This window comes from Croceicoccus hydrothermalis, assembly GCF_022378335.1.
GTDB classification, from domain to species: Bacteria; Pseudomonadota; Alphaproteobacteria; order Sphingomonadales; family Sphingomonadaceae; genus Croceicoccus; species Croceicoccus hydrothermalis.
Window position 1 is genome coordinate 1 of the sequence record NZ_JAIQCI010000046.1, and the last position, 47107, is coordinate 47107.

Below are 47107 nucleotides of genomic sequence, written 5' to 3' on the forward strand. Positions count from 1 at the left end.
CCCAACATCGATCGATCTATGCAACGCTAACGGGGTCCCTTTTGCGCGCCGATAGGGGGGCCCGATTGAACGCCGATTGACAAGCCACGACCTCCTTGAAGGTCTCGGTCGCTTGCCCTGCGAGCCTGCGCCAATGACCGAGCAGGAAGCGCAGGAGCTCGGCGAGCTCGAGGCCGACTACGACCGCGTCGCCGCCGTGCTCGAAGACGAGGACAGCGACGAGGACGAGGTCGCCAAGGCCGAACAGGAACTCGTCGTCATCGACCGCGCCATGCGCGCGATCAATGACCGGCCGCCGGTACTCGCCGACGAACTGAAAGCCGAAGCTGGTGCTTTCCTCGTCCTCTCGCGCAATGGCGAGCCGACCTTGGTCCCGCAGTTCTATACCGAGACCGAGGTCATCGCTGACGAAGGCGTGGTCGAGGCCATTGAAGAGAGCGGTGCGGCGAAGCCCAAGGGAAGCTCGTTGTCGCAGCGCCTGCTCGACGAGCTCGCAATGCAGCGCCGCGATATCCTGGCGATCCATCTCGCCAACGATCCGGCACTGGCGCTCGACTTCATGGTGTTCACGCTCGCTGATGCCGATGGGCACGACTGGCGCGCCAGGAAGGCCTCGACACTGGTGGGTCCGGTAGCATCAGGCCCGGTTACCGGGTTCGAAGCCAGGGATGCGCCGGCAAGTGCTGCCCTGGCCGAGTTTGCCGGGTCGCTCGATGAAAGCTGGCGTGCTGGGACAAGCGATGTCGAACGGTTCGCCAGGTTCCGGGCACTGTCAGACGAGGCGCGCTCGGCCTGGCTTGGCCATGTCGTCTCGCGCACGCTTGTCGCCAGCCTTGCCTGCGAAGGTGAGCGTTCGGTACCGATGCATGAGACGCTCGGCTCGCTCCTCGAAATCGAGACCGCGCATTGGTGGCGTCCCACGGCTGTCAACTACTTCGACCGTGTGGCCAAGGTTCGCACACTCGAAGCGCTCGATGCTGCGGGTGGTCCCGAACTGGTCAGTCGCTACGCTGCTTCGAAGAAGACCGAACTGGCAAGCGCTGCCGATCGCATCTTCTCGGGCAACTTCATTGGCAAGGCTGAGGTCAAGGAGCGGGCGCAGGTTTGGGTTCCTTCGATAATGCGTTTTGCTCGTCCCGAAGAAAGCGAACTGGTTGACGCCGGAGCCGAAAAGCCGGTCAGTGACGTTACAGCTGACGAGATTGCCGAGCAGGCTGCCTGACCCCTCCTGACAGGTCCAGGTCACTCGGCGGGCGGTCCGTCCCAATCGGGACGGGCCGCCTTTTCCGTGTCAAATTCTGGGCCGTTAGCCGCCAGTCCGGTCTTGGGGCTGACATGCGGAAAGCCGCCCTCCCGCTAACGACCCCACCGCAGTCTTTCATCGTCGGTCGCAGTAGCCTTCAAGCGGTCATAAGGACATGCCCTGCTCTTACTCGAACTTCCCCAAGGGGATGGAACCGGGCCGACCATTCACGGATTGGTGTTGGGTATTATCGTCAAAAACTCGGGAAGCCGAAGGGTTCATCAATGCGCCCCATCACAGTTGTCCTCACAGAAGGTTATTCGGACTGGGAAATTGCACCGTTGTGCGGTGCTGGCCGTGCCTTTTACGAGGCGGAATTTCGGTTCGTATCTCCAACGGGGGGCGCTCTTACGTCTGCTGCAGGCCTACCGATCGCCGAAACTGCGAGGTTCGAAGCACCGGACGATGGCGTCGTCGTGGTTTGCGGGGGTCCCGCTTTCGAGGCTGACGATGGCTTGAAAATTGGTCAAAAGTTGAGGCAAGCGCGTCAGTCAGGTTGCATCATCGCTGGCATTTGCGGTGGAACGATCGCCCTGGCCCGTGCCGGTATGCTCGATGACGTCAGCCACACATCTAACGGGCCTGATTATCTTAGGAAATACGTCGAAGCGTACTCGGGCACAGGTAGGTACGTCGATAAGCCGAAGGCCGTTCGCGATAAGGACATCATCACTGCTCCGGCCCCTGCCCCTGCGAGCTTCGCGAGCGAAGTCCTCGCGGCAGCGGGACTCGAACCTCGGAAGGCAGAAGAGTTGAAAAGCATGCTCGGCGCAGAGCATTCGAGTTAAAAGATTGGGTGAGCGCAAGAAAGGCAACACGCGAATGGAAGCCAACAACGGGTGGAAAACATGTAGGCGCGGCCACAAATATCGCGGTCCCGGCCCCTGCCCGAAGTGTTGGCCGGCTGGCGCTGCCCGTGTGCGATCGAAAGATAGTCGTTCGTGAGACTTCAACCCGCCAGGCAGCTCACTCGATGGTCCGCCAATGGGCCGCCAGCGGTCAGTCCGCTTTCTGGGTTTGGGATCGCAATTGCCGACATTCCGCAACGACCGTAATATCATTTGTCTGATAGGGTCGGGATGGTCACTAGCATGCGGTTAAGCTCTTCGACATCGTCGAACGGAGCTTGCGTAAGGGTTAGTTTCGCGCCGCTTCCGTCCGGTTCGAAGTTGATCCGCATCTCCGTCTCAGTGGCATCGGGCTCTTCCCAACGGAATGTGAACACGAGCAGGCGCGGAGACTCGATGGTCAGATAACGGCCACCGTGCGGCAGTTCCTTCCCGTCCTCGCCGACCATGACCGCGCGCGATTCGCCGCCCTCGCGGACGTCGGCATCGAACGAGGTAGTCCTGAACTCTTTGGGTCCCCACCAGCGCACTATTTCCGTCGGATTGGTCCAGGCCGCGAAAACCTCCTGCGGCGGGGCGTCGAACCGATGCTCGAGTTCGAGAGAATGCTGCTTATCCTTGTCCATCGATGTCTTTGCCGTTGCTGCGAAGATGCGTGTCGAGACGGTCCAGACTTCCCGTCCAGAACTTGCGGTAGCGTGCGATCCAGGCCTCGGCTGCGGCTAGCGGCGCCACGACGAGGCGGCGCGGGCGACGCGCCCCCTCACGTCGCTGCTCAACAAGCCCGGCGCGCTCGAGGACAAGCAGGTGCTTGGAAACGGCGGCGAGGGTCTGATCGAATGGCGCCGAGAGATCGCTCACGGTCAACTCTCCTTCGCGCAGGTGCGTGAGCAGCGCCCGGCGGGTCGGGTCCGCCAGCGCCGCGAAGGTTCGACTGAGAACATGGCGGGCTTGCTGACGCAGGTGGCGCGGCGCAGTTACGAGGCACTGGGCAAGCAACTGGCAGGCGCGGCAGAGGGGCTGGAAGGCAACGCGGCGCTGCGCGCGCTGACGGCCGTCTATGTTAGGTTCGCGCGCGACAACACGGGCCGTTTCCGCCTGATGGGCCGCACCGACTTGATCGAATTGGAGGACGATGACCTGCGGGCTGCGGCCTATCGGGCGATGCGCCCGCTCGCCGCCGCCGCTGCCGGAACACGCGGCCTCGGCGTGCCGACCCCCGAGTTCGAGCGACTGGATCCGCGCCTGATCGCCGCCATCGCCCCCGCGCACGGACTGGCGCATCTGGCCACCGAAGGACGGCTGGCCGCGACAATGCGGTCGGGAGAGGTGGACGCGCAGGCGCAAGACGCGTTGGTGGACGAGGTTTTGCGCGCGCTGTGGCCTTGAAGCAAACCGCCCAAACCGATAGCCGCTACGCAATACTGATCACGCTGAACGCGAGCGAGCCATATGCTACGACTTCGGTTTCTTGCTGTGCCTCGATATCTGACGCTGGAGGCGCGCGCGTGTCCTACCCGCCTGCTCGGGCAAACAGGACAGCTCTCCAGCGCAGGAGGTTACCTGTACCACAATGGTGAGCACGTCTGCTGTTGAAAAACCGCCACTCGCGCGCCAAACATTCTCCCAAAATGCGTAAGATCCTACGCGGTATGGTGGCGGTCACGCAACGCTATCCGGCTGACGGTTCGCCGAACATGATCTGCCTGAAGACCTTCACGTAACTTTCTTCCGGCTGGGTGCCGTCGCCCGATCGCAAGACTGCGGTATGCCAGAGTATGAGCAAGGTTTCGGTGATGACATCGGCGGGCAAGCGGAGTGGCTGCCCAAACTGGGCGGCCAGGCCTTCGATCAGAACCCGGAACTGGGCCGTTACACGCGCCTCCGCAGCCTTGTACTGCGCGCGGAATTCCGGGTTGCGAAAGGCATAGAGCTGCAATTCCAGCGCCAGCGCCGCCCAGGCCTGGCGATCGGGGATGTGGGCTAGCCACGCAGCAAGCGTTTGCATGGCCTGGTCGATATCGACTTCCGGGATCGAGGCGGCGAGGTCTTCCAGTCGGTCCCGCTGTTCGGCCAAGTGACCTTCCATGACTTCGAGCAGCAGCAACTCCTTGCTCTCGAAGTTCGAATAAAAGGCGCCTTGCGTAAATCCGGCGTCGGCGCAGAGCTGGCGCACGGAAAGTGCCGGGATGGAATGGGCGATCATCAGCCGCTCGGCCGATTCGATCAGCTTGGCGCGTGTTTCCGCCTGGCTTTGCCGACGCGATTTGCTGGTGGTTTCGCCGCTCATGGTGCTCGATCCGTCTCAAAAGTCCTGATTTTCGGAACCAAATTTTCAGATATCACTTGATATTTCAAATGCCCGACCAGAGGATCGGTTTCCCGTCGATCCTTTCCAGCAGGCGAAACAGGCAGGAGTTGTTGCCCATGCAGCCCATACGGTTCACCCCCGATGTCGAGCGAGTCGATCCCGACGAACAGCGGCTGACGCGCGAGATCGTCGAACAGATGAATGCGACGGCGCGCAACGCGTTCGAACGGCATCGGCACGCCCATCGCGATGCCCATGCGAAATCGCACGCGATCCTTAAGGGTAGCATGACCGTGCACGACGGTCTGTCGGCTGAGCTTGCGCAGGGCATCTTCGCTTCTCCGAAGACCTACGAGGTCGTCGCGCGGCTTTCGTCCGCGCCGGGCGATATCCATTCGGACGGGGTTCCGGCCCCGCGCGGTTTCGCGATCAAGGTGATCGGCGTTCCGGGTGACCGGCTTTCGCCCGACATCGGTGGCGAGAACCAGGATTTCCTGATGGTGAATTTCCCGGTGCTCGCCTTCGGCACGATCCCGAAATACAAGCAGATGCTGGGTCTGCTCGAAAAGAACGCGCATGCGCCCGACTTCTTTCAGCGGCTCGTTGCCGGCGTGGCGCGCGGCGCGAAGGATGCGTTGGAAGCGGTGGGCAAGGTGCCGAGCGCGACGCTCGAGGGGTTGGCGCGCGACAACAATCATCCTCTCGGCGAAACCTATCATACGCAGGCCGCTGTCCGGTTCGGCGACCATGTAGCCAAACTGTCGCTCGCCCCGAAATCCCGATCCGTGCGCGATTTGACCGGTCGGGATCTCGGAGACGTCCAATATTCGACTATGCGCGACGTGATCGGCAATTTTTTCCGCGCGAACGGCGCCGAATATGAATTGCGCGCGCAGCTCTGCACCGATCTCGAAACGATGCCGGTGGAAGATGCGGCGGTGTTGTGGGAAGAGGAAAAGTCTCCTCATCGTGCCGTCGCCACGCTGCGCTTCGACAGCCAAGACCCCTACAGCCCGCCACGCCAGGTGTTCGGCGACGATGTATTGTCGTTCAATCCATGGAACGGCGTCGAGGCGCATAGTCCGCTGGGCGGCATCATGCGCATTCGCCGCGCGGCCTACGAACGGTCCAGCGCCTATCGTCACACCCAGAACGATCGCCCGCGCATAGAGCCGCAGGCCCTGTCCGACATTCCCGATTGACCACCAAGCGCAAAAGGAGCGCGCCATGACCAAAAGCATCGATCCGCGTCTTGCCGATGAGAGCAAGCCCGAAGAAATCCGCCGCCGTGCGCGCGAGCTGGCAGAAGACTTGCCGCAGCTGGCGAAAATTGCGCTGGAAGCGATGATCCGTGACCACAATCCCGATTACAAGGGCACTGCCAACAAGGCGGGGCGCGCAGGCATGCAGTCGGGCAATGTGTCCGAACTGACTGCTATCGCCAAGGTGAAGCCGGGCGGGGCGGATCGCCTGCGCCGGATCTTCGATCTGACCAACGGCAATATGGACGGCGCGCAGCGCGTGTCGACCTTGCACGATATGCGCTTCGTTTTCTTCGACGACGATACGCGGATCCTGTTCGCCACCACCTATGATGGCGATTGGGACACTTACATCAACGATTTCGCCACCAAGATTCCCGGCTTGATGGACTTGCTCTTCGCCAACATCGAAGGATGGCCGGGCATCGACAGTCCCGAGGTGAAAGACTTCATCGCCGATCACCAAATCGATGCGTCGGGCTGGTTCGTCGCAAATCCGCAGGTGACCGTTGTGGATACTCGCCGGTACCAGCGGATGGAGCACGCGCTGGAGGACTTCCTCGAAAAATCCCGGGCGAATGCAGATATGGATCCCGCCACCCGCCAGGCTCTCGACGAGCTGAGCACGGCCATCGCGCAACCCGAAGGCGTGGATTATTGACATGGGCATTCTCCAAGAACTTTCCGCCCGCTTCCGTCCCGACAAGGTCAAGCTCCAGCTCGACGATATCCAGGCGCTGATCCTGCGATCCCGGCCCGAACCCTATGTCGGTATCCATTCGATGATCCATGTCGACGAGGCTGCGGGTGGTCGGGATCTTTTACGACGCTTGGCCGACCATATCCCTGCTGCATCGGGGTGGACGGACGAACTAGATTCGTGGACCGGCGTCGCCATCAGCTACGATGGCTTGAAGGCACTCGGGCTGCCGGAAACCTCGCTGGGGAGTTTTCCGCTGGCCTTCCAGCAGGGCATGGCCGCTCGTGCCGAGCAACTACGCGATTTAGGCGAAAACGCGCCCGAAACATGGGAGGATCCCTATCGCCCCGGCACTTGCCATATCGCATTGACCATTTATGCGCGCGACGACGATGCGCTCGACGACGTGCTGGCAAAGGCCGAGGCCGAACTGGAAAAATCCACCGGCATCACGCTGATCGGTACGCACCGTTTCGGTGCCGACGAGGACGCAAAGAACCCCTTCGGCTTTCGCGACAGCATTTCGCAGCCGTTGGTCGACGGGAGCGGGGTCGACCCCTTGCCCGGTCAGGAGCGCGCGATCGCGCCTGGAGAATTCATCTTGGGCGAGGACAGCGAGACCGGCAGCCCGCTCGCCATGCCGCAACCCGAACCGCTTGGGCGCAACGGGTCATACATCGTGCTCCGCAAATACCAGAGCCGGGTCGGCGCCTTCAACGACTTCCTGCGCGGACAATCCGCCGACGAAGCCGAGCAGGATTATATCGCCGCGAAAATGTTCGGCCGGTGGCAGAGCGGTGCGCCATTGCCGCTTGCGCCGGAACGGGACGATCCGGAGCTCGGCGCCGATCCGCAGCGCAACAACGACTTCTCTTACGAAGACGATCATCGCGGCCTTGTCTGTCCGCACGCCGCGCACATGCGCCGCCTCAATCCGCGCGACAGCCAGCTTACGATCCTCAGCGACGTGAACATCCACCGCATTATCAGGCGCTCGTCTACCTATGGGCCGAAATGGAGCCGCGACGTGACATCCGAAGTCGATGCGCAGGAAGATCGCGGGCTGTTCTTCATTTTCATCAGCGCCAGGGCCTTCGATACGATCGAATTTCTCCAGCAGGAATGGATCAACCGTGGCAACTTCGTCGATCTGGGCGAAGAACGGGATCCGGTCGTCGGCCTGCACCAGACGCCCGGGACCTTTACCATTCCCGAAACGCCGGTGCGCCGAAAAATCGATGGCGTGACCACCTTCAACCGGCTGCGCGGCGGGGAATACATGTTCATGCCCTCGCTAACGGCGCTGCGCTGGATTGGCGATGGCGCATGGGAAGAAGGCGCGAGCCCATGAACCCACAGAGGGGGCAGGGGGGCGGTTCGGCTTTCGTCTATCCCATCACGGTCGGCCCTGATGCGATCGACGAGCTCGATCACGTCAACAATGCGGTCTATCTGACCTGGGTGCAGCAGGCGATCACCGCCTATTGGGTCGCACATGCGCCGGCGGAGGAGGTCGCAAAGATCGCATGGATCGCCCTGCGCCACGACATCAAATATCGCAGCGAGGCGTTTCTCGACGACCAGCTCGAGGCGAAAGTCCTCCTCAGGGGCTTTCGTGGTTCCCGCTCGCAATTCGAAATACAGTTCAGCCGCGGCAGCGTGTCTGTCGCCGAAGTGGACACGACCCTGTGCTGCATCGACCGAGAAACACGGCAGCTGCACCGCATCACGAACGAGTTGGCGAGGCATTTCGCCATTGTAGCTTAATGCACACGGCTTCTTGCCCTTTTTCTCCGAGCCATTTGACAATCCCAACGCGAAGGCGCGAGAACTGTATAAGTTCTAGTAATCGCAGCCCCACAACTATCCCCGTTCTAGCGAGGATACCGACCCGTTATCGTTGCATTTGTTATACAATGCCTCGGCGCTGCCGACCGAGGCGGTCGCAATAGGTGCGCACATTTGCAGCGATCCCTTGTGCTGAACCGACGCCCACTCTCGGGGGGGACAGCACGCCGATCGCAAGGAGTGGTTGCTAAGGTGCTAAGCTGCCATCTGGGCTGATGCTGACGACAGGCAGCTTTCGGAAAAGATTCAAGCGAGCTCAAATGGCCGACATTAGGGCGTATTCCGTTGAAAAAGTCCCGCTTGCGGTCGGCGTGAAGTCCTGATTCAGTCTTCGCAGGAAAGCGGAGATCAGGCTGATGATGGGCGAGCGGACGGTGATGCAGGAGGCGCTGTTCTACAGCTTCTGTATCGAGGATCACGTGCCGGGCGATCACCTGCTGCGTGCGATCGACCGGTTCGTCGATCTGTCCGGCATTCGGGAGCATCTGAAGCCGTTCTACAGCGCGACGGGGCGGCCCTCGATCGATCCCGAACTGATGATCCGGATGCTGCTCATCGGCTATTGTATGGGCATCCGGTCGGAGCGTCGGCTGTGCGAGGAAGTGCATCTCAACCTCGCCTACCGCTGGTTCTGTCGGCTTGATCTCGATGGCGCGGTGCCCGATCACTCGACGTTCTCGAAGAACCGGCATGGCCGCTTCCGCGACAGCGATCTGCTGCGCAAGCTGTTCGAGCTGACCGTCGAGCGCTGCATGGCCGAGGGTCTGGTTGGCGCCGAGGGGTTCGCAGTCGATGCGAGCCTGATCCGTGCTGACGTCCACCGCCAGCGTTCGGTGCCGGGCGAACAAGGTCTCCCGCCCGAAGCCGCCGGACGTGCGGTCACCGAGTATCTCGAGGTGCTCGACGATGCGGCGTTCGGCGGATCGACCCCGGTCACGCCCAAGCGCATCAACCTCACCGATCCCGCTGCGCGCTGGACCGCGGCGACGCGCGAGCGGGCCTTCTATGCCTACAGCACCAACTACCTGATCGATCTCGACCATGCCGTCATCGTCGACGTCGAGGCGACGACGGCGATCCGTCAGGCCGAGGTGCTCGCCCAGCGACGGATGATCGAGCGCACGCAGGACCGCTTCGGCCTGTGGCCCGAGAAGCTGGTTGCCGATACCGCATATGGTTCCGCACCGAACCTCGCCTGGCTGGTCGAGGAGAGAGGTATCGAGCCGCATATCCCGGTGTTCGAGAAATCCGCGCGCAACAACGGCACCTTCGAGCGATCCGCCTTCACCTACGACCACGAGGACGACAGCTATATCTGCCCCGGCGGCAATCGACTGCGCCGCTCGAACCGCAACTTCAGCACGCCGCGCAGCGGGATCGATAAGGACGGGTCCATCCGCTACCGCGCCCGGCAGCAGGACTGTCAGGGCTGTGCCCTGCGGCAGCGCTGCACACCCAATATGCCCGCGCGTAAGGTGACCCGGTCAGTCTACGAAGGTGCGCGGGACCTGACCCGCGAGATTACAGCCAGCGATGCCTTTCTTGTCTCCAGTCGTCAGCGGAAGAAGGTCGAGATGCTGTTCGCCCACCTCAAGCGTATCCTGAAACTGGACCGCTTGCGCCTGCGCGGTCCGAATGGAGCGAAAGACGAGTTCCACCTCGCCGCCGCAGCCCAGAACCTTCGTAAGCTGGCCAAGATGCGGCCAATGCCGGGCCTCGCACCCGCCTGAGCGGTGCGACAAGGCCGCTCATCCAAACTCAGCGCAGTCCTCAGCACGCGCCACCGGTGACTTCTTCAACAGAATAAGGGCGCAAAGCCGACATCATTAGAAGAGAGCAGAGGGAGCTGTGATCTTCCTGAGCCGGGGCATCTCCGTCCCGGTCATCAGGAGACCTCCCATGACCAAATCCCGCCGCACTGCTTCAGCTTCGCCCGCTCAGCGCATCACCGCCGCCATCATCGAAAAGCTCGAGCAAGGCACAAAACCCTGGGTCAAGCCATGGCGCGGTGTGCCCGTCTCGCGGCCCTTGCGCTCCTGCGGGACGCCCTATCGCGGGATGAACACCTTCTGGTTGTGGCTGGTGGCCGATGGCTGCGGGTACGCCTCGCCCTACTGGATGACCTATCGCCAGTGTCAGGCGCTCGGGGGACAGGTCCGCAAGGGCGAAAAATCGACCATGGCGATCTTCTACAAGAGCTACACCAGGGAGGTCGAGAACGCCGAAGGCGAAGCTGACACCGAGAACCGGCGCGTGCTCAAGGCCTATGCCGTGTTCAACGCTGAGCAGTGCGATGGTCTGCCCGCTTTCTACCATCCCAAGCCGCTGGTTGCCGCGCTTAAGCCCGAAGGACGCGAAGACCGGCTCGATGCCTTCTTTGCCCATATCGGCGCAGACCTGCGGCATCATGGTGCGCAGGCCTATTACGAGCCGCTGCGGGACCGGGTAACCATGCCGCCAGCCGAACTCTTCGATGCCTACGACCACTACTACGCGACGCTCGCGCACGAGCTCTCGCACTGGACGGGTCATTCTTCGCGGCTCGACCGCGATCTCAAGAACCGTTTCGGCAGCGATGCCTATGCTGCCGAGGAACTGATCGCCGAGCTGTCCTCGGCCATTCTTGGGGCCGAACTGGGGCTCCCGGTCACCCACCTCGACCATCACGCCAGCTACATCGCCTCCTGGCTCAAGATCCTCAAATCAGACGAGCGCGCGATCCTCACCGCTGCGGCCAAGGCCGAAGAAGCGGCCAGCCTGCTTCTCGACCTGGGTGGTCACCAAGCCTGTGAAAGCGAGGCCGACGTCGATCTCGCTGATGCAGCCTGAGGAGCAGTAAGATGGGACGTTCTGTTAGCTATCCAACCGGCTCCGTGGTGGCCTTTCGCCTGCTCGATGACGGCGAAGACGATGATGTCGACTGGGCCTACGAATGCCTCGTCGACGAGATCATCGACACCACGAAGGCGGCCTTTCCTTCCTTCGAGCGCTTCGAGGGATGGCGCGGCCGCGAGGACCGTATCCTCCTGCGCAACGCCTTCGCCGATTGCCGCATATCGACCTGGTGCGGCCTTGCCGCGATCTGGCTCGCCGAGCGCGATGACGCTCGCTACTGGGAGGCTGATTTCTACAACCCGCGAACGGCGAGAGCACGGCACTGGCTTGGCCAGGTCTCGGGTAGGTTCATCGACCTGTTTGGTGAGTTGCGCCTGGTAGGTCGGTTCTCGAATGGCGAAGCGATCTTCGAGCGCTCCCGATCCGCTTGCGCCACTGGGTCCTGATTCTGCCTCGTCCCTGTCCGCCGGGAGAGGCCCTTGGGCCGGTCGTGGCGCGCCGCAACCTGCGGCCCGTCGGCCCGTGTTGCCCGCGCCAGCCTAGGGCCGCAGGTTTCCCGCTGCGCGGTGCGTCTCGCCCCTTCTCCCGGCCCTGATCGGGCTCCGGCGGACAGGGCCGAGGCAATGGTGCCTCCTCTCCTTGTCCCCGCGATCAGGAGACACCCCATGTACGACAGCTTCATCGACCAATTGAACGGCCTCGACCTTTCAGGCCTCAGCATCAGGCCAGCTCCCTTCAACGCAACCGACTTTCCCTGCGAGGACGCGATCGAGCAGACCCTCGCTGCAGTCTGGTCCGACCTTTTCGCGATGTTTTCCGACACGGCCCTGCAAGCCGATGCCGAGGACATTGCCTGGGGCATGGTCAATCTCTTCCACCGCGCAGCCAGCCGCAAGGCGGCTCAGCTTGACCGGGCCAGCGACGAGATTCGGGTCCTGCTCGCATCGGCCGATGGCTCCGAAGTGCATTCGAGCAATCTTGAAGAGCAGGTCGAACGCGCGCAGGCTGCCGAAGCCAGCATGCTGGCCTTCGAGCAGATGCGCGAGGCTGTCGCAGCACTTTACCGCGACGAGACCGGTTCGTCGTGGAAGCCCGTTTCCGGCTCGCGCGCGAGCCATTCGCGAAACCTCACATCGGCCGTGATCGATGCCCGCGATTTCCTCCGCGCACGCGCCGAGAACCGGCGTCACGCTTTGATTCCGGAAGGAACTCCAATCGTCTTTGCCGGTGGTCGCCAGACCTTTGGGAGCACCGAGGATGCGAAGCGTTATGCCGACACTATCTGGGCTACGCTCGACAAGGTTCGCGATGCGGTTCCCGATCTCTTCCTGGTCCATGGCGGCGACGGCAAGGGAGCCGATCGCCTGGCCGCGAGTTGGGCTGAACGCCGCGAAGTCCAGCAGCTGACCTATTCGCTCGATCGTCGGCTTGGTGCCCGCGCCGGGTTCAAGCGCAACGAGCAGATGCTTTCGCTGAATCCGCGTTATGTCGTCGCCTTTCCGGGCAATGGCGTAACCGAACGGCTCGTCATTGATGCCAAGGCGCGCCGGATCACCGTCGTCGATCGCAGGACCGTCACGTCCCGATCCAAGACTAAGGGATAACAGTCTGTTGGTCGCCGCAGCATTTCTACGATCGGTTGGCTGCGACGACCATCTCTGACAATCGTCGTCGATTGCCTTTTCGGTTCAAGGAGGGATTTCTTGGAAAGGCATCTCGGGTTATCAGCCCCGCATGCACCACGCCGACTCCAATCCGCTCGCTCATGGTCACAACTTCCTGAGCGCCTCGCACGACGCGCATGAGCGGCGCACGCGCTATGTCGTTGCCTTGACCGCCGCGATGATGGTGGTCGAAATCGTCGCCGGCCTGTGGACCGGATCGATGGCGCTTCTCGCCGATGGTATCCACATGGCGACCCATGCGGGTGCTTTGGGCGTCGCGGCGTTCGCCTACTGGTTTGCCAGGCGCCATGCGAACAACCCGCGTTTCACATTCGGTACCGGCAAGGTGGGCGACCTCGCCGGCTTCGCGAGCGCGCTTGTCCTCGCCATCTTCGCAATCGGGATCGCGGTTGAATCGGCTCAAAGGTTCGTCAGCCCGCTCACGATTGCCTATACCGAGGCGATCTGGATCGCCGTGCTCGGCCTTGTGGTGAACCTCGCGAGTGCCTGGCTGCTTGGTGCCGATCATCACCATGGGCATGATCACGACCATCATCATCACCACCACCATGCGCATGCCGATAACAATCTGCGCTCCGCCTATTTCCACGTGCTTGCCGATGCCCTGACCTCGGTCCTGGCTATCGTGGCCCTTCTCGCCGGCATGTACCTCGGCTGGGCATGGATGGACGCGGCAATGGGGCTGGTGGGTGCATTCGTGATCGGGCGCTGGTCATGGTCACTGCTGCGCGATACCGCTGCCGTGCTTGTGGACGCCGAAGCGGCCTCTCAACGGTACACAGAGGTGCGCGAGGCGCTCGAGGACCGGGACGCCGCGATCGGCGATCTGCACATCTGGCGGATCGGCCCTGGCAAGTATGCGGTCATCGCCTCGCTCATCGCCGGTGATCCGCTCGCGCCCGACCATTATGCGAGCCGACTTTCAGAGCATGCGGAATATGTGCACGTCACGATCGAAGTGCATCGCTGTGAGCATCCCCATCCCGAGCTTCGCGCAGCCTGATCGTCCCGTTCTTGCAAGGCCGAAACAGTATTCGAGGACTGTTATACTGTAACAAACGACTTATACTTCATTGTATTACGGAGCTTGCAATCTTGATCCGGTTTGCTAGGAGCCGTCGGAATCCATGACCACAAGCTATCGTCGCCTTGTCCTGCATCCTTTTGTCGTCCTGCTCATGCTGGTCGCGATGGTGTTCGTGACCGCGGCGGATGCTGCTGCTTGCGGCGCCGAAGTGGCGCCCGGAAGCACGCCCGTTCTGGCTTCGCTCGACAGCGCGTCCGCGTCATCCGCAGCTACCGACGAAGTTCCGGGTGATTCGGATGCGCCGACCGAGCAACACGGCATGTGTGGGCACGGCCATTGTCATCATGGGGCAAGCTTTGCCAGCACCGTGCAGAAGGATTCGGTCCCTCATTTGGTTGTGGTTCCCGATGCGCCTCCCTCCGAGGCGCTCGCTTCCGACATTACCGACCGACTGAAGCGCCCTCCTCGCGCCTGACGACCGTCACCGCGCTGCATGCCGCAGCGCAGTTCGGATTGTCAGCAGAGGAATTTTCGGAAAATGTTAGCCATTCATTGGCGAGGAGTCCTCCTTGGAGGGCTGTTCCTCGCCGCTCATGCCACGACCGTGGCGGCGCAGGAGCGTGAGCTTCTGACGCTCGAAGACGCGCTGAGCCGCTCAGGTGTCACGGGCGAAGTCGATGAAATCTCCGCGAACCCGCGTATGGTGGGACCGCGCGCCGAAGCGGATGCCGCTCGCTCGCTCGTCGGACAGGCGCGTCTCCGACCGAACCCCGAAGTTTCGTTCGAGGTCGAGAATATCGCCGGAAGCGGCGCTTTTTCCGGACTGCGGGCTACCGAATACACGCTTGCGGTGGGGCAGCGCCTTGAACTTGGCAACAAGCGGGGGACCCGGGTCGAAGCTGCCCGGGCGCAAGCACAGCTTGCAAACCTTCGCGCCGACCTGTCCGATGTCGAACTCGGCTACCTCGTCCGCGAGCGATATGTCGCAGCGGCGGCCGCTGCATCGCGCGTGGAACTGGCCCGCGATGTGGTCGAACGGAACGAAGAGCTCGCTCGCATTGCAGGACTGCTGGTCGAAGTAGGCCGTGAGCCACCTTTGCGCGCCTTGCGTGCAGAGGCGGCTCTGGCAGAGGCGCGCGCCGAATTGCAAGCGTCTCAAGCGGCCAGTCTCGCGGCGCGCACTGCTCTCGCGTCTCTCTGGGGCGTTCAGGACGTGCCCCCTGTAGTCCCGGCGGACTTTCCGGACATCCGGCCACCTGGAGTTGCACTGGCTGCGGCGAGAGGGCTCCAGTTGCGGGTGGCGCGCGCCGAAAGCAGGGCTGCTGCGGCAGATATTGATCGTGAGCGCAGCTTGCGCGTTCCCGATCCGGTCGTCTCGGCCGGTGTGCGCCGTTTCGAAGAAAGCAACGACAACGCATTCCTTGTAGGCGTCTCGATCCCGCTTCCGTTCAGCAATCGCAATCAGGGCAATATCGCGGCTGCAGAAGCGAGGCTTCGCGCCGCAAATGCACGCGAGGCCGTGGCACTGGCGGATTTTGAACAATCGGTAACCCGGGCGCGGGCGCAGTATCTCGCTGCTGAGGCGCGCGTCGAAACGCTTTCCCGGACATCGCTGCCCCAGGCCGAAGAGGCGCTGCGGCTTGTCCGCATCGGCTACCGCAACGGCCGCTTTCCGTTGATCGAGGTGTTGAGCGCTGCCGAAGCGCGCGATGCAATTCGTGAAGCCCTGATCGCTGCCCAGCAGGACCGGGGGCAGGCTGCTGCTGAATTGATCCGGCTGGCCGCACAATGAGGAATATTCAAATGAACCGCAAGAAACTGGCGATCATCGCCGGAATCGTCATTTTCGCTACAGCTTTGCTTCTGATGCTTTGGCCTGACAGTGAAGTCGATACCGGTGGCGTCGAAGAAGCAGCCGAAACAGAATTGCCGGAGGGCCTCGTTCTGATCGGCGAAGAACAGATTCGGGCTGCCGAAATTGTAATCGGTACAGTACGTTATGGTGCATCCGTCGACCTGGTATTTCCGGCCACGGTAGCCGCTAGTCCGACCGCAAGTGCGCGTATCGATGCGCGCGCATCGGGTGTGGTACGCACTGTGGGCAAGACGCTTGGTGATTATGTCCGCCAGGGCGAGACTGTTGCACGGATTGAAAGCGCCGATGCTGCTGCGCTCGCCTCGCAGCTCAGTGCAGCTCGTGCTCGCGTGACCGAACTGTCGTCGGCATTTGATCGTGAACATCGCCTTTTCGAGGCGAATGTTACCGCACGGCAGGATCTGGAAGCCGCGCGCGCCAATCTCGATGTCGCCCGTTCCGAATTGAACCGGGCCCAGGCCGCGGTCAGCGCTGCCGGGGTAAGCGGTGACGGTCGCTCGCTCGCCGTCACCAGTCCCCTATCCGGACGCGTGACGGCTGCGCCAATCGTACTTGGCTCCTTCGTCGATGCCGGCGAGGAACTGTATCAGGTCGTCAATCCGAACGGTCTCCAGGTCGAAGTCGCGCTACCGTCGGAAGATGCCTCGCGCATCCAGCCCGGCGATGAGGCAGCACTGATTGTTGGCGATGGTCGCGAGATCGGCGCGCGCGTACGCTCTGTCACGCCTTCGCTCGATCCTGAAAGCCGAAGCGCGACAGCTGTCCTCAGCATCTCGCGCGCTGTTCCAGGTCTTCAGCCTGGCTCGTTCCTTCAGGCTCGCATCCGCCCTTCGGGAGAAGTGGATCAGACCCTTATCGCGGTTCCTGAAGAAGCCGTGCAGGTGCTTGAGGGCCGCGATGTGGTGTTCGTCCGGACTCGCCGCGGGTTTCAGGCGCGCGAGGTGGAAACGGGCAGCCGATCCGCCGGGATGGTGACGATCCTGTCCGGCCTCGAAACGGGTCAGCGTATCGCGACCGCCAATGCCTTCCTGCTGAAAGCCGAGCTCGAAAAGGAGGGCGCAGAACATGGCCATTGATCAAACGTCGTCCCATTCGGACGAGAATAGCCATCACCATGGCCTGATCGGGATGATCCTCGATGTTGCCGTGCGATTCCGCTGGGCGATTATCGTCCTCACCATTTTCGCGGCAATCTATGGCGCATTCAATCTGTTGCGCCTGCCGATCGACGCGGTGCCGGATATCACCAACACACAGGTGCAGATCAATACCAGCGCGGCTGCGCTTTCGCCTTCTCAGGTGGAGACGCAGGTGACCTTTCCAATCGAAACCGGGCTTGCCGGGATCGAGGGATTGGAGATGACCCGATCGATTTCGCGCAACGGCTTCAGCCAGGTCACCGCCATCTTCGAGGAAGGCACCGACATCTACTTTGCTCGCCAACAGGTGAACGAACGTCTCGCGCCGATCGGCGCCTCGCTGCCTGAAGGGGCGGAGCCGACCATGGGGCCAATTTCCACCGGGCTTGGCGAAGTGCTCATGTATACAATCGAATACGAGCATCCCGGCGGCAAGGGAGCGACCACAGGCGGCCGGACTGGGTGGCAGAGAGATGGCAGCTTCATAACCGAGCGCGGCGACCGGCTGGAAAGCGAGGTCGCCAAGGCTGCCTATCTGCGTACTGTGCAGGACTGGGTCGTGGCACCCCTCATGCGTTCGATCGACGGCGTGGCCGGGGTCGATTCAATCGGCGGTTTCGAGAAGCAATTCCTCGTTCAGCCCGATCCGGCACGGCTTACAGGCTACGGCCTGTCTTTCGACTCCCTGATCAATGCGCTCGAGGCCGCCAATCTCGCGGCGGGCGCCAATTTCGTGGACCGGGCCGATGAAGCCCTGCTCGTTCGCGTCGATGCGCGACTGGGCGGAATCGCCGATATCGAGGAGGCTGTCGTCGCGACGCGCGAGGGTGTGCCCATCCGCATCGGCGATGTAGCGAATGTCGAAATCGGGGGCGATCTGCGCACGGGGGCTGCTTCGCTGAATGGCGACGAAGCGGTCGTCGGCACTGTGTTGATGCGCAGCGGTGAGAACAGCCGCACCGTATCGGCTCAGGCGGCAGACCGACTGGAAGAGGTGCGCGCATCGCTACCCGACGGCGTGGTGGCAGAAATTGTCTATAACCGCTCTTCGCTTGTCGATGCGACGATCGCCACGGTCGAAAAAAACCTGGTCGAGGGCGCCTTGCTGGTTATCGCGGTGCTGTTCCTCCTGCTCGGCAATATCCGGGCCGCCATTATCGCGGCCCTGGTCATCCCGATCTCGATGCTGATGGCGGCCATCGGCATGAACAGGCTGGGCGTCTCGGGCAATTTGATGAGCCTCGGCGCGCTCGACTTCGGCCTGATCGTCGATGGCGCGGTGATCATCGTCGAGAACAGTGTCGCGCGGCTTGCCACGCGCCAGCATCGCGAAGGCCGGCTGCTCAGCCTGGGCGAACGCCTTACCGAGACGCGGCTTGCCGCGCAGGAGATGATCAAGCCGACGGTCTACGGACAGGCAATCATTTTGCTGGTCTATGCGCCGCTGCTCACCTTCACCGGGGTCGAGGGCAAGACGTTTTCGCCAATGGCGATTACGGTCATGCTCGCGCTGGCTTCGGCCTTTGTGCTGTCACTCACCTTCGTGCCCGCGATGATTGCGGTCCTGCTTAACAAGAAGCTGACCGAGAAGGAGGTGAAACCGATCCGTATGGCAAAGGATCGCTACGGTCCCGCTATTCGCAAGACCATTGCGCGTCCTTGGCCGGTTATCGGTGCTGGTGCTGGCCTGTTTGCTGTCGCGGCAATAATGTTCGGCTTTCTTGGCAGTGAGTTCACTCCCCAGCTCGACGAGCGCGACATAGCGGTGCAATCGCTTCGGATTCCTTCGACCTCACTCGAACGATCCTTGGCGATGCAGCGGCGGGTCGAAGACAGGCTCGAGGAGTTTCCGCAGGTCGAGCTGGTCTTCTCGCGAACCGGTACGGCAGAAGTCGCCAGCGATCCCATGCCGCCAAACGCATCGGATGCCTATGTCATTCTGAAACCGCGTGAGGAGTGGCCAGACCCGGATTTGCCAAAGGATGAACTCGTTGGCGAGATGGAGAGTGCACTTGGCGGTCTTGTCGGGAACCTGTACGAGTTCAGTCAGCCTATCGAACTACGTTTCAACGAACTGATCGCAGGCGTACGCGGCGATGTGGCGGTCAAGCTGTACGGCGACGATCTCACCGCACTGACCGAAGCGGCGGGCGACGTTGCAGGCGTACTTCGCGGTGTCGAGGGTGCGGCCGATGTAAAGGTGCAGCAGGTGACGGGCTTTCCGACGCTCGACATCGCTTTCGATCGTCCCACCATCGCGCGGTACGGTCTCACGGTCGAGGACGTGGCGCAATCCGTTGCCATCGCCCTTGGCGGCCGACCGGCGGGCCTGGTGTTCGAAGGCGACCGCCGCTTCGATGTCGTCGTACGCTTGGCAGACGCAACGCGCGACGATTTCGACCAGCTAGGAGCCCTGCCGATCGTCCTCGAAAACGGCGTCACGGTTCCGCTGCGAACGCTGGCCGATTTTGAGGTCGTCGATGGTCTCGCCGAAGTCCGGCGCGAACAGGGTCGCCGGCTCGTCATCGTTTCCGCCAACGTCCGCGAACGCGATCTCGGTTCCTTTGTCGAAGAAGCGCAGGAAGGTGTTTCGGCCCAGGTCGATCTGCCCCCTGCCTCCTTCATCGAGTGGGGCGGGCAGTATCAGAACCTGCAGGAAGCGCAGGCTCGGCTCGCGATCGTGGTGCCCATCTGCTTCGCCGTTGTCCTGCTCCTGCTGTACATGGCGCTTGGTGGATGGGTTCCGGCCCTGGCGGTGTTCAGCGCCATCCCGATGGCCTTGGCGGGCGGTGTGTTTGCCCTCGTGTTGAGAGGCATGCCCTTCTCGGTATCGGCGGCGGTCGGCTTTATTGCCCTGTCGGGTGTGGCTGTGCTCAACGGTCTCGTCATGATGACCGCGATCCGGCAGCGTCTTGAAAGTGGTATGCCACTTGATGACGCGATCGCAGATGGCGCGCTCGCGCGCCTGCGACCGGTGTTGATGACCGCGCTGGTGGCCTCACTCGGCTTTGTACCCATGGCTCTTGCAACCGGAACAGGGGCCGAAGTGCAGCGTCCTTTGGCTACGGTCGTCATTGGCGGCCTGATCACTGCGACCGCACTCACGCTGTTCGTCCTTCCCGCGATCGCGCGGCTCGTACTGCACAGTTCCGACGACGAGCGAAGCTGGCGCGAGAAGTGGTGGGACCGTCTGCGTCGCAATGTGACGAGCGATGAAGAGCGCGAACTGAAGGACATCGCATGACCGATCGGGAAAGGAGAATACGGTGCTGGCACTGAAGGAAGAGAACGGACTGCTCTGGATACGCGCCGGAGGCAGGCTGGAGGATGAAGACTATAACCGCTTTGTTCCCCAATTCGAACGTATCGCGGAGCGCGAGGCCGGCACCGTCCCGATGGTAATCGAGCTCGCGCCTGATTTTTCGGGCTGGGACCTCGGAGGTCTCTGGCGCGATCTCAAGTTCGACGTCCGGCATAAGGATTGTTTCGGCCGGATCGCCATAATCGGTGACAGCAAATGGGAAGAGTGGGGCACGGAGATGTCATCGTCGCTCTTCCGCGCCGAAATGAAGTTCTTCCAACCATCACAGCGTAGTCATGCCGAAAGCTGGGTACGAACCGGGGAGGACGCAGCATGAGTGGCGGTCATGAGGTCGATGTCGGGTCGCCTGAAAAGCGCAAGACCCTGTGGGTTGTCCTGTGGCTTAACGTGGCCATCGCGATCGGCTTTTTCGCGGTCGGGTATTTTGCCGATTCCAACGCGCTGTTGGCAAACGGCCTCGATAATTCATCGGATGCAATCGTCTATGCGCTCAGCCTGCTTGCGCTAACCCGCTCGCGGACCTGGAAGCGCGGAGCCGCGCGCTTCTCCGGCATCATGCTGCTGATCTTCTCTGCTGGGGTCATTTTCGATGCTTACCGTCGGTTCGTGGAAGGTTCCGATCCGGGCGGCATGCTGATGATGGCGATGGCGTTCGTCGCGGGATTGGTGAATCTCTACTGCCTGCGCCTGTTGCAGAAGATGGAGAACAAGGACGTCAATATGCGGGCGGCGACAACGTTCAGCTTCAACGACTTCATCTCCAATGGCGGGATCATCATCGCCGGCATCGTTGTGCTGATTACCGGTGCCAACTGGCCCGATCTGGTGGTCGGAATAGCGGTCGCCTGCATAGCGCTCTACGGCGGAGTGCAGATCCTGCGCGATACGCATATGGATGTGCATGAGGAGGCGGGGACCGTCCACGGCGAGAAAAGGAATTGACGCTATTCGATACTTTGTTTGCCGCGCAGGACCTTTCGCGGGTCCTTGTCCTGGCGATGCTAGCAGGCATCGGGGTCATGATTGGCGGCAAATTGGCGAAAGGCAATTGGAACTTCCTGCATCCGCTCCTGCCAGGCGGCGTTTCGGGTGCCTTTACAGCCCTTGCCGTCTTGCTAACTCTTCCGCTGGGACAATCCCCTCTCACCCGCTGGGCACTCACTGGTTTGATGCTGGCGGGCGGGCTGCTACTTCTGCTTTTCAGCGAGCTTGGCCGATACGCAAGACTCAGACGGGGTGATGACGGACCCGAGCGATGTTTCGATAGGCCAACCCTGGTTCGTCGCATCTCGGTGTCGATTGCGTTCGAAATCCTGCCTTACAGCGTTCTCTTGGGTGCTGCCGCTGCGGCATCCGCGACGACAGCAGTGGCGGTGTCTGCAGCGCTTGTTTTTGCGAACCTGGAAATAGGACGCCAGGCGATCGATGAATACCGATCCGCCCAAGTGAGCAGGATGGACCAGCTTGCGCTACTTGTCCTCTTTTCCCTGCTTTTCATCGGCATCGCTCTCTTGACCTTTTGGGCGCTGCACGGATTCACCGACAGCGGGCGAGGTTGGCTAGCGGCTATTATCCCGGGCTTTCTTATAGTTGCATCGGCGCGCGCGCTGCTTCGCATGGGAACCGGATCGGTCGCCGCCAATCACATGACGCTCCCGGCATTTGTCGGAGGATTCGCCCTGCTCGGCCTCGCGATCTCGGCGCTTGGAGAACTGTCGCGCGAACTCGATGTTTCGAACAGCACGTTCCAGCATTCCCCCGCGCAGTCCGTTACGACGACCAAGAGAAGAGAAAAAGGAGGCAGGTAATGGCACAATCCGGCGGTCATGCCGGGCACAGTCACGGCGAAGAGAACATGAGCGACGGCCGCCTTGTATTGGCCGTCGCCCTCAACGTCCTGCTGACTGTTGCCCAGATCATCGGGGGGATATTGTCGGGTTCGCTCGCACTGATCGCCGATGCGCTGCACAACTTCAGCGACGCGGCATCGCTTGGACTGGCTCTGTTTGCGAGGCGGATCGGGCGCCGGCCAGCCGACAAGCTTATGACCTTCGGCTATGCTCGTGCGGAAGTCGTGGCAGCTCTCATCAATCTGACGACTTTGCTTATCATCGGCTTCTATCTGCTCGTCGAGGCGATCAACCGTTTCGCAGACCCTCAACCCGTTGAGGGGTGGACCGTAATCTGGGTCGCCGGGATAGCGTTGGTGATCGACGTGGTTACGGCGGTGATGGTCTACGCCAGCTCGAAAAACTCCCTCAACATGAAAGCCGCCTTTCTGCACAATGTGTCCGATGCGCTGGCTTCGGTCGGTGTGATCGTGGCTGGCGTACTCATTCTGCGATACGAACTTTATATCGCCGATCTGATCATCACCGTGGTCATTGCTGCCTATGTGATCTGGCAAGGCGTCACTTTGTTGCCTCGCACGGTGCGGCTCTTGATGGGTGCGGTGCCGGACGAAAGCGAGTTCGATCGCATTGTGTGCGACCTGCGTGACACAGAAGGCGTGGCCGACGTCCATCACGTCCATATCTGGAGCATCAGCGAGCATTATCGCGCGCTTGAGGCGCATATCGTTCCTGCCGAATCTTCGTTGCAGGCTTTCGAGGATGTGAAGGCGCGGGCTCGCGGTATGCTCGAGACGCAGCACGCCATCGCCCATGCAACGTTCGAAGCCTGTCTCGCTGCGGACTGTGATCCGGACATGATCCCGGACCATCAGGTCGAGAAGAACCATCACCATGACCACGACCATTGACAAGCGCGGCGATCGGGTCGGTCGCTGTGGGCAAGCAGCTTGGCAGCGCACGGCATGAACCGCCCTGCAACTCGTAAAATGAGGACCAACGAATGAAAGCATCCGATCTCATGGTCGCCGCACTCGAAGCCGAGGGAGTCGAATATGTTTTCGCCGTTCCAGGCGAAGAGAACCTGGATCTCCTGGAATCGCTGCGAACTTCCGCCATCACGCTGGTTCTGGCCCGTCACGAACAGGGCGCTGGCTTCATGGCGGCGACCTATGGCCGCCTGACCGGCAAGGCAGGTGTGTGCCTGGCAACGCTCGGGCCTGGTGCCACGAACCTAACCACACCGGCGGCCTATGCCGCGCTCGGGGCCTTTCCGCTCGTCATTATTACCGGGCAGAAACCGATCAAGACCTCGAAACAGGCCCAGTTCCAGATTGTCGACGTCGTTTCCCTGTTTACGCCGCTCTGCAAGGCTTCGACCCAGATCGTGAACGGCAATCGCATTCCCTCGCTCGTTCGCGAAGGGTTCCGTCTGGCGCAGGAAGAAAGACCCGGAGCCGTCCTCCTGGAACTGCCCGAAGATATCGCTGAAGAGGAAACGATCGAACCGGTCATACCGCCGCATGACAGGCGTTATGCGGTCGCCGGAGATGCTGCGCTCGACGAAGCGGCCCGGCGTATTCTTGCTGCGGAACGGCCCTTGCTATTGATCGGAGCTGGAGCGAACCGCCGCCGCGCTTCGAAAGCGTTGCGCAAATTCGTGTCTGATACCGGCTTTCCCTTCTTCGACACCCAGATGGGCAAGGGCGTGGTCGATGAAGATAGCGAACTCTATCTGGGCACTGCGGCGCTATCGTCGGGCGATTATGTTCACTGCGCGATCGAGAAGGCCGATCTGATCGTCAATATCGGTCACGACGTGGTGGAGAAGCCGCCCTTCTTCATGGAGCCGGACGGTCAGACCGTCATCCATATCAATTACAAGGCGGCTGAAGTCGATCAGGTCTACTTCCCGCAGCTCGAAGTCATCGGCGACATCGCCGGATCGGTCGAGCGGCTGGGAAGCCGCCTCGATGGCAAGCTGCAGTGCGACCGCAGCTATTATACCGCCCTGCATCACGAGATTGCTTCGCACATCTCCGAGACCAGCGACGACGAACGTTTTCCGATGGTCCCCCAGCGCGTGGTTGCCGACGTACGCAGCGTAATGGCGCGCGATGATATCGTTGCGCTCGACAACGGCATCTACAAGATCTGGTTCGCCAGAAACTACATCGCCCACGAGCCTGGCACCATCCTGCTCGACAATGCATTGGCGACGATGGGCGCGGGCCTTCCATCGGCCATGATGGCTGCGATGCTGGCGCCGGGGCGCAGAGTGCTCGCGGTATGCGGCGATGGCGGGTTCATGATGAACTCGCAGGAACTGGAAACGGCCGTCAGGCTTGGACTGAACCTTGTCGTTCTCGTTCTGAATGATGCAGCATACGGGATGATCCGCTGGAAGCAGGACCAGCTTGGCTTTCCGGACTACGGCCTGACCTTTTCCAATCCCGACTTTGTCACCTACGCACAAAGCTATGGAGCGACCGGCCACCGTGTCGAGCGAAGCGCGGATCTGGTTTCGGTCCTGAACGCCGCATTCGAGGCTGGCGGCGTGCACCTTGTCGACCTGCCCGTCGATTATTCCGAAAACAAGAAGGTGCTGATCGACGAACTCGGCGCAAAGGTGTGCGAGCTATGAAAACGATCGTTCACAATCCCTTCGACCGCTCGCCGATTGCAGAAGTAGCGCTTGTCGACTGGGCTCAAATCGATGAATGGCTGAATGAAGCGCAGTTGCTCCACCGCGACCGCCATGGCTGGCTTGCCGTGCACGAGCGTATCGCCATCCTCCGGCGGGCTGCGGATATCATGCGCGAACGAGCCGAGGATCTGGCTCTCCAGATCGTCAGGGAGGGCGGCAAACCCCTGGTCGATGCGCGCGTGGAAGCCAGTCGCGCAATCAACAGCGTCGACTTGTGCGTTCAGGCGCTCAGCGATGGCGGCGGTCACAAGATCCCCATGGACCTGACAGAAGCGGGTGCGGGAAGGACGGCATATACATTCCGCGAACCGATCGGTCCTGTCGTGGCGATCTCGGCATTCAATCACCCCCTCAACCTGATCGTCCATCAGGTTGGACCGGCGGTAGCAGCCGGGTGCCCCGTTCTCATCAAGCCTGCGCTGGAAACGCCTCTGTCATGCCAGAGCTTCGTGAGCATTCTTCATGAAGCCGGCCTGCCCGAGGCCTGGTGCCGGTTCGCACCTTGCGGCAACGATATTGCCGAAAGAATGGTAACCGATCCGCGCACGGAGTTCTTCTCATTCATCGGTTCTGCGAAGATCGGCTGGATGCTTCGCTCGAAGCTGGCGCCGGGAACCCGCATTGCTCTCGAGCACGGCGGCGCGGCGCCGGTAATCGTGGACAGCGGCGTGGAGCGCGCAGCAGTGATCGCCTCGTTGCTCAAAGGCGGGTTCTATCATTCGGGTCAGGTCTGCGTTTCCGTGCAGCGCGTGTACGTCCCTGCTGCAGAATTGAAAGACTTCGCTCATGACCTAAGGCGAGCTGCCGAAAAGCTGGTAGTTGGCGATCCCGCCGATGCTGAGACCCAATGCGGACCCCTGATCCGAACGGAGGAAGTTGACCGCGTCGAACGCTGGGTCGATGAAGCCATCGCAGCAGGAGGCACCCTGGTGTGCGGGGGAAGCCGTCTGAGTGACACTCTTTTCTCCCCGACCGTCATTGTCGATCCTCCCGAAAGTGCCAAGATATCCCGGGAAGAAATCTTCGGCCCCGTGATCTGCGTGTATGGCTATGACGATATCGACCTGGCTATCGAGCAGGCCAATGCCCTGCCTTACGCCTTTCAGGCCGCTGTATTCAGCGATCGGCTGTCAATCGCCAATCATTGCATACAGTCTCTGGCGGGATCGGCTGTGATGGTGAACGACCATACGGCATTCCGCGTGGACTGGATGCCTTTTGCAGGGCTGCGCCGCTCCGGGCTTGGCGTCGGCGGGATCCCCTACACTATGGCGGATATGAGCATTGAAAAAATGGCCGTCTGGAACTGGCCTGCGGCGGCATCATAGCCCGTTCGACAGACCCGGGATGGCGACACGGGCAGCTTCGCACTCGTCGGCCTTTCCCGAAGTTAAGTCTCTTATGGGCGGCCGACAAAAGCCGTGCATTGGCGAGCCTGACCGAACTGGCGCACGAGGCGCGGACATCAAGGCTCGGCGGTACCCGCAAGTGCATCGATGATGCGGCAATCGCCTACAGTGTCTTGCTCGCAGGCAGCGATCATACGCCCAAGTTCCGTCCGCAACGCCTCCAGGCTCGCGATCTTGCGCTCGACCTCGCCGAGATGGCTTCTGGCCAGAGCGTCGATGCCCGCGCAGGACCGGTCGGCATCATCGGAGAGATCGAGCAATTCCCTGATGCGTGCCATGGAGAAGCCGAGATCACGCGCGCGCCGTATGAAGTTAAGGCGCGCTTCCTCTGCTGGTCCATAATCGCGATAATTGGCCCGCGTGCGTGGAGGGGCAGCGAGGATACCCTCACGCTCGTAGAAGCGGATTGTTTCGGATTTGACGCCGGTTATCCGGGCAAGTTGACCAATTCTCATGACAAAGGCTCCTGCCGCTTGACCTTGTAGTTACTACAAGGTGCATAGGGCGGATCGACGCAAGGAGTCGAGTAAATGGGAAAGACCTGCTGCGGCCCCGATGAGGCCGGTGCAAACAACAACGATCCGACATGGCGGCGCATTCTGTGGATCGCACTGGGCCTTAATGCAATCATGTTCGGCGTGGAGATCGTGGCAGGCATTGCTGCGGATTCGCGCGCCTTGCAGGCCGACGCGCTCGACTTTCTCGGTGATGCGGCAAACTATGCTATCAGTCTCGGTGTAGCGGGGATGGCGCTCGTCTGGCGCGCGCGTGCGGCTCTCGTAAAGGCGGCGACCATGCTGGCTTTCGGCCTGTGGGTGCTCGGCTCGGCCATCTGGGGTTTCTTTGTCGGGGCGTCGCCCGACCCGGGAACGATGGGCGCCATCGGTTCTCTTGCTCTGGCGGTAAATCTCGCCGTCGCCGCGATGCTGTTCCGGTATCGCTCGGGCGATGCGAACATGCGCTCGGTGTGGATCTGTTCGCGCAACGACGCGATCGGTAATATCGCCGTGCTGGCGGCAGCGATTGGCGTTTTCGGCACCGGCCGTGCGTGGCCCGATCTGGTTGTGGCGAGCATCATGGCAGGACTGGCGGTGTGGGGAAGTGCCGAAGTCTCCAAACAGGCCCGTGGCGAACTGCGCTCTACCTAAACTCCAGCATATCCCCGCGATCGGGGGTTGGAGGAAATACATTTCCGTCTACACGCTGCTATTGCGGATTAATTGCAACAGATATAGAGACCCCTCATGCATCGCATCGTCTCCGCCACCGTCCATCCGGCACTGCGGCTCATTCTGCTGGCGCTTGCGCTGTGTCTGTCCGTCACCGCGAACGCGGAAGAACCCGACGTGCGAACCACCTGGCGTCTGCTCGATTATATCGCGGTCGACTACGCCTCCGCCGTTTCCGAGGGACGTGTTGCCGACGAATTCGAATATCGCGAAATGGTGGAGTTTTCCGATGTCGTGGCGCGGCAGATCGCTGCATTGCCGGATACTAAAGACAATCAAGCACTCATCCGCCGATCGGACCAGCTGCGAGCTCTGATCGCCAATAAGGAACCCGCCGAGCGAGTTGGGCGCTTAGCGCGCGCGCTGGCAGCCTCGTTGCTGACAGCCTACCCGGTTCCGCTTGCCCCTTCGCAAGCGCCCGACCTTGACCGCGCCCGCACTCTCTTCGCGCAGAACTGCGCCTCGTGTCACGGCGCCGCCGGAAGTGCGCCACCGGCCGCAATGCAGGCACTTGATCCCCCGCCGATCGACTTCACCGATATCGACCTGGCGCGGCAGCGCAGTGCGTTCGGGCTTTACCAGGTCATCACGCAAGGGCTGGAAGGAACGTCCATGGCCAGCTTCGCATCGCTGTCCGACGAGGATCGCTGGGCGCTTGCATTCCATGCCGGCAGCATTGCTTTTGAAGATGTGGCCAAGGGCGAGCGTATTTGGCGGGAAGATGATGGCATACGCAAGCTTGTCCACGATCTCGAGACGCTCGCCGCGCTCACACCGGAAAGTCTGGCCGAGCAGATCGGCGAGGACCGTGCGCTCGCCGTCATGGCCTATCTTCGCGCCAATCCCGATGCGGTGGGACAGGCAAATGACGCAGGTTCGCTCGCCTTCGTTCGCGATACGCTCGATCGCAGCCTGTCAGCTTATCGGGCTGGCAACCGAGAGGAAGCGCGGCAGCTTGCCCTGTCTGCCTATCTCGACGGGTTTGAACCCCTGGAGGCCCTCCTGGCAACGCGCGATGGCGGTTTGATGCGGGAGGTAGAACAGGCGCTCGGGCAATTCCGGGCCGGAATAGAGTCCGGTGCGAATCCATCCGAACTACAGCAACTAAGGGCTCGCATCGATAGTCTGCTGGCAAGAGCCGAGGAAGCGTTGGCTCCTGAGGCGGCCAGCGAAATCTCGACCTTTCTCGGGGCGTTCACCATTCTCCTGCGCGAGGGGATCGAAGCAATTCTGGTTGTGATCGCCATGATCGCCTTTGTGAAAAAGTCGCAGCGCTCCGAGGTATTGCCCTATATCCATGGTGGGTGGATCGCTGCTCTTTTCGCAGGTGTCGCCACCTGGGTCGTAGCAACCTACTTCGTAAGCATCAGCGGGGCGAGCCGCGAGATGACCGAAGGGATCGGCGCGCTGCTTGCGGCTGTCATTCTCGTATCGGTCGGGATCTGGATGCATGGCAAATCCCAGGCCGAGGAATGGCGGCGCTATATCCAGGAAAAAATGGGCAAGGCGCTTTCGCGCGGATCGGCATGGTTTCTCTTTGGTCTTGCATTCGTGGTCGTCTACCGGGAAGCGTTCGAGACTATCCTGTTCTACGCTGCCCTGTGGAACCCGCAGAGCAGCGGCATCATACTGGCAGGTGCCTTGTCCGCAGTAGCGCTGCTGGCGCTCATTGCATGGGCCATGCTGCGCTACAGCCGCAAACTGCCGATCACCCAGTTCTTCCGCTACAGTGCTATCCTGATTGCGATCCTTGCGGTCATTCTCGCGGGCAAGGGCGTGGGCGCTTTCCAGGAGGCCGGAGTTCTTTCCGCCACTTTCATTGCCGGCTTGCCGCGCCTCGCCGAACTCGGCTTCTTCCCGACTGTCGAGACGATCGGCGCGCAATTGCTCACGCTGCTGGCCCTGATTGCCGGATTTCGGGTAAGTCGATCACCATCGGGACCGCAGCCGGCAGCTGTCGAGGGATAGGAGATCCCGGTTTGCGATCAGCGGGGTCCGGTGCCGAGACGGCGCGCGAGCCACAAGGTGGCCGTGGGAACCGCGACCCACATCACGATCGGTACCAGGCCGATTTTGGTCCCGGGCACAAGCGGCATGATTGCACTATAGGACCACCCCCAGTCGGCACCGACAGCCAGCACTTCGACCATGGCAGTAATGGCCAGGCCGATTCCCAGGAACACGACAAAACGCGAGATCGGCCAGTCTACGAGCCACGGCGTTTTACCACTGCCGACAGAGGCGCCGAGATAAGCGGCCACCATGATCCCGGCATCGCCGAACGAGGCCAGGCCGCAGCGACGTGCTGCCTCGGCAGGCGACAGACCTCCCGACTGGTAGAAAGGAAGCTGGAGCATCTCCCAGGCGAAAGCGATGAGAATTCCGAAGATGGCGATCCAGAGTGCGGGATGCGCACCGCGCCATTCGCGCGATTCCTCAGAGATTTGGTCCTGATCCTGCATCGTCTGATTCGTCACTCCTGCGATCTCCGTCCCGTCCCCATCGCTCAGGTATCGAATTTGGGAAGAGCGAGGCCGCGCAGGCGCAGGGCGTTGCCGATCACCGATACCGAAGACAGGCTCATCGCTGCGGCCGCGATCATCGGGTTCAAAAGCAACCCGGTCCATGGATAGAGGACACCTGCTGCGACCGGTATGCCGAGCGCATTATACGCAAAGGCAAAGAACAGGTTCTGCCTGATGTTGCGCATAGTGGCCCGAGACAGGACGAGCGCCTGAACAACACCGACGAGGTCGCCGCGCACCAATGTCACGCCCGCGCTTTCGATCGCGACATCGGTACCCGTTCCCATCGCGATGCCGACATGCGAAGCGGCAAGCGCGGGTGCGTCGTTTATGCCGTCGCCGGCCATAGCGACCCGGCGACCCTCGCTCTTCAACTGCTCGATCTTGCGATGTTTGTCCTCGGGCGAGACGTTCGCTTCGACTTCGTCGATACCGACCTGGCTTGCTACCGCACGCGCGGTGGCTTCGCTGTCGCCGGTAAGCATCACGATCTTGATGCCGCGCTCATGCAACGCGGCAATAGCGGTGCGGATGGTTGCCTTGATCGGATCGGCGACCGCGATAAGGCCTGCCGGTGCCCCGTCCACGGCCACGAACATCACCGTCTGTCCGAGGCTTCGGCCTTCGTCCGCCGTTGACCGCCAGCCTTCTTCGAGCGCCCCTATACGCTCCATCATCTTTTCATTCCCGATCGCGACCAGGCGCTTGTCGACATTTGCCTGGATACCTTCGCCGGTCACGGATTCGATATCGGAAGCGTCGAGAATGGCAGCGCCCCTGTTTTGAGCCCCTTCCACGATCGCGTGGGCGAGCGGATGCTCGCTTCCTCTCTCAACGGCAGCGACAAGGCTCAGCAATTCCTGCTCGTCGAAATTTGGCTGCGGTTTTACGTCGACAAGATCAGGCTTGCCCCGGGTCAGCGTTCCGGTCTTGTCGACGACCAGCGTATCGATCTTTTCCAGCGTTTCGAGCGCTTCGGCGTTCTTGATCAGGATCCCGTGCTGCGCGCCCTTGCCGGTACCGGTCATGATCGACATCGGCGTCGCCAGTCCGAGCGCGCAGGGACACGCGATGATCAGAACGGCGACCGCGTTGACGAGCGCGTAGGCAAGGGCCGGTGCCGGTCCCCAGATGGCCCAGACGACAAAACTCACGATAGCGACAAGGACGACGATGGGTACGAACCATCCGGTGACCTGGTCGGCGAGCCGCTGGATCGGTGCCCGGCTGCGCTGCGCCTCCGCCACCATCTGCACGATCTTCGAGAGCATGGTGTCCGCGCCGACCTGCGTCGCGCGCATGGTGAAGCTGCCGGTCTGGTTGACAGTGCCCCCGATTACCTGATCGCCCGCGCTTTTCTTGACGGGAATGGGCTCGCCACTGATCATGGATTCGTCGATGGCACTGCTTCCATCCTCGAGCGTGCCATCGACGGGGACCTTGTCGCCCGGACGCACGCGCAGAAGGTCCCCAGACGTCAATTCATCAAGCGGAACTTCGCGCTCGTCCCCGCGACCGAAAATCTTCATCGCGGTCGGGGGCGCGAGCTCGAGAAGCGCCCGCAAGGCGCTCGATGTGGATCCGCGCGCCTTGAGTTCGAGCACCTGCCCGAGCAGCACGAGGGTCGTGATAACCGCTGCTGCCTCGTAATAGACGCCGACCCGGCCCGCATGATCGCGGAAAGCCTCGGGAAAGATGTCCGGGGCGAGGGTTGCCACAAGGCTGAACAGATAAGCGATGGCAACGCCGAAGCCGATCAGGGTGAACATGTTGAGGTTCATGGTTCGGACTGATTGCAGCGCGCGGGTGAAGAAGGGCCAGCCGCCCCAAAGCACCACCGGAGTGGCCAGCAGAAGCTGCAGCCACTGCGCGGAAGCGGGTTCGATGATCTGATCGAACGGTCGCGACGGGATCATGTCGCCCATCGCATAAGCGAAGAGCGGCAGGGTGAAGAGCGCGCTCCACCAGAACCTTCGCCGCATGTCGACCAGTTCGGGATCGGGACCCTCGTTCAAGGTGACCGTTTCGGGTTCGAGGGCCATCCCGCATATCGGGCAGGAGCCCGGCCCCGGCTGCCGGATCTCCGGATGCATCGGACAGGTGTATATCGTACCTTCCGGGACATCCTCGACAGCATCGAGGTGCGCCTTTGAAAGATACATCTCCGGATCCGCGCGGAACTTGTCGAGGCAGCGCGAGGAGCAGAAGTAATGGTCGCCACCCTTGTGTCGATCGATGAAGCGGGCGCCGTCCATCTTCACGCTCATTCCGCAAACGGGGTCGGTCGCCGTACCCTCGATCGCATTGTGCCCATCGCTCATCTGTCGTTCTCCCCTAACTGGCCGTGACCACGAACTGCCCCATCATGCCTGCGTCCTCGTGCTCGAGGATATGACAGTGATACATGTAGGGAGTGTCGGGATCGGTATTCTCTTCGAACCGTAGCAGCAGCCTGACCTGTTCACGCGGGTTGACGATAACGGTGTCCTTGAAGCCCGCCTCTTCCGCCCGCGGAGGCCGGCCGTCCCGGTCGAGCAAGCGGAACTGCACGTTATGAATATGAAAGGGATGCGCCATCATCGATGCGTTGGCGATTTCCCATATTTCCCACTGACCCACCGGTACGCGCTGATTGATGACATCCATGTCCATGGTCTGGCCGTTGATCGACATACCCCGACCCATCATGCCCATATCGAGTACGAAACGGCGGCTGCGAACGGCGAGCGAGGGGTCTGGCGCGGCTAGCGCGGCGAGGGTGGGCGGGAGCATCACTGGAGTCGACGAGCCGGAGGGGCGCATATCGAGGATGGAAAATGTGCGGCCCTGCCTCTCGCGACCGGTCCGGTTTCCCATCATTCCGCCGCCCATCATACCCCCGCCTTGCCCGCCCATCATGCCCATGGCGTTAGCAGGGCTGCTGGCAATCAGCCGGAGCGGGCGCCCTTCGGAAAGATCGACGATCACTTGTGCGCGTTCGCCTGGGGCAAGGGTAAGACTGCGAACCTCGCTTGGCGCGGCAAGCAGGCCGCCATCGCTTGCGATGAGTTGCATCGGACGATCACCTTCGAGCGAGAAGGTGTAGAACCGCGCATTCGATCCATTGAGAAGCCGCAGGCGCAGCGGACCGGCGGCGGCCTCGAAAACGGCATTGGCCGTTCCGTTCACATAGATGCGCTCACCCATCACCCCCATCATCCGCGAGTGCATGTCGAGCGGGTAAACAAGGCGGCCCGAGCTGTCGATCACGCGATCCTGCACGACGAGCGGTATGTCATCTACACCGTACCGGCTCGGCAGATCGAGGCGATCCTCTTCCTCGTCGCGCACGTAGATCGGGGCAGCAAGTCCGGTATAGACCTGTGGTCCGGCCCGGCGATGCAGATGCGAATGATACCAGTATAACGAAGCGCGCTGGCGTATTTCGAAGGACGGGCTCCAGCGCTCGCCGGGCCGCACGAGCTGGTGCGGTCCGCCATCCGCTGTGGCGGGAAGTTCGAAACCATGCCAGTGGACAGTCGCGTCCTCGGCAAGCTTGTTGTCGATCTGAAAGCGAACCTGTTCGCCGCGGCGCATTTCGAGGGTGGGCCCGAGATAGGATGCATCGATGCCGATTGTCGGAGACGGAGTGTCGGACACGAATTCTTTCTCGCCAGGTGTGAGGGAGAGGCGAAAGACACGCTCGCCCCGTTCGATCGTTCCGGCCTGTAGCCGAGGTATGGCAAGAGGTTTGCTTGCACCTGATCGATCGAGCGACATCCTGCTTTGCGTATCGCAGCCCAGCAGCGGCAGCGCCGCGAAACCCGTCGCCGCGAGACCGGCGCTCTTCATGAAATCGCGCCGATCCTGAAAGTTGGGCCTGTCGATATCGGGCATATTCACCTGTTTTTGCGTGGGAGGCACCGGCGCAACCGAGCGCCTCCCACCCTTCATGCTATCGCGGCGTTACCGAGGTAACGACGCTGCCTTCGGTTCCAGTACGAAATTTAAAGGCTATTCCCTCACCGACACTGACCTGTTCGAGGATTTGCGCGTCGGCTTCGAATGCCATGGTCATCGCGGGCCACCCGATACTTTCGACCGGACCATGCTCGATGGTCACAGTGCCCGCCTCGGAATCGATGGCTGTAACCGTTCCCTCCGCGCTGGCGCTCTGCTCGCCGCCGGTCTCCTCCGCCATCGGCATTTCGCCTGACATGGGCATGCTGTCCGAGTTCGCCATGTCGTCTGACATCATGGTCTCTGAGCTGTCGTCTGCAGCGTCGCAGGCTGCAAGCGCCAGCGGTGCCGCGAGCAGGATCATATAGGTTGGGGTACGCATTCTTCTTCTCCTTGAGGGTTGGCCGGTTTTTCCGGACGGGGGCGCCGCAACAACAGATAGGCGGCGGGAAGCAGGAACATGGACAGGAGCGGCGCGGTAATCATACCGCCGATCATCGGTGCCGCGATCCGGCTCATCACCTCCGAGCCAGCTCCGGTACCGATCAAGATCGGGAACAGACCCGCAAGGATCACCGCTACGGTCATCGCCTTGGGTCGGACACGCAAGAGCGCCCCTTCGCGGATCGCCTGATCCACTTCCTCGGCGCTCAAATCGCCACTTCGTTTCTCGAGGGCTGCCTTGAGATAGATCAGCATGATCACGCCGAACTCGGCCGATACACCTGCCAGGGCAATGAATCCGACGGCAGTTGCGACCGACTGGTTGTAGCCCATCAGATAGAGGAGCCAGTAGCCGCCTGACAGGGCGAATGGCAGCGTACCCATGATAAGCATTGCCTCGTCCCACCTTCTGAAGATCAGATAGAGCAGCAGGAAAATGATGACGAGCGTGGCGGGTACGACGATCTGCAGCCGTTCGTAGGCGCGGGTAAGGTACTCGAACTGACCCGCGTAGGACAGGCTGACGCCCGCCGGAAGATTGACGCTTGCGGCGACCGCTTCTTGGAGGTCGGCAACCACCGATGTAAGATCGCGGTCGCGCACATCCACATAGATGTAGCTGGTCAATCGTCCCTGTTCGCTCTTGAGCATGGGGGGGCCATCGCTGACGCCGATCCGTGCGACCGTGCCGAGCGTAATCTGTTGTCCCGACGGCGTCAGGAGGGGCAAGGTTCGCAATTCGTCCACGCTGTCGCGAATTTCACGGGGGTAGCGCACATTGATCGGATAGCGCGCCAGACCTTCAACAGTCCGCGCGACATTGGCCCCACCAATAGCGCCCGAGACGATCTGCTGGATATCGGAGATGTTGAGGCCGTATCTCGCCGCTGCGGCGCGATCGATGTCGACATCGACGTAGCGCCCGCCGGAAAGCCTCTCGGCCAGAGCCGAACTGACGCCGGGAATCGTCTTTGCCACACCCTCGACCTCGAGCGCCACCCGTTCGATCTCTGCAAGATCCTCGCCCGAAACCTTGACCCCGATCGGGCTCTTGATCCCGGTCGCCAGCATATCGATGCGGTTACGGATAGGGGGTACCCAGACATTGGCGAGACCGGGCACTTGAACGACCCGGTCGAGCTCTTCGATCAGCGCATCAGTCGTCATGGCTTCGCGCCATTCCTCCCGCGGCCGGAACCGGATCGTGGTCTCGAACATGGTGAGCGGAGCCGGGTCGGTAGCCGTATCTGCACGGCCGGCCTTGCCGAAGACTGTTTCGACTTCCGGTACCGATTTGATGAGGCGGTCGGTGCGCTGCAGCAGCGCCGAGGCCTCGCCTGGCGATAGACCGGGAAGGGCGCTCGGCATGTAGAGCAGATCGCCCTCGTCGAGCGGCGGGAGAAACTCTCCGCCGAGCTGCGAGAAGGGGATCAGCGTGGTGAGGAAGATCGCGCCTGCAACCGCGAGCGTGGCTTTTGGCCAGCGCATCACCCAATTAAGGCCCGGTCGGTAAATCCTGGTCAGCCAGCGATTGAGGAAATTGGAGTCTTCTGACGGTATCTTACCCCTGATCAGCCAGCCCATCATCACCGGAACCAGTGTAACCGACAGCAGCGCAGCCGCCGCCATGGCATAGGTCTTGGTGAAGGCAAGCGGTGCAAACAACCGGCCTTCCTGGGCTTGTAGGGTAAACACGGGCAGGAACGACAAGGTTATGATCAGAAGGCTGAAGAACAGCGCCGGTCCCACTTCCTTCGATGCATCGGCGATGATCCGCCAGCGTTCCTTGACCGAAAGCACCGTGTCGGGATTTTCATGCTCCCATCGCTCGAGATGCTTGTGCGCATTTTCGATCATCACAACGGCTGCATCGACCATGGCGCCGACCGCGATAGCGATCCCGCCCAGCGACATGATATTGGCATTCACCCCCTGGAAACGCATCACGATGAACGCCGCGAGCACGCCCAAAGGCAGGGTGATGATGGCGACAAGTGCCGAACGTGCGTGCCAGAGGAACAGCGCGCATACGATCGCGACGACGATGAACTCCTCGATCAGCTTGGTCGTCAAATTCTCCACCGAGGCGTCGATAAGCTGCGATCGGTCGTAGGTGGTGACGATCTCGACGCCCTCGGGAAGGCTCGCCTGCAATTCGTCCAGCTTTTCCTCGACCGCCTGGATTGCGCTGCGAGCGTCCGCGCCCTGTCTGAGAACGATGATGCCGCCGGCGACCTCTCCTTCGCCGTTGAGCTCGGCAATGCCGCGGCGCAGCTCCGGCCCGACCTGGATTGTGGCGACATCGCCAAGGGTAACCGGAACCCCGCCAGTTGCAGTCCTGAGGGGAATCTCGCGTAAATCGTCCAGCGTCGTCAGATAGCCCGACGCGCGTACCATGTATTCGGCCTCACCCATCTCGACGATCGAACCGCCGGCCTCCTGGTTGGACGACTGGATGGCGTTTACGATCTCGGCATGCGTGACGCCGAACGATGCCATCCGGTAAGGTTCGAGCACGATCTGGTATTGTTTCACCATACCGCCGACACTCGCGACTTCGGCAATGCCGGGGATCGTCTTGAGCTCGTAGCGCAGAAACCAGTCCTGCAGGCTGCGCAGCCCGGCAAGGTCATGACCGCCCGTGCGATCGACAAGCGCATATTCGTAAATCCACCCCACGCCCGTCGCATCCGGACCGAGCGTGCTCGTAACACCCTCGGGCAGGCGGTTCTGCACCTGATTGAGATATTCGAGCACCCGCGACCGTGCCCAGTAAAGGTCGGTACCGTCCTCGAAAATGATATAAACGTAGCTGTCGCCGAACATCGAGTAGCCGCGTACGGTCTTCGCTCCCGGCACCGACAGCATGGTCGTGGCCATCGGGTAGGTCACCTGGTCCTCGACAATCCGGGGCGCCTGGCCCGGATAGTTGGATCGGACGACAACCTGGACATCGGACAGATCGGGCAAAGCATCGACCGGAGTTGTGCGGACGGCCCAGAACCCGCCAAGGGTCACAGCTATGGCGGCGAGGACGATGAAAAGCCGATTGGCGATCGAGGCATCGATAATGCGCGCGATCATTGCCCGGCACTCCTGATGGTCTCGATACGGGGGCCGGCGTCCTGCTGGGTGAAGGTAAAGCGCACTCTATCGCCTTCCTCGAACCCGCTGATCTGCGCTGCATTCTTCGTGCGGAAACTCATCGTCATGGCGGGCCAGTCTAGCCGCGGGACAGGTCCGTGCCGCAGCGTGACGGAGCCATCGGCAATCTTCTCGATCGTCCCCATTGCGCTGAATGTCACTGGTTGGTCTTCACCGTCCCGGTTCGGACCTGCCTCATCGATCGCACGAACATCAAGTCCTGCCAGGCTTGCCTCGGAATCGAGCAGGAACTGGCCCGACGTCACGACCTCTTCGCCTTGCGAAAGGCCGGCCAGCACTTCGGTCCTGCCTCCCGCCTCACGGCCGATCCGGACTTCGGCAGGCATGAAGCCGCCCTCGTCCTGCTTGATCATGACGATGGTGCGGCGCCCGGTCCGGATCACCGCTTCGGAAGGAACCAGCAGAGCGCGCCGGGTGTCGGGGGTCAGCGAGACCTGCGCGAACATGCCCGGCTTGAGCCGTCCGGAAGGATTGGGCAATTGTGCGCGGACGGTGATTGTCCGGCTGGCATCCTGTGCGCTCGGCAAGATCGCGATGATCGGTCCGGAAAATCTCTCATCGGGAAACGCGGTCAGGGTTGCACTGACAGGTTGGCCGACCCGGATATTCGCTGCTTGTGTTTCGGGCACCGATGCCTCGAGCCAGATCGGCGAGAATCCGGTTATTTCCGCCAGGGTCTGGCCTGCCATCACGGTCATGCCGGGTCGCACGCCGAGCATGGTGATGACCCCGCCGGTCGGCGCGGTGACCGTGATCGTCGCCTGCGCGCGGCCGGTCCGGCCCACCGATGAAATTTGCCCATTCGACATGCCGAGCAGCCGCATCCGCTCGCGCATGGCCTGTGCAAGCTGTTCATCGCCGCTGTTCAGGACGGCCAGATATTCCTGCTGCGCTCCTCCCCATTCGGGTACGAGAATATCGGCCAGCGGCGCGCCTCGGCTCACCACATCGTCTGGAGCACGCCCATAGGTTCGTTGTACAAAGCCGCCAGCCCTTGGCTGGACAATTGCAACGTCCCGCCCATTGTAAGCGAGAACACCGGTAACGGACACGTCCGGCTCAAGTACGCCGTATTCGGCCTCGGCGGTGCGGATGCCGAAGTTCTGGACAAGCCCCGCGTCGATCTGAACCCCGGAGGTGGCCTCCTCGCCAGCGCATTTGGGAACAAGTTCCATATCCATGAACGGCGATTTTCCAGGCTCGTCGAAACGCTGTCCCGGCACCATCGGATCGTACCAGTAAAGCACGTCCTCACATTCGGCGCTGGATGATCCCCCGTTGCCATTTGCCTGACTTCCGCTCTCACCCCGCTGCGATAACCCGTATCCTGCGGTGACGCTGATCAGGGCGACCGTTGCCGCCATCGTCCAGGATTTCTGGCGCGGCGACAGTTTGTCCCACGCGGCTCCCATTTTGGCTCTCATGGCTGGAACTCCGTATAGGTCAGTCGCAAGGTCGTCGCGGCTTCAACTGTCGCCTCCTCACGCTCAAGGATCTCGATTTGTAGGAGCGCCAGCGCCTTGATCGCTTCGATGACGTCCAGCAGTTCGGCGCGGTTTGCCGCGAAGCTGGCCCTTTCGAGATCAGCCCGGCTTTGGGCGAGGGGTAGCAACTCCTCCGTGGCTCGCTGCCACTGGCGGTATGCGCTGCGCCAAGCGGCAAGGTCGGCCTCGAATTGCGCTTGCAGTTCGCGCAAGCGATCAAGCTGAATTGCTTGCGCTGCGCTTGCTTCGGCTTCAGCAGCGGCAATCCTCGGGTTCTGCCGCCTGCCCGCAAAGATGGGGAGCGTAATCGAGCCCATGACCGAGACGACATCACCGAACATCGGATCGCGCCTGCCATAGCTGACATTGATGCCGAAATCGGGCCGCTTCTCCGACCGGGCAAGATCGATCCTCGCATCTGCCTGTCGAACCTGTGCGATAGCGAGAATGATATCGGGATTAAGCTCTAGGGTCGCCCGGAGTCGCTCGGCATCGACATCCGCCGCGGGGATAGCCCCGGTGGCAACTGCGCCTTGCACAGCAGCATATCGCGCCAACATGGCCCGTGTCGCGTCAAGGTCGCCTTCTAGGCGGGTCCGCATGTCCTCGACTTCCAGTACCGCACGGCGAATTTCGAGGCTCTCAGCCGGCCTGGCCGATCCCGCCGCAACGGCGCTCCGCGCCAAGGGCACCAGCCTTTCGATCTGCCTAAGTGCCTCATCGATAACATTCAGAGCCTGTTGGGTGTACGCGAGCGAAATCCAGGCCTCGCCTGCTCCAAGCCGAGCCGTGAGCTGCGCGCGGGTCAACTGCGCGGAAGCCAGATCTATATCGGCCACTGCCATGCGCGCTCTCGCATGGCGCTCCGCGAGATTGGGTATGTCCTGCTCCACACCGACCTGGATCTGGGTGGGCAGCTGCCGGTCGATCTCGAAGGCTGCCGGGCCTGCCACCGGAAGGTTCTGAATCCCAGCGCGGAGGCGAGGATCTGGTAGTTCGTCAGCTGCATCAGCGACGCTGCGACGTGCCTCGAGCTGCAACTCCCGCGCTCGCACCTGCGGCTGTTCGCTAACGGCCGCTCTCAATGCCTCCTCGTAGCCGATTGACTGCGCGTAACTAGCTGGCGCCAAAGCCAGCAGGACCGGAAATGCGGTCCAGCAAATTTTCTGCATGATTTCTAGATTCCGCTAGAGCGCGCGATATAAGCGCGGACGGAACAAACGACCATCGCTAGGCGCGACGGAAAATTCGTTCAGCTTCAGTATGCAGGGCAGTCCCTGGCAATACTCAGAATTGCTCTTGCGGGGGCGGCGGCTCGGGTCCTTGATCAACGAGAGCCGGAGAATATGCGGCAAATGGGGTGAACAACGAACGCACAGCAATTTTCGTACGTTCGCCTGATGGGGCTGTGATCATGGCCAGTGGAGCGATACAACCGAGGGCCACAAGGCAATCCAGGCGAAGATTTTTGCACGGTCCGGGTTGGTCTTCCGAAGCGGTCGTAGCACCAGTCTCCATGCGCATCTCGTTACACGCCGCCTCGCTTCCCGCCGGTGCTTGCGGCACCGCCGAGGCATGAGCGGCCGACTGGACAAAGAGTCCGCAAGCAATCAGAAAAATTCCAAGAGAGCGCAGTAACTGCATCATCTAACTCTACGGGCGCAGCCGAGCCTCGACAAGCCTTCGGGATCTGTTGTGGTAGAAATCATAAATACGGTCCGCTTGCATGGGACATGAGATCAGCAGGATTCACCGATCATTGTTCGGATGGTGCCTGCCCCGCAGGGAGGGGGCAGGCTTAGGCGAAGACAATCTGGCAAATTGACGTGTGGTGCTCAGGATTACCCTGCCTCTTCATTCGACATCTGTTCCTGTTTCATCTTCATCATTTCATTGCAGTTGCGCATCATGTCCATCATTTGAGCGCGCATTTCCGGATCGTTCATCATCGCCATCATTTCAGCGCGCATCTCGGGGTTGTTCATCATCGCCATCATCCCGGACATGTCACCATCCATGTCCGACATTTCGCCCTGCATTGCACCATGCTCGTGGCTGCTCTCTTGGCCTTGCGAGCTCTCTTGTGGAGCGGGCTGATGATCGACTTGGGATTGCGCGGCCGCAGCTGTTGCGAGACCGGCGGTCGCCAAGGCTCCGAGCGCCGCTAATTTAAAACTATTAATAAAAAAGTTCCTTTCATTGTTCCGATAAGTTCAGCTTTGCGTCGTCATGCGCAGGAACTGGAAGCGCGCGAACTTGCCGCTCAGGTCACCTGCCTGGGTCATCCGCACATATCTGGCTTGCATTTTTTCCAGGGCGGTGCGGCTTCTGGGCATGTCGGCGTCAATGCGCGGGAGTGCGCTTTCTTCTTATAACCTTTCTCCGCGAATCGAACATTACCCAAAAGATAGGGCTTCCCATCATGGGAAGGTCAAGAGGGGCGTCAGAATAAAAATTGTCGGCGCAGGCTGTTTGCTTTCCTATCGTGGGAAAGTTATCCAGCATGCATGAGCCAACTGCACACAATTGGTGAGGCCGCCGCAGACAGTGGCGTGTCGGCCAAGATGATCAGGCATTATGAGAAAATCGGTCTGATCGGAGCGGCCGAACGCACCGAAGCTGGCTATCGGCTTTACGGCCCTGCCGAAATACATACGCTGCGGTTCATCCGCCGCGCCCGCAACCTTGGCTTTTCGGTAGATGATATCGGCGAATTGCTCGGTCTGTGGCACGACGAGAAAAGAGCCAGCAAGGATGTCCGGGAGGTTGCCGCCGGACACTTGGGTGCTCTGCGCGCCAAGGCGGCAGAAATTCTTTCCATGATCGACGCTCTTGAGCATCTTATCGCGGGTTGCACGAACGATGACCGGCCAGATTGTCCTATTCTCAAAGATCTTTCCAACGATGCCAATCCTGCCTTAGCAAAAGAAGTCGGTCACAAGTTCGGATACCAGCGGGTCTGCTAAAAACAGAGTTGGCGCTGGTCTGTTCTCATGGTTCGCTTCATTTTGGGTTGGACCAGCAATTGGCTGAGGACGCGTCCGACATTTGACCGGCGAGACACATAAGACTCCTGGAGCGGGCCCGAAGGTGCTGCGTCGTTGTTCGCAAAACCTCAAGCTTGGCCAGTTTCGCGATTGCAGTTTTTTGCCAAGGCGTGGTCTGCCCGTTTGCGAAGTTTAATTCGCAACAAATCTCGGTGTCAGCTCTATTGAGTGGAACATATCCATTCGCTGAAACGATCTTTTCTCCAAGCTCCCGACCTTTTCCCATTCAGCCAATATGAGGGGTTGGAGCAGATGGCTCGTACTGTAAGCGTGACCCATCAGAGACGCACCAAGATCAGCACCTGCGCGACCTCCTTGTGCGGTCCAGGTCGGCACCGAGTTCGCCAATTCGTCGCATGGAGGGGGCTTGACCTTCCAACGATGGGAACCGTTACCTTATGATTTTCTATGATTTGAGCGAAGCTGCCCTGACGGGAAATGCTTTTGCACAGACCGACCGATGAAGGAGTGGAATTATGCATGTTAAGGACATTATGACGAAGGATCCCGCCTGCTGCGACAAGGATGCGAGCGTACAGGATGCAGCGAAGCTCATGGTGGGAAACGACTGCGGAGAGATTCCTGTTGTTGATGACCAAGGCGGTCTGGTGGGTGTCGTCACAGATCGGGACATTTGCTGTCGCGTCGTAGCTGAAGGCAAGTCGCCCGACACCCCGGTGGGGGACATCATGACCCGTTCGGTTGTCACTGTCACGCCGGATACCGAGGTAGATGCATGTTGCTCCACGATGGAGAGCAACCAGGTCCGGCGCGTTCCCGTGATTGATGACGAAGGGAATTGCTGCGGCATGGTTTCCCAGGCTGATATTGCACGGTCCGGTGCCGATGCAAAGACCGCAGAACTCGTCGAGGAAATCTCCAAGCCATCTCAGGAAAAGGCCTCATCGGGTTGTTGCTAGTCCGAGGGCAGCTGCAGGACCGTCCTCCCGCGAGGACGGTTCTGTCTTGAAGAGTAATCCCAAGATCAACGCGATGGAGTAGATTATGGCTAGAGGCGTCGTCCTGATAACCGGTGCAAGCGGATACATTGGGCGCGCTTTGGTTGATCGGTTGAGCGACCAGTACCGCATCATCGGCCTCGATCGCTCGGTCGCGAAAGACGTTCCCGGACTAGAAGCCTCATACGCCATCGACCTCGCGGACGAAGCGTCGGTTGTCGACGCCTTGACCAATGTGCGTGCCGCGCATTCAAACACGATTGCAGCTTGCATTCACCTGGCTGCCTATTTCGACATCACGGGCGAGCCAAACCCGCTGTACACCAATGTCAATGTTGAAGGGTCGCGCAGGCTGATTACGGCACTGCAGGACTTCGATGTCGAACAGTTCATCTATGCAAGCTCGATGCTTGTACACGAGCCCAAACCGCTGCCGGGCGTACGTATCGACGAATCCAGTCCGCTTGGACCGACGTGGCCTTACCCTCAATCGAAGGTCGATGCGGAACAGGTACTGCGCGAGAACCGTGGCGACATTCCGGTTGTATTCTTGCGGTTTGCGGGGGTTTACGACGACGAGGGGCACTCCGCCTTTCTCGCCGAACAGATTGCCGGTGTCTATGAGCATCGCGTGTCGGCGCATCTGTATCCGGGGATGTTGTGCGCTGCACAATCGGCACTGCATCTTGACGATCTGACCAAGGCGGTCGAGCAGACTATCGCTCATCGCACTGACCTCGAGGGCGAGATGCCGATACTTGTCGGCGAGCCCGAAACGCTGGGCTATGCCGAGATACAGGACATCGTTCATTGCCAGATCCACGGCAAGGAATGGACGACAGTGCGCATTCCAAAAAGCGTGGCGAAACTGGGCACGTGGATCGAGGAAGAAGTCCTCGGTCATGACGGATTCGTCAAGCAGTGGATGGTCGATGACGCAAACGCTCACTACATTCTCGATATCTCCCGCGCCCGGAAACTGCTGGGGTGGGAACCAGAGCACTCGCTCCGCGAAACGCTTCCGACCATCATCGACGCGTTGCAAGCCGACCCGCAGGACTGGTACGAAACGAACAAGCTGAACACGTCCCGCGTGGCCTGGCATCCAAAGAGTTCGGATGCAGCGAAGACCGAACCGGCGCGACCTCAATCGCACGACACCGATATAGCGCATGATGGGCACCAGATGGACGGCGACATGAACAATATGGACGGCGATATGCAGCATATGGACGGACCCCAGCGCGGTACCCGCTGGACGCAGTTTGCTGTCATCGGACTCGGCCTCTGGCTTGCTGCAAGTCCTGGTGTTTATGACGTCGTATCCGCCGATACTGCGCGTGCTTCGGTCGTAGCGGTCACTCTCGAGCGGGGTTTGCCGTCGATCGAATGGCGGGCCAACGCTCTTGCTCTGAGCGATATGCTGAGCGGGATCGCATTGATGATCTTCGGCGCGATGTCGCTTTCGAAGCGCACCGCCTGGTTGGGGCAGTGGGCGACGGCCTTTGTCGGCATCTGGCTGCTTTTCGCGCCCTTGTTCTTCTGGAGTCCGAGCGCGGCCCAATATCTGACCAATATGCTTGTCGGTACATTGGCGATCGCATTCTCGGTGCTGGTGCCAATGATGCCCGGCATGAGCATGGAAGGGATGATGGACAAGAAGTCCATCCCGCCCGGGTGGACCTACAGTCCCTCGACCGATGCCCAGCGATTCCCGATTGTTGCGATGGGCATCATCGGCCTTCTGATATCGCGCATGCTTACCTCCTACCAGCTTGGCCATATCGATGTGGCGTGGGAGCCGTTTTTCTCCGGATCGCTTGGCGATCCCAAGAACGGCACCGAGGAAATCATCACGTCGGATGTATCCAAGGCCTGGCCGATCCCGGATGCCGGACTAGGGGCGGTCAGCTATGTGCTCGAGATCCTAATGGCGGTCATGGGAACCCGCACGCGCTGGCGCACGATGCCGTGGATGGTTACCTTCTTCGGCATTCTGGTCATTCCGCTCGGTGTGGTCAGTATCTATTTCGTGATCATTCAGCCGATAATGATCGGGACGTGGAGTACGCCGGCTCTGATTGCTGCGCTTGCGATGCTCATCATGATCCCGTTCTCGCTCGATGAAGTCATCGCCATGGGACAGTATCTCTACTGGTCGAAAAAGGAAGGCAAGTCACTCGTTCGTACCTTCTTCAAGGGCGGCGCAGTGTCAAACGGTGAAATCGACGATACCGACTATATGACCGACGCGCGTTCGATCTGGACGAACACGGTGCGCGGCGTGACCTTCCCGTGGACCCTGGTGGCCAGCACGGCTCTGGGAGCGTGGCTGATGCTGACAAGGATAACGCTTGGCAGCGAGGGGGCGATGGCCAACAGCGATCACGTGGTGGGTGCTTTGGTGATTACGGTGGCAATCATCGCGACCGCGGAAGTCGCGCGCGCCCTGCGCTTCATCAACGCTGCATTCGGTGCCTGGCTGGTCGCAGCGCCCTTCATGCTTGCAGGGGCTTCGGCTGCCGGAACGGTGGCCTCGGTTGGGGTCGGACTGCTCTTGATCGGACTGAGCCTGCCTCGCGGTAAGCGAAGCGGTGAGCATTATGCGGGCTGGGATCGGTTTGTCGTATGACCGGTTGACCCGAGCAAAGCGGATCTGGCGCTCTTCCTTTAGGAACAGGATGAAGACGAGGTCGGACCCGCATTCTTCTCAGAGCATCGCTAGAAATGTGCCCTGAGTACCCACAAAATAAGTAGGAGTATTTTACATGACCCTTTCAATTGGCTCGACAGCCCCCGATTTCACAGCCCAGACCACACAAGGAAACATTCACTTCCATGATTGGATGGGTGACAGCTGGGCAATCCTCTTTTCCCATCCCAAGGCATTTACACCGGTTTGCACGACCGAGCTTGGTTATATGGCCGGGCTTGGCGAGGAATTTGCCAAACGCAACACCAAGATTATTGGCCTTTCGGTCGACAGCAGCCAGGATAATCGCGATTGGCTTCCCGATATCGAGGAGGTGAGTGGAAATAAGGTCGACTATCCCGTGGTCGGCGACAGCGACCTACAGGTCGCCAAGCTTTATAATATGCTGCCGGCCGACGAAGCGGGTAATGCGGAGAGGCGAACCGCAGCCGATAACGCCACCGTCCGCGCTGTCTATATCATCGGGCCAGACAAGAAAATTCGCGCCGTGCTGCTTTATCCGATGAGCAGCGGGCGGAATTTCGATGAAGTGCTCCGGCTGCTTGATTCGGTGCAACTCACCGAACGCAAGGGTGTAGCGACGCCGGTCAATTGGCAGAAGGGTGATGATGTGATTATTCCGCCTTCCTTGTCGGACGAAGATGCGAAAGCCAAATATCCCGATGGCTGGGACGAAAAGAAACCGTATTTGCGTGTGATCCAAGAACCGATCGACTAATTGCGCGAACAGGTTGCCAGCAATTGCATGTCGGCGTGAATATAGCATGCTCATGCTAGAATTTGAGCGCGTCGCCACACCTGCGAGTGGATCTATCTGTTCGATATATAGATTGGCAAGAAGCGTAAGCGATTAGGTGTACGGTAAAACCAAATCCGGTCCCGATCGGTTTTCTCCTCGTTAATCGAATGGCGGCCCCACCTCCCCCTGAACCCTGCGGATCGCAGGTGTCCCGGGGCCGTTCAGGAACCCCGCGCTTCACCCAACCCTGGCGCGGGGTTCCGTCTTTCAGGTACAATAGCTGTTGAGCGCGGCTATGTTGGTCAAAGGACTGCGGCGTCCGCCGAGCTTGGACACCTCAGCTGCGTGACGGGGTTGAGGAGCTGTCAGTGTGACGCAATTGACCTCGACCTTCAATTGGTGGAGGGCTATGCCACATCGGCGAAATACAATGAACCCTCGCGTGTGAAGCCTCTGTTCGAACGAGTACTATGGCAGACCTATTTGAAGACTTCATATGGGTAAGGGCCGTTCGTGGTTGCTAGTCGCTTGATGGCCGAACCGACTCATGCTGTCGAACCACTACCTTTGCACGACGGCAAGACGACCGTTGTGAGCGTCATAAGCAGTTCGGCTGCTGTTTTGGCAGCTTGCTCTTGCTGCATTCTACCGATGGTGGTACCCATCCGGTGAGCCCCGCCTTGTCCGGCGGGTGAACGACCGGTCTTAAGGGCGCTCGTATGAGCGAGCTTAGGAGCGGAG

41 protein-coding genes and 1 pseudogene are annotated in these 47107 nt (G+C 60.9%); 28 read left to right on the forward strand and 14 right to left on the reverse strand.

The window, feature by feature from the left end:
- Positions 1-82 precede the first annotated feature (82 nt).
- Both K4G67_RS15830 and K4G67_RS15835 read left to right on the forward strand, forming a co-directional pair.
- A pseudogene (locus K4G67_RS15830) lies at positions 83-1222 on the forward strand (chromosome partitioning protein ParB); the annotation flags it as partial.
- Between the two features lie 305 nt (positions 1223-1527).
- Positions 1528-2091, forward strand: coding sequence for a DJ-1/PfpI family protein (locus K4G67_RS15835; protein WP_219150309.1), 564 nt, complete (start codon positions 1528-1530; stop codon positions 2089-2091).
- A 269-nt stretch (positions 2092-2360) separates the two neighbouring features.
- Here K4G67_RS15835 and K4G67_RS15840 read toward each other — a convergent pair whose 3' ends face one another.
- Entirely contained in the window at positions 2361-2777 is a 417-nt protein-coding gene (locus K4G67_RS15840; RefSeq protein WP_239807256.1) for an SRPBCC family protein, read from the reverse strand.
- Positions 2764-3150, reverse strand: a complete 387-nt coding sequence (locus K4G67_RS15845) for an ArsR/SmtB family transcription factor (protein WP_231680650.1) — start codon at positions 3148-3150, stop codon at positions 2764-2766. Before K4G67_RS15845 ends, K4G67_RS15840 begins: the two co-directional genes overlap by 14 nt.
- Between K4G67_RS15845 and K4G67_RS15850 the strand changes: the two genes are divergently transcribed.
- Positions 3094-3540, forward strand: coding sequence for a TetR-like C-terminal domain-containing protein (locus tag K4G67_RS15850; protein ID WP_239807257.1), 447 nt, complete (start codon positions 3094-3096; stop codon positions 3538-3540). The two genes, K4G67_RS15845 and K4G67_RS15850, sit on opposite strands and share 57 nt — an antisense overlap.
- 283 nt (positions 3541-3823) lie before the next feature.
- On the opposite strand, the gene K4G67_RS15855 is transcribed toward K4G67_RS15850, so the two are convergent.
- Complete coding sequence (locus K4G67_RS15855) at positions 3824-4441, reverse strand: TetR/AcrR family transcriptional regulator (RefSeq protein WP_239807258.1); 618 nt, start codon at positions 4439-4441, stop codon at positions 3824-3826.
- On the reverse strand, positions 4438-4719 hold the full coding sequence (locus tag K4G67_RS15860; protein ID WP_239807259.1) for a hypothetical protein: 282 nt from the start codon (positions 4717-4719) through the stop codon (positions 4438-4440). Before K4G67_RS15860 ends, K4G67_RS15855 begins: the two co-directional genes overlap by 4 nt.
- Before the next feature lie 30 nt (positions 4720-4749).
- Between K4G67_RS15860 and K4G67_RS15865 the strand changes: the two genes are divergently transcribed.
- The 19 genes from K4G67_RS15865 (at position 4750) to K4G67_RS15955 (ending at position 26041) form a co-directional block, all read left to right on the forward strand.
- Positions 4750-5664 (forward strand): catalase family protein, encoded by a 915-nt coding sequence (locus K4G67_RS15865; protein WP_239807260.1) that lies wholly within the window; start codon positions 4750-4752, stop codon positions 5662-5664.
- Positions 5665-5689: 25 nt separating this feature from the next.
- Entirely contained in the window at positions 5690-6385 is a 696-nt protein-coding gene (locus K4G67_RS15870) for a hypothetical protein (RefSeq protein ID WP_050599578.1), read from the forward strand.
- Between the two features lies 1 nt (position 6386).
- A complete protein-coding gene (locus K4G67_RS15875) occupies positions 6387-7775 on the forward strand; it encodes a Dyp-type peroxidase (RefSeq protein WP_239807261.1) in 1389 nt (462 codons plus the stop codon).
- Positions 7772-8191 (forward strand): acyl-CoA thioesterase, encoded by a 420-nt coding sequence (locus K4G67_RS15880; RefSeq protein WP_054526858.1) that lies wholly within the window; start codon positions 7772-7774, stop codon positions 8189-8191. The genes K4G67_RS15875 and K4G67_RS15880 overlap by 4 nt, the downstream gene beginning before the upstream one ends.
- A 437-nt stretch (positions 8192-8628) precedes the next feature.
- Complete coding sequence (locus K4G67_RS15885; protein WP_239807262.1) at positions 8629-10002, forward strand: transposase; 1374 nt, start codon at positions 8629-8631, stop codon at positions 10000-10002.
- Between the two features lie 169 nt (positions 10003-10171).
- On the forward strand, positions 10172-11101 hold the full coding sequence (locus tag K4G67_RS15890; RefSeq protein WP_239807263.1) for an ArdC family protein: 930 nt from the start codon (positions 10172-10174) through the stop codon (positions 11099-11101).
- A gap of 11 nt (positions 11102-11112) precedes the next feature.
- The gene (locus K4G67_RS15895) at positions 11113-11553 is read left to right on the forward strand and encodes a hypothetical protein (protein ID WP_239807264.1); all 441 of its coding nucleotides are present in this window, start codon (positions 11113-11115) and stop codon (positions 11551-11553) included.
- Positions 11554-11772: 219 nt separating this feature from the next.
- Positions 11773-12711, forward strand: a complete 939-nt coding sequence (locus K4G67_RS15900; RefSeq protein WP_239807265.1) for a DUF2493 domain-containing protein — start codon at positions 11773-11775, stop codon at positions 12709-12711.
- A gap of 130 nt (positions 12712-12841) precedes the next feature.
- Complete coding sequence (gene dmeF, locus K4G67_RS15905) at positions 12842-13795, forward strand: CDF family Co(II)/Ni(II) efflux transporter DmeF (RefSeq protein ID WP_239807266.1); 954 nt, start codon at positions 12842-12844, stop codon at positions 13793-13795.
- A gap of 124 nt (positions 13796-13919) precedes the next feature.
- Positions 13920-14294, forward strand: coding sequence for a hypothetical protein (locus K4G67_RS15910; protein WP_156843013.1), 375 nt, complete (start codon positions 13920-13922; stop codon positions 14292-14294).
- Between the two features lie 63 nt (positions 14295-14357).
- A complete protein-coding gene (locus K4G67_RS15915; RefSeq protein ID WP_156843014.1) occupies positions 14358-15611 on the forward strand; it encodes a TolC family protein in 1254 nt (417 codons plus the stop codon).
- An 11-nt stretch (positions 15612-15622) separates the two neighbouring features.
- Positions 15623-16771 (forward strand): efflux RND transporter periplasmic adaptor subunit, encoded by a 1149-nt coding sequence (locus K4G67_RS15920; protein WP_239807267.1) that lies wholly within the window; start codon positions 15623-15625, stop codon positions 16769-16771.
- A 43-nt stretch (positions 16772-16814) separates the two neighbouring features.
- Positions 16815-20078, forward strand: a complete 3264-nt coding sequence (locus K4G67_RS15925) for an efflux RND transporter permease subunit (RefSeq protein ID WP_156843026.1) — start codon at positions 16815-16817, stop codon at positions 20076-20078.
- A gap of 22 nt (positions 20079-20100) precedes the next feature.
- A complete protein-coding gene (locus K4G67_RS15930) occupies positions 20101-20472 on the forward strand; it encodes a SpoIIAA family protein (protein WP_156843016.1) in 372 nt (123 codons plus the stop codon).
- The gene (locus K4G67_RS15935) at positions 20469-21098 is read left to right on the forward strand and encodes a cation efflux transmembrane domain-containing protein (RefSeq protein WP_156843017.1); all 630 of its coding nucleotides are present in this window, start codon (positions 20469-20471) and stop codon (positions 21096-21098) included. Before K4G67_RS15930 ends, K4G67_RS15935 begins: the two co-directional genes overlap by 4 nt.
- Positions 21095-21964, forward strand: coding sequence for a hypothetical protein (locus tag K4G67_RS15940; protein WP_156843018.1), 870 nt, complete (start codon positions 21095-21097; stop codon positions 21962-21964). The genes K4G67_RS15935 and K4G67_RS15940 overlap by 4 nt, the downstream gene beginning before the upstream one ends.
- On the forward strand, positions 21964-22917 hold the full coding sequence (locus tag K4G67_RS15945) for a cation diffusion facilitator family transporter (RefSeq protein ID WP_156843019.1): 954 nt from the start codon (positions 21964-21966) through the stop codon (positions 22915-22917). The genes K4G67_RS15940 and K4G67_RS15945 overlap by 1 nt, the downstream gene beginning before the upstream one ends.
- A 92-nt stretch (positions 22918-23009) precedes the next feature.
- On the forward strand, positions 23010-24650 hold the full coding sequence (locus K4G67_RS15950) for an acetolactate synthase large subunit (RefSeq protein WP_156843020.1): 1641 nt from the start codon (positions 23010-23012) through the stop codon (positions 24648-24650).
- Complete coding sequence (locus tag K4G67_RS15955; protein WP_156843021.1) at positions 24647-26041, forward strand: aldehyde dehydrogenase family protein; 1395 nt, start codon at positions 24647-24649, stop codon at positions 26039-26041. Before K4G67_RS15950 ends, K4G67_RS15955 begins: the two co-directional genes overlap by 4 nt.
- Before the next feature lie 137 nt (positions 26042-26178).
- On the opposite strand, the gene K4G67_RS15960 is transcribed toward K4G67_RS15955, so the two are convergent.
- The gene (locus K4G67_RS15960; protein ID WP_060703638.1) at positions 26179-26577 is read right to left on the reverse strand and encodes a MerR family transcriptional regulator; all 399 of its coding nucleotides are present in this window, start codon (positions 26575-26577) and stop codon (positions 26179-26181) included.
- Between the two features lie 75 nt (positions 26578-26652).
- On the opposite strand from K4G67_RS15960, the gene K4G67_RS15965 reads away from it, so the two are divergent.
- Positions 26653-27270, forward strand: a complete 618-nt coding sequence (locus K4G67_RS15965) for a cation efflux transmembrane domain-containing protein (protein ID WP_010240550.1) — start codon at positions 26653-26655, stop codon at positions 27268-27270.
- 96 nt (positions 27271-27366) lie between these two features.
- Positions 27367-29319, forward strand: coding sequence for a cytochrome c/FTR1 family iron permease (locus tag K4G67_RS15970; RefSeq protein ID WP_239807268.1), 1953 nt, complete (start codon positions 27367-27369; stop codon positions 29317-29319).
- Positions 29320-29336: 17 nt separating this feature from the next.
- Here the strand turns inward: K4G67_RS15970 and K4G67_RS15975 are convergent, their stop codons facing one another.
- The 9 genes from K4G67_RS15975 to K4G67_RS17600 form a co-directional block, all read right to left on the reverse strand.
- Positions 29337-29828: a hypothetical protein gene (locus K4G67_RS15975; RefSeq protein ID WP_224801916.1), complete on the reverse strand. Its 492-nt coding sequence runs from the start codon at positions 29826-29828 to the stop codon at positions 29337-29339.
- A 29-nt stretch (positions 29829-29857) separates the two neighbouring features.
- Positions 29858-32197 carry a heavy metal translocating P-type ATPase gene (locus tag K4G67_RS15980; protein WP_239807269.1) on the reverse strand — a complete coding sequence of 780 codons (2340 nt, stop codon included), beginning with the start codon at positions 32195-32197 and terminating at the stop codon, positions 29858-29860.
- Positions 32198-32210: 13 nt separating this feature from the next.
- Positions 32211-33707: a multicopper oxidase family protein gene (locus K4G67_RS15985; RefSeq protein ID WP_239807270.1), complete on the reverse strand. Its 1497-nt coding sequence runs from the start codon at positions 33705-33707 to the stop codon at positions 32211-32213.
- Positions 33708-33810: 103 nt separating this feature from the next.
- Positions 33811-34197: a copper-binding protein gene (locus K4G67_RS15990; protein WP_224801918.1), complete on the reverse strand. Its 387-nt coding sequence runs from the start codon at positions 34195-34197 to the stop codon at positions 33811-33813.
- Positions 34176-37343: an efflux RND transporter permease subunit gene (locus K4G67_RS15995; RefSeq protein WP_239807271.1), complete on the reverse strand. Its 3168-nt coding sequence runs from the start codon at positions 37341-37343 to the stop codon at positions 34176-34178. The genes K4G67_RS15990 and K4G67_RS15995 overlap by 22 nt, the downstream gene beginning before the upstream one ends.
- Positions 37340-38836 carry an efflux RND transporter periplasmic adaptor subunit gene (locus tag K4G67_RS16000; RefSeq protein ID WP_239807274.1) on the reverse strand — a complete coding sequence of 499 codons (1497 nt, stop codon included), beginning with the start codon at positions 38834-38836 and terminating at the stop codon, positions 37340-37342. Before K4G67_RS16000 ends, K4G67_RS15995 begins: the two co-directional genes overlap by 4 nt.
- Before the next feature lie 8 nt (positions 38837-38844).
- Positions 38845-40080, reverse strand: coding sequence for a TolC family protein (locus K4G67_RS16005; RefSeq protein WP_239807272.1), 1236 nt, complete (start codon positions 40078-40080; stop codon positions 38845-38847).
- Between the two features lie 669 nt (positions 40081-40749).
- A complete protein-coding gene (locus tag K4G67_RS16010) occupies positions 40750-41058 on the reverse strand; it encodes a hypothetical protein (protein ID WP_160661439.1) in 309 nt (102 codons plus the stop codon).
- A gap of 63 nt (positions 41059-41121) precedes the next feature.
- Complete coding sequence (locus tag K4G67_RS17600) at positions 41122-41244, reverse strand: hypothetical protein (RefSeq protein ID WP_263615426.1); 123 nt, start codon at positions 41242-41244, stop codon at positions 41122-41124.
- A 171-nt stretch (positions 41245-41415) separates the two neighbouring features.
- On the opposite strand from K4G67_RS17600, the gene K4G67_RS16015 reads away from it, so the two are divergent.
- From K4G67_RS16015 to K4G67_RS16030, 4 genes are all read left to right on the forward strand, one after another.
- Positions 41416-41874 (forward strand): MerR family DNA-binding protein, encoded by a 459-nt coding sequence (locus K4G67_RS16015; RefSeq protein ID WP_160661438.1) that lies wholly within the window; start codon positions 41416-41418, stop codon positions 41872-41874.
- A gap of 575 nt (positions 41875-42449) precedes the next feature.
- The gene (locus K4G67_RS16020) at positions 42450-42875 is read left to right on the forward strand and encodes a CBS domain-containing protein (protein ID WP_237452777.1); all 426 of its coding nucleotides are present in this window, start codon (positions 42450-42452) and stop codon (positions 42873-42875) included.
- Positions 42876-42960: 85 nt separating this feature from the next.
- Positions 42961-45546, forward strand: coding sequence for an NAD-dependent epimerase/dehydratase family protein (locus K4G67_RS16025; RefSeq protein WP_239807273.1), 2586 nt, complete (start codon positions 42961-42963; stop codon positions 45544-45546).
- Between the two features lie 136 nt (positions 45547-45682).
- A complete protein-coding gene (locus K4G67_RS16030) occupies positions 45683-46345 on the forward strand; it encodes a peroxiredoxin (RefSeq protein WP_160661435.1) in 663 nt (220 codons plus the stop codon).
- The last annotated feature ends 762 nt before the right edge of the window (positions 46346-47107 follow it).

Excerpts from the sequence above, each read along its gene's own strand:
- K4G67_RS15865 (WP_239807260.1), top strand. The coding sequence starts at position 4,750 with ATGACCGTGCACGACGGTCTGTCGGCTGAGCTTGCGCAGGGCATCTTC.
- K4G67_RS15995 (WP_239807271.1), bottom strand. The coding sequence starts at position 37,343 with ATGATCGCGCGCATTATCGATGCCTCGATCGCCAATCGGCTTTTCATC.
- K4G67_RS15960 (WP_060703638.1), bottom strand. The coding sequence starts at position 26,577 with ATGAGAATTGGTCAACTTGCCCGGATAACCGGCGTCAAATCCGAAACA.
- K4G67_RS17600 (WP_263615426.1), bottom strand. The coding sequence starts at position 41,244 with ATGCCCAGAAGCCGCACCGCCCTGGAAAAAATGCAAGCCAGATATGTG.
- K4G67_RS15885 (WP_239807262.1), top strand. The coding sequence starts at position 8,629 with ATGATGGGCGAGCGGACGGTGATGCAGGAGGCGCTGTTCTACAGCTTC.
- K4G67_RS15855 (WP_239807258.1), bottom strand. The coding sequence starts at position 4,441 with ATGAGCGGCGAAACCACCAGCAAATCGCGTCGGCAAAGCCAGGCGGAA.
- K4G67_RS15945 (WP_156843019.1), top strand. The coding sequence starts at position 21,964 with ATGGCACAATCCGGCGGTCATGCCGGGCACAGTCACGGCGAAGAGAAC.
- K4G67_RS15860 (WP_239807259.1), bottom strand. The coding sequence starts at position 4,719 with ATGGGCATCGCGATGGGCGTGCCGATGCCGTTCGAACGCGTTGCGCGC.
- K4G67_RS15900 (WP_239807265.1), top strand. The coding sequence starts at position 11,773 with ATGTACGACAGCTTCATCGACCAATTGAACGGCCTCGACCTTTCAGGC.
- K4G67_RS15980 (WP_239807269.1), bottom strand. The coding sequence starts at position 32,197 with ATGAGCGATGGGCACAATGCGATCGAGGGTACGGCGACCGACCCCGTT.
- K4G67_RS15890 (WP_239807263.1), top strand. The coding sequence starts at position 10,172 with ATGACCAAATCCCGCCGCACTGCTTCAGCTTCGCCCGCTCAGCGCATC.
- K4G67_RS16020 (WP_237452777.1), top strand. The coding sequence starts at position 42,450 with ATGACGAAGGATCCCGCCTGCTGCGACAAGGATGCGAGCGTACAGGAT.
- K4G67_RS15990 (WP_224801918.1), bottom strand. The coding sequence starts at position 34,197 with ATGCGTACCCCAACCTATATGATCCTGCTCGCGGCACCGCTGGCGCTT.
- K4G67_RS15935 (WP_156843017.1), top strand. The coding sequence starts at position 20,469 with ATGAGTGGCGGTCATGAGGTCGATGTCGGGTCGCCTGAAAAGCGCAAG.
- K4G67_RS15965 (WP_010240550.1), top strand. The coding sequence starts at position 26,653 with ATGGGAAAGACCTGCTGCGGCCCCGATGAGGCCGGTGCAAACAACAAC.
- K4G67_RS15875 (WP_239807261.1), top strand. The coding sequence starts at position 6,387 with ATGGGCATTCTCCAAGAACTTTCCGCCCGCTTCCGTCCCGACAAGGTC.
- K4G67_RS16025 (WP_239807273.1), top strand. The coding sequence starts at position 42,961 with ATGGCTAGAGGCGTCGTCCTGATAACCGGTGCAAGCGGATACATTGGG.
- K4G67_RS15850 (WP_239807257.1), top strand. The coding sequence starts at position 3,094 with ATGGCGGGCTTGCTGACGCAGGTGGCGCGGCGCAGTTACGAGGCACTG.
- K4G67_RS15910 (WP_156843013.1), top strand. The coding sequence starts at position 13,920 with ATGACCACAAGCTATCGTCGCCTTGTCCTGCATCCTTTTGTCGTCCTG.
- K4G67_RS16000 (WP_239807274.1), bottom strand. The coding sequence starts at position 38,836 with ATGGGAGCCGCGTGGGACAAACTGTCGCCGCGCCAGAAATCCTGGACG.
- K4G67_RS16015 (WP_160661438.1), top strand. The coding sequence starts at position 41,416 with ATGAGCCAACTGCACACAATTGGTGAGGCCGCCGCAGACAGTGGCGTG.
- K4G67_RS15870 (WP_050599578.1), top strand. The coding sequence starts at position 5,690 with ATGACCAAAAGCATCGATCCGCGTCTTGCCGATGAGAGCAAGCCCGAA.
- K4G67_RS15915 (WP_156843014.1), top strand. The coding sequence starts at position 14,358 with ATGTTAGCCATTCATTGGCGAGGAGTCCTCCTTGGAGGGCTGTTCCTC.
- K4G67_RS15895 (WP_239807264.1), top strand. The coding sequence starts at position 11,113 with ATGGGACGTTCTGTTAGCTATCCAACCGGCTCCGTGGTGGCCTTTCGC.
- K4G67_RS15835 (WP_219150309.1), top strand. The coding sequence starts at position 1,528 with ATGCGCCCCATCACAGTTGTCCTCACAGAAGGTTATTCGGACTGGGAA.
- K4G67_RS16005 (WP_239807272.1), bottom strand. The coding sequence starts at position 40,080 with ATGCAGAAAATTTGCTGGACCGCATTTCCGGTCCTGCTGGCTTTGGCG.
- K4G67_RS15955 (WP_156843021.1), top strand. The coding sequence starts at position 24,647 with ATGAAAACGATCGTTCACAATCCCTTCGACCGCTCGCCGATTGCAGAA.
- dmeF (WP_239807266.1), top strand. The coding sequence starts at position 12,842 with ATGCACCACGCCGACTCCAATCCGCTCGCTCATGGTCACAACTTCCTG.
- K4G67_RS15970 (WP_239807268.1), top strand. The coding sequence starts at position 27,367 with ATGCATCGCATCGTCTCCGCCACCGTCCATCCGGCACTGCGGCTCATT.
- K4G67_RS15880 (WP_054526858.1), top strand. The coding sequence starts at position 7,772 with ATGAACCCACAGAGGGGGCAGGGGGGCGGTTCGGCTTTCGTCTATCCC.
- K4G67_RS15840 (WP_239807256.1), bottom strand. The coding sequence starts at position 2,777 with ATGGACAAGGATAAGCAGCATTCTCTCGAACTCGAGCATCGGTTCGAC.
- K4G67_RS15920 (WP_239807267.1), top strand. The coding sequence starts at position 15,623 with ATGAACCGCAAGAAACTGGCGATCATCGCCGGAATCGTCATTTTCGCT.
- K4G67_RS16030 (WP_160661435.1), top strand. The coding sequence starts at position 45,683 with ATGACCCTTTCAATTGGCTCGACAGCCCCCGATTTCACAGCCCAGACC.
- K4G67_RS15950 (WP_156843020.1), top strand. The coding sequence starts at position 23,010 with ATGAAAGCATCCGATCTCATGGTCGCCGCACTCGAAGCCGAGGGAGTC.
- K4G67_RS15985 (WP_239807270.1), bottom strand. The coding sequence starts at position 33,707 with ATGAAGAGCGCCGGTCTCGCGGCGACGGGTTTCGCGGCGCTGCCGCTG.